53 protein-coding genes, 1 tRNA gene and 2 pseudogenes are annotated in these 49349 nt (G+C 46.1%); 24 read left to right on the forward strand and 32 right to left on the reverse strand.

Annotated features, from left to right (window positions below; genetic code table 11):
- Positions 1-78 precede the first annotated feature (78 nt).
- Positions 79-579, reverse strand: a pseudogene (locus QUB70_RS15500) (class I SAM-dependent methyltransferase); the annotation flags it as partial.
- 183 nt (positions 580-762) lie between these two features.
- On the opposite strand from QUB70_RS15500, the gene QUB70_RS15505 reads away from it, so the two are divergent.
- Complete coding sequence (locus QUB70_RS15505) at positions 763-1233, forward strand: MarR family winged helix-turn-helix transcriptional regulator (protein WP_332981638.1); 471 nt, start codon at positions 763-765, stop codon at positions 1231-1233.
- Positions 1234-1396: 163 nt separating this feature from the next.
- A complete protein-coding gene (locus QUB70_RS15510) occupies positions 1397-3070 on the forward strand; it encodes an HlyD family secretion protein (RefSeq protein WP_332981640.1) in 1674 nt (557 codons plus the stop codon).
- Positions 3071-3134: 64 nt separating this feature from the next.
- Here the strand turns inward: QUB70_RS15510 and QUB70_RS15515 are convergent, their stop codons facing one another.
- Together QUB70_RS15515 and QUB70_RS15520 are read right to left on the reverse strand one after the other, a co-directional pair.
- Positions 3135-3626, reverse strand: a complete 492-nt coding sequence (locus QUB70_RS15515; RefSeq protein ID WP_332981642.1) for a GNAT family N-acetyltransferase — start codon at positions 3624-3626, stop codon at positions 3135-3137.
- Between the two features lie 466 nt (positions 3627-4092).
- On the reverse strand, positions 4093-5223 hold the full coding sequence (locus QUB70_RS15520; RefSeq protein WP_332981644.1) for a DUF4365 domain-containing protein: 1131 nt from the start codon (positions 5221-5223) through the stop codon (positions 4093-4095).
- Between the two features lie 286 nt (positions 5224-5509).
- On the opposite strand from QUB70_RS15520, the gene rpmH reads away from it, so the two are divergent.
- The 12 genes from rpmH (at position 5510) to QUB70_RS32715 (ending at position 14131) form a co-directional block, all read left to right on the forward strand.
- A complete protein-coding gene (gene rpmH, locus QUB70_RS15525; protein WP_006632320.1) occupies positions 5510-5647 on the forward strand; it encodes a 50S ribosomal protein L34 in 138 nt (45 codons plus the stop codon).
- 42 nt (positions 5648-5689) lie between these two features.
- A complete protein-coding gene (gene rnpA / locus QUB70_RS15530) occupies positions 5690-6094 on the forward strand; it encodes a ribonuclease P protein component (RefSeq protein WP_332981645.1) in 405 nt (134 codons plus the stop codon).
- Positions 6066-6458 (forward strand): PH domain-containing protein, encoded by a 393-nt coding sequence (locus QUB70_RS15535; protein WP_332981647.1) that lies wholly within the window; start codon positions 6066-6068, stop codon positions 6456-6458. The genes rnpA and QUB70_RS15535 overlap by 29 nt, the downstream gene beginning before the upstream one ends.
- A gap of 203 nt (positions 6459-6661) precedes the next feature.
- Complete coding sequence (gene yidC / locus QUB70_RS15540; protein ID WP_332981649.1) at positions 6662-7810, forward strand: membrane protein insertase YidC; 1149 nt, start codon at positions 6662-6664, stop codon at positions 7808-7810.
- Positions 7811-7821: 11 nt separating this feature from the next.
- A complete protein-coding gene (locus QUB70_RS15545; RefSeq protein ID WP_332981650.1) occupies positions 7822-8295 on the forward strand; it encodes a Jag family protein in 474 nt (157 codons plus the stop codon).
- 272 nt (positions 8296-8567) lie between these two features.
- A complete protein-coding gene (locus tag QUB70_RS15550; RefSeq protein WP_332981652.1) occupies positions 8568-9080 on the forward strand; it encodes a YceD family protein in 513 nt (170 codons plus the stop codon).
- Positions 9081-9270: 190 nt separating this feature from the next.
- A complete protein-coding gene (locus tag QUB70_RS15555) occupies positions 9271-10779 on the forward strand; it encodes an AAA family ATPase (RefSeq protein ID WP_332981655.1) in 1509 nt (502 codons plus the stop codon).
- A 214-nt stretch (positions 10780-10993) separates the two neighbouring features.
- A complete protein-coding gene (locus tag QUB70_RS15560) occupies positions 10994-11455 on the forward strand; it encodes an SH3 domain-containing protein (RefSeq protein ID WP_332981657.1) in 462 nt (153 codons plus the stop codon).
- A 444-nt stretch (positions 11456-11899) separates the two neighbouring features.
- Positions 11900-12076, forward strand: coding sequence for a hypothetical protein (locus QUB70_RS15565; protein ID WP_332981661.1), 177 nt, complete (start codon positions 11900-11902; stop codon positions 12074-12076).
- 523 nt (positions 12077-12599) lie between these two features.
- Positions 12600-13802: a peptidoglycan-binding domain-containing protein gene (locus QUB70_RS15570; RefSeq protein ID WP_332981665.1), complete on the forward strand. Its 1203-nt coding sequence runs from the start codon at positions 12600-12602 to the stop codon at positions 13800-13802.
- Positions 13799-13993 carry a peptidoglycan-binding domain-containing protein gene (locus QUB70_RS15575; protein WP_332981666.1) on the forward strand — a complete coding sequence of 65 codons (195 nt, stop codon included), beginning with the start codon at positions 13799-13801 and terminating at the stop codon, positions 13991-13993. The genes QUB70_RS15570 and QUB70_RS15575 overlap by 4 nt, the downstream gene beginning before the upstream one ends.
- Positions 13994-14002: 9 nt before the next feature.
- Entirely contained in the window at positions 14003-14131 is a 129-nt protein-coding gene (locus QUB70_RS32715; RefSeq protein WP_442927789.1) for a peptidoglycan-binding domain-containing protein, read from the forward strand.
- A 177-nt stretch (positions 14132-14308) separates the two neighbouring features.
- On the opposite strand, the gene QUB70_RS15580 is transcribed toward QUB70_RS32715, so the two are convergent.
- The 3 genes and pseudogenes from QUB70_RS15580 to lipA form a co-directional block, all read right to left on the reverse strand.
- Positions 14309-14836: a transcriptional repressor gene (locus tag QUB70_RS15580; RefSeq protein ID WP_332981668.1), complete on the reverse strand. Its 528-nt coding sequence runs from the start codon at positions 14834-14836 to the stop codon at positions 14309-14311.
- A 284-nt stretch (positions 14837-15120) separates the two neighbouring features.
- Positions 15121-16386: an RNA polymerase sigma factor SigC gene (gene sigC, locus QUB70_RS15585; protein WP_332981670.1), complete on the reverse strand. Its 1266-nt coding sequence runs from the start codon at positions 16384-16386 to the stop codon at positions 15121-15123.
- Between the two features lie 989 nt (positions 16387-17375).
- Positions 17376-18251: pseudogene (gene lipA / locus QUB70_RS15590) on the reverse strand (lipoyl synthase); the annotation flags it as partial.
- Positions 18252-18342: 91 nt separating this feature from the next.
- Between lipA and QUB70_RS15595 the strand changes: the two are divergent.
- From QUB70_RS15595 to QUB70_RS15605, 3 genes are all read left to right on the forward strand, one after another.
- A tRNA-Pro gene (locus tag QUB70_RS15595) sits at positions 18343-18416 on the forward strand.
- Positions 18417-18455: 39 nt separating this feature from the next.
- Entirely contained in the window at positions 18456-18581 is a 126-nt protein-coding gene (locus tag QUB70_RS15600; protein WP_332981672.1) for a hypothetical protein, read from the forward strand.
- A gap of 318 nt (positions 18582-18899) precedes the next feature.
- A complete protein-coding gene (locus QUB70_RS15605; RefSeq protein WP_332981674.1) occupies positions 18900-20024 on the forward strand; it encodes an EAL domain-containing protein in 1125 nt (374 codons plus the stop codon).
- A gap of 42 nt (positions 20025-20066) precedes the next feature.
- Here the strand turns inward: QUB70_RS15605 and QUB70_RS15610 are convergent, their stop codons facing one another.
- The 5 genes from QUB70_RS15610 to QUB70_RS15630 form a co-directional block, all read right to left on the reverse strand.
- On the reverse strand, positions 20067-20942 hold the full coding sequence (locus QUB70_RS15610) for an SDR family oxidoreductase (RefSeq protein ID WP_332981729.1): 876 nt from the start codon (positions 20940-20942) through the stop codon (positions 20067-20069).
- Positions 20943-21113: 171 nt separating this feature from the next.
- Positions 21114-21899: an exodeoxyribonuclease III gene (gene xth, locus QUB70_RS15615; protein WP_332981732.1), complete on the reverse strand. Its 786-nt coding sequence runs from the start codon at positions 21897-21899 to the stop codon at positions 21114-21116.
- Positions 21900-22045: 146 nt separating this feature from the next.
- Positions 22046-22435: a hypothetical protein gene (locus QUB70_RS15620; protein ID WP_332981677.1), complete on the reverse strand. Its 390-nt coding sequence runs from the start codon at positions 22433-22435 to the stop codon at positions 22046-22048.
- Positions 22414-22824: a HEPN domain-containing protein gene (locus QUB70_RS15625; RefSeq protein ID WP_332981679.1), complete on the reverse strand. Its 411-nt coding sequence runs from the start codon at positions 22822-22824 to the stop codon at positions 22414-22416. The genes QUB70_RS15620 and QUB70_RS15625 overlap by 22 nt, the downstream gene beginning before the upstream one ends.
- A 64-nt stretch (positions 22825-22888) precedes the next feature.
- Complete coding sequence (locus tag QUB70_RS15630) at positions 22889-24307, reverse strand: NB-ARC domain-containing protein (RefSeq protein ID WP_332981682.1); 1419 nt, start codon at positions 24305-24307, stop codon at positions 22889-22891.
- Between the two features lie 215 nt (positions 24308-24522).
- Here QUB70_RS15630 and QUB70_RS15635 point away from each other — a divergent pair, with 215 nt between their 5' ends.
- Positions 24523-26142 (forward strand): hypothetical protein, encoded by a 1620-nt coding sequence (locus QUB70_RS15635; RefSeq protein WP_332981683.1) that lies wholly within the window; start codon positions 24523-24525, stop codon positions 26140-26142.
- Between the two features lie 221 nt (positions 26143-26363).
- Here the strand turns inward: QUB70_RS15635 and QUB70_RS15640 are convergent, their stop codons facing one another.
- The 10 genes from QUB70_RS15640 to cysC all read right to left on the reverse strand — a co-directional run bounded on the left by QUB70_RS15640 (position 26364) and on the right by cysC (position 37437).
- Positions 26364-26603 carry a DUF2283 domain-containing protein gene (locus tag QUB70_RS15640; protein ID WP_332981686.1) on the reverse strand — a complete coding sequence of 80 codons (240 nt, stop codon included), beginning with the start codon at positions 26601-26603 and terminating at the stop codon, positions 26364-26366.
- A complete protein-coding gene (locus QUB70_RS15645) occupies positions 26588-26917 on the reverse strand; it encodes a hypothetical protein (protein WP_332981687.1) in 330 nt (109 codons plus the stop codon). Before QUB70_RS15645 ends, QUB70_RS15640 begins: the two co-directional genes overlap by 16 nt.
- Positions 26918-27398: 481 nt before the next feature.
- A complete protein-coding gene (locus tag QUB70_RS15650) occupies positions 27399-27797 on the reverse strand; it encodes a hypothetical protein (RefSeq protein WP_332981688.1) in 399 nt (132 codons plus the stop codon).
- Positions 27798-27936: 139 nt separating this feature from the next.
- Entirely contained in the window at positions 27937-28278 is a 342-nt protein-coding gene (locus QUB70_RS15655; RefSeq protein WP_332981691.1) for a hypothetical protein, read from the reverse strand.
- Complete coding sequence (locus tag QUB70_RS15660; protein ID WP_332981694.1) at positions 28253-28885, reverse strand: Panacea domain-containing protein; 633 nt, start codon at positions 28883-28885, stop codon at positions 28253-28255. Before QUB70_RS15660 ends, QUB70_RS15655 begins: the two co-directional genes overlap by 26 nt.
- Before the next feature lie 126 nt (positions 28886-29011).
- Positions 29012-30649, reverse strand: a complete 1638-nt coding sequence (locus tag QUB70_RS15665) for an acetolactate synthase large subunit (protein ID WP_332981696.1) — start codon at positions 30647-30649, stop codon at positions 29012-29014.
- Positions 30650-30812: 163 nt separating this feature from the next.
- A complete protein-coding gene (locus tag QUB70_RS15670; protein ID WP_332981698.1) occupies positions 30813-32180 on the reverse strand; it encodes an NAD-dependent succinate-semialdehyde dehydrogenase in 1368 nt (455 codons plus the stop codon).
- Positions 32181-32826: 646 nt separating this feature from the next.
- On the reverse strand, positions 32827-35154 hold the full coding sequence (locus QUB70_RS15675; RefSeq protein WP_332981700.1) for a GumC family protein: 2328 nt from the start codon (positions 35152-35154) through the stop codon (positions 32827-32829).
- A 143-nt stretch (positions 35155-35297) separates the two neighbouring features.
- The gene (locus tag QUB70_RS15680; RefSeq protein WP_332981702.1) at positions 35298-36875 is read right to left on the reverse strand and encodes an SLBB domain-containing protein; all 1578 of its coding nucleotides are present in this window, start codon (positions 36873-36875) and stop codon (positions 35298-35300) included.
- A 37-nt stretch (positions 36876-36912) separates the two neighbouring features.
- Positions 36913-37437 carry an adenylyl-sulfate kinase gene (gene cysC, locus QUB70_RS15685; protein WP_332981704.1) on the reverse strand — a complete coding sequence of 175 codons (525 nt, stop codon included), beginning with the start codon at positions 37435-37437 and terminating at the stop codon, positions 36913-36915.
- A 251-nt stretch (positions 37438-37688) separates the two neighbouring features.
- Here cysC and QUB70_RS15690 point away from each other — a divergent pair, with 251 nt between their 5' ends.
- Both QUB70_RS15690 and patX read left to right on the forward strand, forming a co-directional pair.
- A complete protein-coding gene (locus QUB70_RS15690; RefSeq protein WP_332981706.1) occupies positions 37689-39491 on the forward strand; it encodes an FAD-dependent oxidoreductase in 1803 nt (600 codons plus the stop codon).
- Between the two features lie 96 nt (positions 39492-39587).
- Positions 39588-39815, forward strand: a complete 228-nt coding sequence (patX, locus tag QUB70_RS15695; RefSeq protein WP_332981708.1) for a heterocyst-inhibiting protein PatX — start codon at positions 39588-39590, stop codon at positions 39813-39815.
- 804 nt (positions 39816-40619) lie between these two features.
- Here the strand turns inward: patX and QUB70_RS15700 are convergent.
- The gene (locus QUB70_RS15700) at positions 40620-40832 is read right to left on the reverse strand and encodes a hypothetical protein (protein ID WP_332981737.1); all 213 of its coding nucleotides are present in this window, start codon (positions 40830-40832) and stop codon (positions 40620-40622) included.
- On the opposite strand from QUB70_RS15700, the gene hetR reads away from it, so the two are divergent.
- The gene (gene hetR, locus QUB70_RS15705; RefSeq protein WP_332981735.1) at positions 40804-41706 is read left to right on the forward strand and encodes a heterocyst differentiation master regulator HetR; all 903 of its coding nucleotides are present in this window, start codon (positions 40804-40806) and stop codon (positions 41704-41706) included. The genes QUB70_RS15700 and hetR overlap by 29 nt on opposite strands.
- A gap of 187 nt (positions 41707-41893) precedes the next feature.
- Here hetR and QUB70_RS15710 read toward each other — a convergent pair whose 3' ends face one another.
- On the reverse strand, positions 41894-42706 hold the full coding sequence (locus tag QUB70_RS15710; protein WP_332981709.1) for a TIGR00297 family protein: 813 nt from the start codon (positions 42704-42706) through the stop codon (positions 41894-41896).
- Between the two features lie 11 nt (positions 42707-42717).
- Here QUB70_RS15710 and QUB70_RS15715 point away from each other — a divergent pair, with 11 nt between their 5' ends.
- The gene (locus tag QUB70_RS15715; RefSeq protein WP_332981712.1) at positions 42718-43149 is read left to right on the forward strand and encodes a VOC family protein; all 432 of its coding nucleotides are present in this window, start codon (positions 42718-42720) and stop codon (positions 43147-43149) included.
- 33 nt (positions 43150-43182) lie between these two features.
- On the opposite strand, the gene QUB70_RS15720 is transcribed toward QUB70_RS15715, so the two are convergent.
- From QUB70_RS15720 to QUB70_RS15740, 5 genes are all read right to left on the reverse strand, one after another.
- Positions 43183-43458 carry a hypothetical protein gene (locus QUB70_RS15720; RefSeq protein WP_332981739.1) on the reverse strand — a complete coding sequence of 92 codons (276 nt, stop codon included), beginning with the start codon at positions 43456-43458 and terminating at the stop codon, positions 43183-43185.
- Complete coding sequence (locus tag QUB70_RS15725) at positions 43413-43634, reverse strand: HNH endonuclease (protein WP_332981714.1); 222 nt, start codon at positions 43632-43634, stop codon at positions 43413-43415. Before QUB70_RS15725 ends, QUB70_RS15720 begins: the two co-directional genes overlap by 46 nt.
- Before the next feature lie 2 nt (positions 43635-43636).
- Positions 43637-43909, reverse strand: a complete 273-nt coding sequence (locus QUB70_RS15730) for a hypothetical protein (RefSeq protein WP_332981715.1) — start codon at positions 43907-43909, stop codon at positions 43637-43639.
- A 143-nt stretch (positions 43910-44052) separates the two neighbouring features.
- Positions 44053-44664 (reverse strand): esterase/lipase family protein, encoded by a 612-nt coding sequence (locus QUB70_RS15735; protein ID WP_332981718.1) that lies wholly within the window; start codon positions 44662-44664, stop codon positions 44053-44055.
- Positions 44665-44666: 2 nt separating this feature from the next.
- On the reverse strand, positions 44667-45284 hold the full coding sequence (locus QUB70_RS15740; protein WP_332981720.1) for an esterase/lipase family protein: 618 nt from the start codon (positions 45282-45284) through the stop codon (positions 44667-44669).
- A 318-nt stretch (positions 45285-45602) separates the two neighbouring features.
- On the opposite strand from QUB70_RS15740, the gene QUB70_RS15745 reads away from it, so the two are divergent.
- Positions 45603-46073, forward strand: coding sequence for a hypothetical protein (locus tag QUB70_RS15745; RefSeq protein WP_332981721.1), 471 nt, complete (start codon positions 45603-45605; stop codon positions 46071-46073).
- Between the two features lie 104 nt (positions 46074-46177).
- Here the strand turns inward: QUB70_RS15745 and QUB70_RS15750 are convergent, their stop codons facing one another.
- Positions 46178-47335, reverse strand: coding sequence for a tetratricopeptide repeat protein (locus QUB70_RS15750; protein WP_332981723.1), 1158 nt, complete (start codon positions 47333-47335; stop codon positions 46178-46180).
- Between the two features lie 13 nt (positions 47336-47348).
- On the opposite strand from QUB70_RS15750, the gene QUB70_RS15755 reads away from it, so the two are divergent.
- Positions 47349-47648, forward strand: coding sequence for a YgiT-type zinc finger protein (locus tag QUB70_RS15755; RefSeq protein ID WP_332981725.1), 300 nt, complete (start codon positions 47349-47351; stop codon positions 47646-47648).
- 18 nt (positions 47649-47666) lie between these two features.
- Here the strand turns inward: QUB70_RS15755 and QUB70_RS15760 are convergent, their stop codons facing one another.
- From QUB70_RS15760 to QUB70_RS15770, 3 genes are all read right to left on the reverse strand, one after another.
- Positions 47667-48419, reverse strand: coding sequence for a PPC domain-containing protein (locus QUB70_RS15760; RefSeq protein ID WP_332981726.1), 753 nt, complete (start codon positions 48417-48419; stop codon positions 47667-47669).
- A gap of 206 nt (positions 48420-48625) precedes the next feature.
- Entirely contained in the window at positions 48626-48841 is a 216-nt protein-coding gene (locus QUB70_RS15765; protein ID WP_332981727.1) for a hypothetical protein, read from the reverse strand.
- A gap of 120 nt (positions 48842-48961) precedes the next feature.
- Positions 48962-49216, reverse strand: a complete 255-nt coding sequence (locus QUB70_RS15770) for a hypothetical protein (RefSeq protein ID WP_332981728.1) — start codon at positions 49214-49216, stop codon at positions 48962-48964.
- Between the last annotated feature and the right edge of the window lie 133 nt (positions 49217-49349).

Consider the following 49349-nt stretch of genomic DNA (forward strand, 5'->3'; position numbering starts at 1 on the left):
AATATATAGTCCAAATAAAAGTCCATGACAGCAAATGTATTGTTTGTTACATTATACACCATAAAGTCAGGAGAGCCATTCTACCCGATCGCCCTCCGAACCTTCCCGCCAAGCTGCGATCGCCTTTTGATAAAACATCCGGTTGGAAAAGCTAAAAATTGCTACTCCACCAGGCTTTAAAATCCGGTGAATCTCGGCAAAAATCGCATCCGGGTGCTGCAAATACTGTACCGAAACGCAGTTGACAACGGCGTCAAACTCTGCATCCGGCAATGGCAATTTGGGATTTGCGTTCAAATTCTGCACGAAATAATGATTCAGCCGGGGATTTTTTGCCAATTCCTCTTCATTCAATCCGTGTCCTTCGACATGGGCAAATTGCATCTCGTCGGGTAGATGAGAAACCCAACTGCTCATCATATCAAAAACCCGAGTATTCGGTTTCAAGCGTTGCCGATACAAATCGGTTAGTTGCTGGATAAACCCGTCATCTACATGAGTCACAAACCGAGGAGATGAATAGAACAGTGTATCGTCGGTGTCGTCTAACTTGGTGCGTCGATCGGCTGGAAGCAACATAAATTCAGATCGCAAACTAGATTTACCCTTTCTAGTTTAAGAAAAATTAAGAAATGTAAACACACTTCCTGGGGCGGACATCCGGCACTCGGCTGTTAGCCTCGCCAAAAAACCTGCGATCGCCCCTTGACAGCTTCCAAAAAATATCTTACTCTAATAATACGAACACTAACTAATAAACCTATGGTTACTGCACCCACTGTCGATCGCACAAATCTAGCTCAGTGGCACGACGTTCTCGCCCCCCACAGCATCGGCTACCGGCTCAAACTGCTGGGGCAGCTAGGTACTCGCAGGCTGCAAGAGGTACTCGAACCCTTTGGATTGACATCTTTTCACTGGCTGGTACTGTGCTGCTTGTGGCAAGAAGATGGTTTGCCGACTTCCAGTATTGGCGACAAACTGCAACAAGTGGGCGGGACACTGACAGGGGTGATCGATCGCATGGAAGAAAGAGATTTAGTCCGCCGGGAGAGAGACACCCGCGATCGGCGCATTTGGCGAATTTGGCTGACGGATGCAGGCAGGGAACTGCAAGACGTGCTGCCGCCACTGGTAGCCAATATCAGAGAGAAGTCAATGAGTGGAATTTCAAAGGCCGATCGAGAACGCTTCTCACAACTCATCGATATCGCGATCCTCAATCTTTCCTAAACCGACAAATCGCTCTTTCGAGTGAAGCGCAGCAGCATCTACCTCCACTACATTACAAATAACCGCAAAATACTACGCACTCTTAAAAAAAGCCGTCTTACTAAATAAAAACTACGTACCCTAAACAAACATCATCTAACTAAAGTATCAGGAGTCAAGTACCATGAAAGGCACAAACGAAACCAACCCAGAATTCAACGGTAACGGCAAAGCAGTCGCCCTCTTAGAAAAGCCGATCGACGACACCCAAGCTAAAAGCCTGCCAGTAATCCCCGTCCCAGAGACAGAAATCAGCACCCCCGCCGAGTTCAAAACAGACGCAGAAACAGAACTGCAAGCACCCCTACCGGCCGCTGCAACACCCAAGAAAAAGTCCAAGAAACCGCTGATTTTCGCAGCGCTGGGCATAGGGGCGATCGCAGCCGGCAGCTTCGGCTACCACTACTGGCAATACGCCTCCATCCACCAAGAAACCGACAATGCTACAGTTGCCGGACACATCCACCAAGTCAGCAGCCGCATCAACGGTACTGTCGGCGAAGTCTTAGTACAAGACAACCAACAAGTAAAACCCGGACAACTGCTGATCGAACTTGACCCCCGCGACTACCAAGTTAAAGTCCAACAAGCCCAAGCCGCCTTAGAAAACGCCCGCCGCCAAGCCGAAGCAGCCGAAGCCAATATTTCCCTAGCCGCCCAAACCAGCCAAGGCAAAACTGCCCAAGCTCAAGGAGATATCGGCAGCGCCAACGCTGCCATTTCCACCGCCCAAGCAGCAATTAGAGAAGCCCAACAAGGCGTGCCCGCTGCCGAAGCAGTAGTAGCCCAAGCCGAAGCTGGCGTGCCCGCCGCCATCGCCAAAGTCGCCCAAGCTCAAGCCGGAATACCGCAAGCTCAAGCCAAAGTTACGGAAGCCGAAGCCGGCATTGCTGCGGCGCAAGCTCAGCTAGCACAAGCGCAAGCCAACCTCGTCAAGACGCAAGCTGATTACAGACGGTACGAAAGCTTGCAGGAAGAAGGTGCGATCGCCCGCCAGCAACTAGACGCAGCGAGAGCCGCTTACGAAGTAGCTCAAGGCCAAACCACCGCAGCCCAACAAGGAATTGCCCAAGCTAGAGCACGGTTAGCCCAAGCCAAAGAAGGCGTAACCGAAGCCCAAGCAGCAGTAGCCCAAGCTCAAGAAGGAGTAAAACAAGCCGAAGCCCAAGTAGCGCAAGCCAAAGTCGGCATCGCCAGCGCTCAAGCTAAAGTCGCCGTAGCGCAAGAAGGCATCAGCACCGCCGAAGCCAAACTTGCTGCATCAAAGGGCGGATTGCAACAAGCTGAAGCTACGGGCGAACAAACTAAAGTCAGCCGATCGCAGTATGATGCTGCTAAAGCTGCGATCGCCCAATCGGAAGCATCAGTTAAAGACGCTCAACTGCAACTTTCTTACACGAATATCACCGCACCAGCCGCCGGACAAATCGGCCGCAAGTCGGTTGAAGTCGGGCAGCGGGTGCAGCCGGGAACGCCGTTAATGGCGATCGTCAGCAACGATTTGTGGATAATTGCCAACTTCAAAGAAACGCAACTAGCAAACATGAAACCAGGCCAAAAAGTAGAAATCAAATTAGATGCTTTTGGTGGTCGCAAATTTGAAGGTCATCTCGATAGTTTCTCCCCTGCTTCTGGCGCTCAATTCTCCTTATTGCCTCCCGATAATGCTACGGGAAACTTCACCAAAGTTGTGCAGCGGATTCCGGTAAAAGTTGTGTTTGATGCCGAAAGCATTAAAGGCTATGAATCGCGAATTGCACCGGGGATGTCTGCTACGGTAAATGTTGAACTGAAATAAGGGAAGAGCACGGATGTTGACACGGAATTACGCAGTTTCTTGCTCGTCTTTCATCCCTGCGGATTTAAAGCTTCTTGAAGTATCTGGCGACTGGTAACAGCTCGAAGCCCACCTTTTCGTAGGTACGACGTGCTCTTTCATGACCGGGATCGCCTCCGGTCTCGACCATAGCAACAGACATTCCAGCATCTTTCATCCAATTGAGAGCAAATTCTATCAGATCGGTGCCAATGCCTTGACCTTGAAAGTCTGGATCGACAGCAACCATGTAGATTTCACCCATACTGTCCTCCGAGTGTAGTTTTACGGCTACAAAGCCCACGGTTGAACCAGCGTCGAGCGCAATCGCAACCCATACATTTGTGTCCTCCGCAGCGCAGATATTCTCGACAGCCTTTTGTTGGCTCACACGCCAATGATCGGGATAGAATGCCCGGTACACATCAGCGTTCAACACGTTCTGAATCGAATCAAAGACCGGAGCCCATGCTCGCAGCGACAGACGAATGACTGCATCAAGTTGATGAGCGTCGTAAGGTTCAATTCGGATTTCCATATTAACTCCTGGTCGGAAGTCTTTGCTGATATTTTACTGCGTATTACGATCGTCCTTGCAATAGACCTCTTGCAAAAGTCCTTTTAATCAAATTTTGGAACGGGCTCTCCGGCCCGTTCCACAAGGAAAATGTTTTTTGTGGGATGGGCATCTTGCCCGTCCTAGTTATTTTTGCAAGAGGTCTAATATCATCCGTGTATCCGTGCTGTTGTTTTATTTTTCGCTATTTTGCGCGAAGGGCGATCGAACTTTTTTCAGCAACTATATTATGCTCGACGGTAAATGTTGAACTGAAATGAGGGAAGGCACGACACGGATGTTGACACGGATACACGGATGAATTTAGAAGTCGGGGATTTGATTTTTTTCGGTTAAGGTCGATCGCCCTTGCTATATCATCTTGGAAAGTTAGGGATATGGTAGTGAAAACGAAACCGAAATCTCCTCGTTCACCAGCTAGTCAAACTTAAAGCGTGTTTGGAAACTTCAAGGATAAAGAGTATTTACGTCCAGACAAATCAAAATAGTGCCAAAGTATATCTCTTCTCGGATCGGGATGCAGATAACTACCAGTCCTCCTTTCCCTTGTTTCCGTAGAGACTGTTTTACGAGCCACAAGGCTAATGGCATACCACTGTCCATCCACCTTGAAAAGATTTAATTTACCTGGTGGTATTTCATACCAAGCTATTGCTGAAATATGCCTTCCCTCTACTATTACTGAAATGCTTCCCCCAGGATAACCTCCGCGTGACATGAGATTTTTATGTAGCTCGCAATTAGTAAAGTCAAGGCTTAGTAAATAACATATTTTTTCAAAGGTTTCATGACTAAGAATATAATTTCTTTCAAATGGCATTTGCAGTAGGATAGCTTCTCCTCCTTTTAACTCACCCCAAGCTATAGCTTTAACTTCCTTACTATATCCTTCACCACCGAATGTTTGTGCATAGACTGTAACTGGAAAACCAGGGCTTCCATATCCACACTTGGCATTAGCGATTCGACTACCTTCTAAGTAGTAATGCATTAATCCTTTGATAGTCATTCTCTCTCGCGAGGATGAGCTGTCAAATTCCAGCGTCAATGTTCCCAGATAATCGCCCTGCCGAGGAGTAGCTGAAGCTTGCATATTAACTATTGATACCAATTGAGCAGGCAGTGCATCTACATCTTGCTCAAAACGATTTTGAAGAGGAACCGGAATCGAAACCCTTTTTTGTTCTTGCCAGTTTTTATTAAGCGAGCTAAGAAAATCCTTTGGAAAAGACCAATAGAAACTGCAAGTTTGAAGATCGACTACAACTAAAAATGTAGGATTTGGCTGGATCAACCAATAATTAAGAGTCGTTACAGCAATAGGAACTCGAATTGAATCGCCTTTGATTTCAGACTCTTCTGTACCTTTGCATTGAACGTTAAATAACTTTCCAGTTGGGTACTCTTCTTGAATAAGCTCACAAATGAAATCAATCCCCATATCCCGATCTTGTGGAACAGCAATAACATTACAAAAATCAGTTAAAACTGAACTAAGAAGGTCAGCAGCACTTCCACCAATTCTCTGAGCGTCTGTACGTTTAGGTAACTTTGTCATTACGGTAATGGAGCTTTTTTCACAATCTTAACTAAACCGCTATCTAAGGCAAAAGCAAATAGGAATAGAAATACTTTAAGTAGAAGATGGCTTTGTCTGTGTAACTTATAATTGTATCGCAGTTTCGGTATAATACTTAATATAATACAAAAATACCGCAACTTCACTCTTACTCTCATTACATCTCAACCCATAAAAATATTATTGCTAATAAAACCACTCTATGGTAAACTAGAAGATTGTGAATATTAATCAAAAGTAAAGTAACAAGCCCGGAGAAATCAAAATGACACAGCAAACCCTGCACGGAACCAGCCGCAAAAGAAAAAGAACATCGGGTTTTCGCGCCAGAATGCGCACCGCAACCGGTCGATTGGTAATCAAAGCCCGCCGCAGCAAAGGTCGCCACCGCCTCGCAGTCTAGCACTGCATCCAAGTTGAGAAGCCTCAACGATCGCCCTACGCCATGTTGCCTCCTACAAACCGACTCAAGCACCGAAAAGACTTCAGCGCCGTCTACCGCAAGGGAATGCGCCGCAACTCCGCTCATTTCAGCTTAAGAGCTCTGCGCAAACCCAAAAGCGCCGAATTAGCCAAACCGACAGCCAAAAAATCCTTGCAGCCAACTCGCACAGGCATTTCTATCAGCCTGAAAGTTAGCAAGCGCGCTGTAGTCCGCAACCGGATTAAACGCCAGATTCGGGCAGCTTTGCGACAGCTATTGCCGCGATTAAAATTCGGCTGGGATTTAGTAATAGTCGTGCGTCCGATCGCACAAGAGTGCAATTATGCAGAAATTCTGCAAGAATTAGAGCAGTTGTTGGTAGAAGCCGAGGTACTAGATGGGAATTCGAGAGGAAGTATATTATGAAGGCGGCCCCGCGCCCGGAGACTTGATCGTCAACTTACTCCTAGGGCTGACAGTCGTCGGAATCCCCCTCGCAGTAGGAGCAATTGTCAGGGCTCTGTGGCTGCGGTATCGGATCACGAGTCGCCGAGTGTCCGTAACTAGCGGTTGGATGGGGGGCGATCGGACAGACGTTATCTACTCAGATATAGTCAAAATCGTCACAGTACCTCGCGGTTTCGGGAGTTACGGAGACATGGTGCTCACCATGAAAAATGGCAGCCGCTTGGAACTCAGAGCTATTCCGAAATTTCGAGCAATGTATGACTACATTAACGAAAAACTGCCCGCAGCAGCTCAAAAAGCAAACGCGGCTCAAGCTAAATAACCGAACCGCTTCGTCCTCAAATCAGGGTAAAGTGAGTGCGATTATTGGCAAACTCATAACAAAATACCCGCAGGCCGGGCGGTCGATCGACGGGCAATGTCCTAAGATAGAGACAAAACCATAAAAGTTGAGGCGGCTCGCGTTCAGCGAGTAAAAATAGTTCTCAACCGCAAACATAGAGCACCTAAATTAACGAACAGCGAATGGATTTTGGTATCTCGTTTCTCTCCAACAACCTCATGCTCCCGATCCTAGATTTTTTCTACGGGATCGTGCCAAGCTACGGTTTAGCGATCGTAGCTCTGACGCTCGTGATTCGCTTTGCTCTTTATCCTCTCAATGCAGGCTCTCTTCGCAATATGCGGCGCATGAAAGTAGCGCAGCCGTTGATGAAAGAGCGAGTAGATCAAATTCAAAAACTCTATAAAGAAAATCCTGCAAAACAGCAGGAGGAAATGAGCAAAGTATACAAAGAATTTGGCAATCCTCTAGCAGGATGCTTCCCGTTGGTACTGCAAATGCCAGTGCTGTTTGCACTTTTTGCAACACTCAGGGGTTCGCCGTTTTCTGACATAAATTACAGCGTCAACGTTCAAGTTTTGCCGAAAGAACAAATCGAAACTGTTCAACCGCAAGCTTTTGCTACACCGCCCCAAAATATTTACGTCACAGGTACTTTTCATGCTCCAGTTGTGGGCGTGATTCCAGGCGGCGACAAAATCGCAGTCGGCGACACCACCAAGATTGATTTTCAAACTACAGAAGGCAAACCTCTCCAAGCTCTAGCGACAGAAAATAAGAGCGAAATAGACTTTGAACCCCGCTGGAAAGTCATCAAAGGCGAAGAAACTGTCAAGGTAGACGAACAGGGCAACATCACGGCCTTAGCGCCCGGTGAAGCCACAGTTCAAGGCACAATCCCCGGATTGGCTGCTAACAAAGGATTCCTGTTTATTGAAGCTCTAGGTCGCGTTGGCGCGATCGACTCCGACGGTACAATCCACTGGGATATTTTGGTGATGATTCTGGGCTTCGGCATCAGTTTGTACATCAACCAAACTCTTTCGGGACAAGCACAAGGGCCAAACGACAACCCCCAACAGGCTACAGTCAACAAACTAACGCCTGTCATATTTTCGGGGATGTTTTTGTTCTTCCCGCTGCCCGCTGGCGTGTTGATGTATATGCTGATTGCTAACATCTTCCAGACTGTTCAGTCGTTCATTTTGTCCAGAGAACCGCTGCCCGAAAACCTGCAAAAAATAGTGGACGAAGCAGAGGCGAAAACCAAAAAAGACCAGGGATTAGATGCCATTCCCTTTGAGCCCAAGCGTGCCAAGAAAAAGGCTTGATTTTAACAACAATGAAAGACTCTCAAATGCAGCGCGGACAGCAATGGTTAGAAGAACTGTTACAACTGTCCGCCATTCCGTCAAAAGTGGTATGCGAACAACAAAAAGATTGCTATTGGATGACAATAGATGAAAGCAATCTGACGGCAGAACAAGTTGCAATTTTAGTCGGGTCTGACGGCAATGTAATAGATGCCATTCAGTACCTCTGCAACACGGTTCAGAATATAGGTCAGGATGTAGAGGAGTCACTTCCTTATACAGTCGAACTCAATGGTTATCGCATCCGCCGTCAAGAGGAATTGCGATCGATGGCAGAGTACGCAGCAGAGCAAGCGCGATCGACGGGAGTTGAATTTGAACTCAAATCCCTGTCTTCGGCAGAACGCCGTCAAGTCCACAGCTTTTTGAGCGAATGCGAGGACATAGAAACTTACAGTCAAGGACAAGAACCCGATCGGCGTTTGGTAGTGCGGCTGCGCTGACGTTCAGTTGACAGTTGACAGTTGACAGTTGACAGTTGACCGCACGGGTAGCGACCTCTACCTGGAAGGAAGAGGATTGGAGTAATGAATAGTCTTCTTTTAATTTCTCCCAATCGGGGAGAGGCTTTAAACCAATTCTTTCTGGTAAACAGGGAAAAAGAGAAAAAAGGAAAAAGAGAAAAAGGAAAAAGGAAAAAGCGAAAAATTAGCTATTCCTTTTGACTTTTGACTTTTGCCTTGAGACGAGGAGAATAAAAGGGCTAAAGATTATTATGGAGACAATTTATATTCCTCATCTACTCACAAAAACAGAGCGAAAAGAGGTAATTGATTTTGAAGAATTTATCCCCGATTTAGAAACTCTTACTCCGGTGCGGGGGCGACTGCAAGTGACTCACCAAGGAAATTATCTTGAGGTGAAGGCGAAAGCAGAAACAATTGTTACTCTCACCTGCCATAGATGCTTGAAACAATACAATCACCGTTTGGCACTGCAATCATCGGAACTAATCTGGCTTGAAGAAAAAGCGAATCAGCTTGATTCAAGTTCAGGAGAATTTGAAGTTGATTTTGAAGATTTGGTGGAGAATTTGTCCCCAGCCGGCTATTTCTCTCCCAGCGATTGGGTGTACGAGCAAATGTGTTTGGAACTGCCGCACAAACAGATATGTGATACTGAATGTCCGGGAATTTCTTTAACTGATGATGCAAATACAGAAAGCTCAGAAACAGTCTCTGACAGTCGCTGGGCGTCTCTGGAAGCACTTAAACGGCAATTGCCTTAGTAAATAGTCAGCAGTCAACAGTCATGAGTCAATAGTCATTAGTCATTAGCTAAAAACTAATAACTGTAGAATAACGAAAACCAAAAATAACACCAGCTAAAACCTAAAACCTAAAAACCAATGACTAATGACTAATGACTAATGACTAAAAACAAATGACTAATGACTAATGACTAATGACTAATAACTAATGACTATTTTTAACGACGAGTTTGAACTGCTGCTACGATCGCGCTACCCCCTAATTTACATTCCCACGCGGGAAGAAGAGCGCGTAGAAGCGGCGATCGCCCAAAGTGCCAAAAAACAAGGTTCTCGCGCCGTATACATCTGGGATTTTGTTGATGGCTACCAAGGCAATCCCAACGATGCCGGTTTTGGCAAGCGCAACCCGCTGCAAGCTTTGGAATTTCTCGAAAAATTGCCCGCCACCGCGCCTGCAATCTTTATTCTGCGCGACTTTCAGCGGTTTTTGGAAGATGTCTCAATTTCCCGCAAGCTGCGGAATTTGGCGAGACTCCTCAAATCAGTCCCCAAAAATATTGTCATCGTATCTCCTCTAATTTCGATCCCGGAAGACCTCAGCGAAGTAATGACAGTTTTGGAGTTTCCCCTGCCTGCGGCGGCGGAAATCAAAATTGAGGTGGAAAGACTGCTAGGGGCTACCGGACAAGCCATTGAGGGGCGTTTGCTGGACGAAACGGTGCGCTCCTGTCAAGGGCTGTCGATCGAACGAATCCGCCGAGTTTTGGCAAAGGCGATCGCCACCAGAGGCGAACTCCATCCCGACGACGCGGAACTGATTTTAGAAGAAAAGCGCCAAACCATTCGCCAAACTCAAATTCTGGATTTTTACCCAGCCCGCGAAAATATCTCCGATATCGGCGGTTTGGACAATCTCAAAGAGTGGCTGCTGCGGCGCGGCGGTGCTTTTACCGATCGAGCCCGCCAATACGGTTTGCCGCATCCCAGAGGTTTGTTGTTAGTCGGAATTCAAGGAACCGGAAAATCCTTAACAGCAAAGGCGATCGCCCACCACTGGCATTTGCCTTTGCTGCGCTTGGATGTCGGGCGTTTGTTTGCCGGATTAGTCGGAGAATCGGAATCGCGCACCAGACAAATGATTCAGCTAGCCGAAGCTTTGGCGCCCTGCGTGCTGTGGATAGACGAGATTGACAAAGCTTTTGCGGGATTGGACGGTAAAGGCGATTCGGGGACAACCAGCCGCGTGTTCGGAACTTTTATTAGTTGGTTGGCCGAAAAAACTTCGCCGGTGTTTGTAGTCGCAACGGCCAACAACATCCAGTCTTTGCCACCGGAAATGCTCAGAAAAGGCAGGTTTGACGAAATATTTTTTGTGGGTTTGCCCAGCCAGGAGGAACGGCGGGCGATTTTTGAGGTACATTTGTTGCGGCTGCGATCGCACATTATCAAAAATTACGATGTAGAGCGCTTGGCTTACGAAACTCCCGATTTTTCAGGGGCAGAAATCGAGCAAACTTTGATTGAAGCAATGCACATTGGGTTTAGCCAAAATCGAGACTTTACGACAGATGATATTTTAGAATCAGCCAGTCAGATGGTGCCCTTAGCCAGAACGGCTCAAGAACAAATCCAGTTTCTCCAAGATTGGGCCGCTGCTGGGAAAGCTCGCCTTGCTTCTAGATACGGCAGTTTGAGCCGCCGGATTCAGGGGTAAGCTTTTGAAGTCAGCAGTCAGCAGTCAGTAGTTAGTAGCCAGTTGTCAGTTGGCAGTTACCAGATTTTACTCAACATTCAGCAGTCAACACTCAACAGTCAACCTTCTTCCCTCTCCCCTTCTGCCTTCTGCCTTCTGCCTTCTGCCTGACATCCGTTACATCCGTTACATCCGTTACAGAATCCGTTGCCGAACTTCCTTCATTTGCGGTTTTATGAACAGTATATATAGCGTTTTCAAATTTTTAGTGGGTTTTCTGCTAGCGATCGTCCTGATGGCAGGTGCTAGCGTGGCGGCTGCACTTTACTTTGCCGCTAAGCTAACTACTGCGCCCGAAAGACCTGTTTTTCCCAACGACAAAACAGCAGTTCAGATTGCAGGCGCTGCGCCGAAGTCAACAGCCCAGGCCAGCCCTGTTTCTACATCTAGCGATGCCCCGTCTCCGAAACCGCTGGAACCGGGAGCTTACCGAGCGATGGTAACTCAGCCGATCGGCTTAATTCTCCGGGATAGTGGCAACCGAGACTCGAACCGTATTGGCGGCGTTGGTTACAAGGAAAAAGTCGTGGTTTTGGAAGAGTCGCCGGACAAAGAGTGGCAGCGAATTCGGGTTGAGGATGGCAATCGCGAAGGTTGGGTCAAAGGCGGTAATACTGAAAAAGTTGAGGACGAATAGGACTTAGACAAAAATATACTCCTCTCGTTGTGAGGGCCGCGAAGCAATTTCAGTGTGAAAATTGTTCACTAACGCCGGGTTTTTTCCTGTCTTTTGTTTCAAATAGCTATACACATTTTCAACCACAAGTCAAGTTAAATTTATTGACGATATTTGGGATTGCAGTCAGCAGACGCTGAGACTGTAGGTGCGATCGCCTCTGCAAAATCCTGAATTTTTCATAAAAGCTCAGAGGACATAAGGTTTCAATAGCTAAAACTCAACAGAAAAACTCGAAAATACATAATCTTAACTTATGTTATTAATAAGAGTATGTTAAGAAACTTAGCAAAATTTTAAGGTTAGTTGCAAAATGCAGGCTGTTGTCACCGCAGCACAGACAAGAGTGGTAGCTTTGATCCCAAGATGTAAGTTTTCAGCTTAACAACTACCAACAATAAAAATATGTACGATAAACGTCCCGATCGAGATTTGGCTACTGCTGCTGTTACTGCGGCTCTGGGAGCTGGGGTCGTTACCTCTTTTGCGGTGAGCAGAGGGCAAAACCCGCTGGTAGCCATCGGAATTACTGTTTTTGCAGCGGGAATAGCTTTAATTTGCGATCGGTTCGGCTTGATTTAAGCAATGTCGATTTTTTAATACAAAGTCAACTTATCAAAAAATCCCCGTCCTATTTGCAACTAGCAAAGGTGGGGATTTTTATTGGCTCGTTTTTCGGTCGATCGGCGGTACTTTCCTAGACGCACTCGCAACATGAAGAAACCGCGTTTATTAACTAACAAAAAACCTGCGCTTTCAGGCTCTTTCCCAGACAACAAATTAAGGTAATGACAGCCTGCGCGCAAGTCTTGTGGTAATTTCAGCGGCAGCCAGATAAAATATTAGCCAGCACTACCCTAGAACTTATCGTCTTTTGGCCTCAAAGGCTAAGACTATGCCTGCAAACTTTTTTCTTGACACTCGCGTCTTTATAAATAGCGATGCTATCTTGGTTGTTACCTGTAATTATTTTTGAAGGCAAATTTTTTCAAAAACGGGTGCTTCGCGCAAACAGGTAAAACTTAGCCTCGATCGATCCGCAGCAGCCCCAAGCTCAGCTTGAGTTTGCTCCTACACCCCAACCACAATTTCACACTAAAAAGTTATGGAATCCCTCGCCTACCTCGAACTTGCTCTTGTTTGCGAAGCACCCGCAGAGTCGAAAATTTTTGATGCGCCCCAGTGGCAAAACCGATCGACTCAGACTTATATCCGTTTGCTGTCTCTGGCTTTGATGCTGTCGGTTTTGAGTGCAGCCGGTTCGGCTTTTGCTCAAATAGATCCGAGAAACCCAAATTTGCGATCGGTTCAAGACAGGTTGCGGGAACTCGGCTATTTTCCCAGGTCTTCGACAGGTCAACTCGGCCCGGTTACTAGACAAGCTCTGACTAATTTTCAGCGAGACTATCAACTGTCGCTGACTGGCAGGCCCGATCGATCTACTGTGATAGCACTCAACAGTCTTGCCGATGACGATCGACCTTTTAAAACCTCTTTGACAACATACTATACAAACTATAGCGAGCTGCGTTTTGGAGACGCGGGTGCAGAAGTTTCTGCTCTCCAGCACAGATTGAAGCAACTAGGCTACTTCAACACGCATCCCACAGGGAGTTTTCGCGAAGTTACTCTCAATGCGGTTAGATACTTCCAGCGAATTAATCAATTGCGGGTGACTGGAGTTGCTGACAGGCAAACTTTAGCTTTACTGTTTGGTTCCACCAGCCCGATTCCCCCCGTTACCCATCCGGGGGATATTTCGGGAAATGGGGGTTGCAAGGGGCTGCGGTTCGGGGACACAGGAGCGACGGTAGACTTGATCCAGCGGCAGTTAAAAGCTTTGGGCTATTTTGAAGGCGGCGTTGACGGCAAGTTTCGCGAACGCACTCTCTACGCTGTGACTCGTTTTCAGCAAGATTACAATCTGGTTTCTGACGGCTGCGCTGACACTGCTACTTTGACTGCTATCGATGCCCAGATGAGGCAAGCTGAAATTACCTCATGGACTGAGGAAGATGACCAGCAGAGTAATGCCGAAGATTTTCTGGAGCTGGGCGATAGAGGCCGACAAGTAGAATTTGTGCAGCGGCGGCTGCAAGAATTGGGTTATTACAGGAGCCAGATTCACGGTTGGTTCGATCGACCAACTCAAGCAGCTTTGATCCGCTTTCAGAGGGATAGCGGGCTGTTCGGGACTGGAAGGGTCGATCGCAGCACTCGATCGGCTTTGCGGCAAGCCAACAGGCAGGCCTCCGCGCCTGTGCAGCAAATCGCTGCTGGTCTGCGACGGGGCGATACTGGGCAGTGAACCGAGTATTTGGAGCCGAGACCGAGTTTGCGGTGCTGTCGTTTCAGCAGGAACGCAATTTGTCACCGGCGACGGGAATTGCCACTCCGGCGACTTTGGTTGCGCTCCAAAACGGATTACCTGGGCGGGCGGCTGTTCGTGCTGTTCCAATTAGCAGCAGTTTTAACTCTCGATCGAGCATTCAGCAATGACAAAGGCGGCTGCAAGACCTCGGCTTTTACACAGGCCCCATCGGCGGAGTTTTCGATGCTCCGACGAAAGATGCGCTCGATCGAGCTCAGCGCAGTTGCGGGGTCAGCAGCGACGATTTGTTGAGCCAAACTTTTTAGCCCCAGGCTTGCGGACGCTACATCAAAGAAATCGGGTTTCTGGTTTCCGACTCATTCCTGAAATGATGTATTTTTCTGAAGAAACCCGGTTTCTGCGTAACTGCGATCGCACTTGACCTACCCATTTTTGTTAAGACTTGTAACAAGCCGTACTTGAAATGCGAAAATAGTGTACTCTTACTCGATTGAATCCGGGGCGCTGCTGCCGTTCTGGGCGATCGACCTCGGACAAGACCAATTGCTGGAAACCAAAGACGGCCATCCCATCCGCAAAGCTTCGTGGCACACCGTATGAATGGTTAGCTGGCAGTCTAGCAGGTGCAACCCAGACTTTTCAGATTGCTTCATGCCAATTTTCAAAATCGAATCGTTGTTAAATTCGATCGTTCTGTTGCACTGAACGCAGACTAAGTGGTGGTGGTGGTGCGGGTAAGGCTGATTTATTTCATAGTGTTTGTGACCTTCGGCTAGTTCGAGTTCGCGGAGCAGGCTCATCCTTGCCATTAACTTTAAAGTTCGGTAAATGGTGGACAAGCTAATGTTTTCTCCGCGATTTTTTAACAAAGTGTACAAATCCTCGGCGCTCAGGTGATTGCCTTTGGGGAGGTTCTGAAAAACGTGCAAGATGGTTTCCCGTTGGGGAGTCATCCGCCAGCCTTTGTCATTGAGTTCGGATTTGAATGAGGACGCGGTGTAAAGTGCCATAGTGACCCTCTCAAGAAAGTCTGCCTATTGACAATAATACACAACGATCGAGATATTTGCAAATATCGAAGCTTATTGAAAAAAAGGTTGAGGAAAAATTTGGTTTTTGATATTTTTTGAGATAGGACGTACGGTTGAAACCGCGTCTACAAAAACGAAGTCCGCCTCCGCGGACTCAAGAAGATCGCGTAATTTTTACCGCCCGGTCTTCAACCCGCGGAGGCGGGTTTTGTCTGTATAGAAGCGGTTTCAACCGCCCGGTCTTCTTCTTCTTACGGGCAAATTTAAGTCAGAGACTCCAGATAGTCGCGCACGCGGTTGCGGCGCTTGGGTTGACGGAGTTTTTGCAACGCTTTTGCTTCAATTTGGCGCACTCGCTCGCGGGACAAGTCGAGAGCGCGACCAATTTCTGCCAGCGAGTAGGGGTGTCCGTCGCCCAAACCAAAGCGCATCAGAATTACATCCCGCTCTCGGCTGGTCAAATCTGCCAGCAGTTGCTGCAAGTCGCGGTGCAGAGCTTCTCGCATCAGCATTTCTTCTGGGGAGATGCTGGGGGTTTCGAGCAAGTCGCCCAACTCTGTATCTTTTTCGTTCCCCACTTTAGTTTCCAGAGAAACAGAGCGCGGGACTCGCAGCAAAACTTCTCGGACTTGGGGCGCTGTCATGTCCAACTCGACAGCGATATCTTCGATCGTAGCTGTCCGACCTTTTTCTTGAGAAATTTTGCGCTGGGCTTTTTTGATTTTGTTAAGTTTTTCGGTAATGTGGACGGGGAGGCGAATGGTGCGGCTTTGAGTGGCTATAGCCCGCGTAATTCCCTGCCGAATCCACCAGTACGCATAGGTGCTAAACCGATAGCCCCGCGTCGGATCGAACTTTTCTACCGCTCGCTCCAGTCCGAGAGTACCTTCTTGTATTAAATCGAGCAATTCTAAACCGCGATTTTGATATTTTTTCGCCACCGAAACCACCAGGCGCAGGTTCGCCTTAATCATGTGGTCTTTAGCTTCGACGCCTTCAGCTTGAATTCTTTCGATCGCCTCCACCGTCATTTCTGCTAACTCGGCCCACTGCCGCTTGCCTTCGGCCATAATTCGCTTGAGTTCTGGCACGTCAGCGACGCCGGCGGTTAAGGCCCAGCGTTCCAAGGAAGGTTTGTGTCCCAACTGTGCGGACAAGCGATCGCGCACCTCAATTAAATGCACGAAGCGCCCGATCAGCCCTTCTTCTTGGGAGGCGACGGTGGTACGCAATTCCAGCAATTTGATATAGCGCTGAACTTTTTGAGCTTCCGAGACTTCTTCGTCTCTACCCAAGAGACGAACCCTACCGATTTCTTGGAGGTACAGGCGCACTAAGTCTGTAGTGCGGCGGCTGGCATTTTTTTGCAATTTGGCTGCTTGGTCTGCATCCTCTGTTTCTGCTGGGTCTCGATCGATCGGTTCGTCTCCAGCTTCTTCAGCATCTTCATCCAACACATCATCTTGCAAGGGATTGACTCGCAGTTGTTCGTCGAATTCAGCTTCAGCGTAAAAAGAGGTGGCTGGCATAGTGATTTTCTCAGTTGCTCCGGGTGAAAAGATGCTACGCTTAGCGGTTATTTATAATTATGATGCCCACTTTGTTAAGACGAAGCATCACCGCTTTGTGTTTCTTTAACTAACTTTCCTGACTTTTCTGCTGTTGGAGAGATCGAACTTTTGCTGCCCCACTTGTTTTACCAAGATTCTGGAAAATGCTAAGAACTTTCTGATGTAACAGGTTGAAGGCCCGAAAAGTGTGTTGTACTTCTTTGTTTATGTAGCTAGTATAGATAGTGACTGGCTAGAAACAAGTGACGTTAGTCAGAAGTTAAGTTAATCTTCATCACCGATAAGCTGGTTCCCGATCACTTCGGAAAATTAGCCATTTTTTTAATAAAACTTTATATAACTCAGCGCTCTTAATTAAATACCCCGCAGTTGGGCCCAAGTTTAATCCTTACAGAATATCAGCTTCAGAGTTTGTAAAGTCCGCAGTACCGAATTAGCGGCTGACGCAAAAACCGGGTTTCTCGATGTCTTTTGCGTCAGTCAAGAGTTTGAGGAGGCGATCGACCGATAATTGTTTTGCTATTGGCTGCTGGTTCCCGGTTAACATCACGCCCAGAACACCAGCATCAGAAACGGGGTCTTTTGCGCCTTGCCTGCACAGAAAGCGCAGGTTTTTCGTTGCTGTTGACTCGATCGGGTCTTACAGTCCCGGACGCATGGGTGCGTCGAAACCTGGTTTTTTAACCAAAATACTTGATAAAAGCCCTAAATTTCTGTTAAAAAACCCGGTTTCTTTGTGGGCGAGTGGCTAAATCCTATCTTACTGAGAATGTTGCTCTGGGCGCGATCTCAAATCCGGTAGCATCGGAATTAATATTGCCACAGCTTTCGACACCGCGAGTGCCTCAGTCCCTACAATTAATTGCGGTAGGGACACGGCAGTGCCGTGTCCTCTATATCATTCCGATGCTAAGGGATTTGATATGACTTAGCTCAAATTCAAATTGCTAGCGCGGGTAAAGTTTCATCAGTTCCCTCACTTGTTCGGCGTGATACGAACTGCGAGTTAAGGGAGAAGCGACTACTTGCAAGAATCCCAAAGATTCGCCAAACTTTCTCCAAGCATCAAACTGTTCTGGCGGCACAAAGTTTTCTACGTTCAAGTGCTTTTGAGTCGGTTGTAGGTACTGTCCAAGTGTCAAAATATCGCACCCAACAGCACGCAAGTCCTGCATCGCCTCTCGAATTTCGCTGTCTGTTTCTCCCAGTCCCACCATGATGCCGGATTTGGTGTAAACCCCAGGTGCGAGTTCGCGACTTCGCTGCAATAGTTCCAGCGTGCGATCGTACTTTCCTTGCGGCCGCACCTTGCGATAAAGTCGCTTTACGGTTTCGGTATTGTGGTTGAGTACATCGGGGCGGGCTGCTAGAATAATTTCTAAAGCTTGCCAGTTGCCGCACAAGTCGGGAATCAAAACTTCTATAGTTGTATCGGGCATCGCCGATCGCACCGCTTGAATGCACTCGACAAACTGAGACGCGCCTCCATCCGGCAAATCGTCCCGGTTGACAGAGGTAATCACGACGTGGTTGAGTTTGAGCCGCTGCACCGCTTGCGCCAATCTTTCGGGTTCCGTCGGATCTAAAGGTTTGGGCTTTTTCTCAAAATCGATGTCGCAGTAAGGACAGGCGCGGGTACAAGCCGGGCCCATAATCAAAAATGTGGCAGTACCAGCGCTGAAGCATTCGCCGATGTTCGGACACGAAGCCTCTTCGCAAACTGTATTCAGGGATAAATCCCGCAAAATTTCTTTGACGTTGCCGACGCGCTCCCACTGGGGGGCTTTAACTCGCAACCACTGGGGCTTAACTGTCACGTCTGTCTCCGCCTGAGTAGTGTTTTACTAATTATTGTATACGAGCTTGCTCAATTTTGACTCTTATGTGATATGGTAAAAAAATAGTGACTAAATTCGGGATGTAGCGCAGCTTGGTAGCGCACCTCGTTCGGGACGAGGGGGTCGCAGGTTCAAATCCTGTCATCCCGATTATAAAATTAAATTGGATATTCCGCAGCAAGTTAGTTTGTGTTGGGCGATCGTCCGGGTGTGTATATTTGTGGTGCGGATAAATTAGTCGATCGGGCGATTCCCTACGGGATAGCTGCGCTTCACGGGCGTGTTAATTCCCGTTTGGTAAAAAATCAACTGTAGCCACTGTTGTTGCAAAGGGCTTTAAAGTTAATGAGGCGTAAAGAATCAGAGCAGCAGGGGGGAGAGTAAAGAGCAAGTCTTTTCCTTTTCCCTCTCTTGGGATTTGGGACTGTGTTTAATTACACGTACTTGCTAGTGCTTAGAAACTTCCCAAAGTTGAAAACCAGAGGTAAGTATAAATACTGCAATAATTCTTAAATACAAGTTTTTTAAGGTTTACATCTGGAGATAGATGTATCAATAGCTGAATGAGGTTATGATAATAATTAATCTATTGCTAAGTTTTCTAAAGTCACCCAGAAACCGGAGGATATTCCAATGCAAAGAAGTGGCAAAGCCTTCGGCTCCTGCTCTCGCTGCGAAACAGTACCCGCAAAAGAAGAGAACAGCGGAGGTCTATACCTGTGGTTTCCAGTATCGCACACGCTGACCAAAGTTATTTCAGCACTAACCAAGGCTGAATTTGAATTACGGCTGTTAGAAGAAAGCAAGTGTTTGTACATTATTATTGAGGGAATAGCAAAAGAAAAGTTTAACGCCCTAGCATCATCGGTGCTGACAACTCAAGAGTTGAAAGAGACAAAGGTTTTGTGGATGCGCGAAGCTGAACAGCCAAAACTTAGCGATTTTTATCGCAGCACTTCCTTAGACTATTTTATTAATTTGAGTAACTCTGATTGGCTGTTAGATTTATTGTCCGAAGAACGCATTACTACACATTTTCAGCCCATTGTTTATACCTCAGATACTTCTAAAATTTTTGCCCATGAAGCGCTGCTCCGAGGAATTGACGAGCAAGGAAACTTAATTTATCCGGGTCGGATTTTTGCCCAAGCAGAATCAGCAGGCCTAATTTTTCAACTAGATGTTTTAGCCCGGACTCGCGCTATCCGCGAAGCCCATGTTTACGATATCAAAGAACTACTTTTTATTAATTTTTCTCCGACTTCAGTTTACGATCCCGCTACGTGCCTGCGAAGGACAGTACAGGCTATTGATGAATCGGGAATTCCTCACAGCAATATTGTTTTTGAAGTAGGGGAATCTCAGCACCCTCCTGATATGGATCACTTGATTAAGATTCTGAGGTTTTACCGAGAAGCGGGATTTTTAATAGCCCTGGACGATTTTGGCAGCGGTTCTTCTAATTTAAATTTGATGCACCAACTGCGTCCTGATTTTATTAAGTTGGATATGGAATTAATTCGCAACGTCCATCAAGATTATTATAAGGCACTAATTACTGAAAAAATGTTAGAAATTGCCGCTCAATTAGAAATTAAAACTATTGCTGAAGGTGTGGAAACTTTGGAGGAGTTAGAGTGGGTGCGGCAGCGGGGAGCAACTTTTGTTCAGGGTTATTTGATTGCTAAGCCCACTTCTCCGCCGATCGCAGTTACGAGCTATATTGGTGGTGTTGAAGTAGTGCCTATGTCTGCTTAAAATGTTTGCAGTTGCGGTAAAGCACAACTGCAAACGAGTCTTTTAAACGCTCAAATTGCGCCGCAGAAAGCTTTCTAGGGATTCCATTCTCATGCCGTAGATTGATTCCAAGTTTTGCACTTCTTCGGGAGTGCAGAAATACTCGTTACCCAGCAATACGCGCAAAGTTCCTAAGTCTTTTTGAGCTTGAGGATTCAATAAACCCAAGGCATTTCTCACACCATCAAACACCATCAGCGGCGGGTTGATTACCATCGGTTCGCGATTGAATAAGCGTCCAAAAATGCGGGGAATGTCGTCTCTTGTCAGCACATCCGGGCCACCGACTCGCAGAATTTGATTGCGGGCGCCTTCGACTGTTGGCGAGTCTGCGGCAATCTTTGCTAAGTCGTCGGTACTGACAACAGAGGTGCGGTTTTTGCCGTCGCCAATCAGCAGGTAAAGTCCGGTTTCTCGAAATCTTTCTGCTAGCGGTAACAAGCTGGAAGCAAAACCTGCAGGCCGCAAAATTGTATAATTCAATCCGCTGTTTTGGAGGTATTTTTCAACTTCTCGCTTGGCTTTGAATACTGCGGAATCTTCGTATCCTCGATCGACTCCCAGTACCGAAATAAAGACAAAGTGCTGCACTCCGGCTTCTTTGGCGCAGTCGATTAGTTCTATGTTAGCCCGGTAGTGTACTGCTTGAACGTCGCCGCCCGTGCCGTGGGTGCTGATGATGTACTGCACTCCTTGGCAGGCTTTTTTAATATCTTTGTCTTGTTTTAAGTCGCCGATAAAAATCTCGGCGCCTCGGTTTTCTAGTTCTGAGTAGCGAGATGCGAGGCGAACGAATGCGCGGACAGGCTTTTCTTGCTGTCTGATTTCTCGTACAATTCGGCGGCCTAGTGCGCCTGTTGCTCCGGTTACTAAGAACATGATTTTTTGGGGTTGGTTGTTACTTACATATTGCACCTTTGTCAATAACAGGCAAGATGCCTGTTCCACAAAGAGTGAATTTTCTTGTGGGGTGGGCATCCTGCTCGCCCATAAAAGGCTTATTGAGAATGGTGCAATATCTCAGTTATTATTAACCTTATAACTTATAAATCAAATTTCGACAATTACGGGGGCGTGGTCGCTGGGTTTTATTAATTTTCTGGGAGCACTGTCTATTGTACAGTTTTTTGCTTGTTCGTACAGGGGAAAGCTGAGATAATGGTGGTCGATTCTCCAGCCGTTGTTGCGGGGAAATGCGGCGGCGCGGTAGTCCCACCAGCTATAATGACCTCCTTCTGTGGTGAATTTCCGAAAGGGGTCGTTTAATCCTAATTCTATTATTTCTGTGAGTGCGAGGCGCTCGGCTACTGAGAGGCCGACGGAGTTAGCATTGGCTTTGGGATTGTGGATATCTCGATCGTCCGGGACGATGTTGAAGTCGCCGCAAATGCACAGTTTATGGGATTTGTCTAGTGCTATTTTGAGGTATTCTTGCAGCAGTTTAAGCCACTTTAGCTTGTACTCATATTTCTCGCTGCCGACTTCGGAACCGTTGGGAACGTATACGGAAATGATGCAGATATCGTCGATAACCCCGGCTATGAGGCGCTTTTGTTCGTCGAAGCTGCCGGCGGTTTCGGTGCCGAGAATGGGGGCAAATCCGGCGCTGACTTGTGACAGGGGCGATCGGCTAAAAATGGCGACGCCGTTGTAGGATTTTTGACCGGAAATGTAACAGTTGTAGCCGAGGTTGGTGAAGGGTTCTAGGGGGAAGTCTTTGTCGGTAACTTTGGTTTCTTGGAGGCAGAGAACGTCTGGGGAGTTTGCTTGCAACCAGTTAGTAACGTGTTCTAGGCGGCTGCGAATTGAGTTGACGTTCCAGGTGGCGATTTTCATTAATATAGTAATCCTAACGGTGATGTGGGGGGAACCCAAATTCGGATGACTCGGCGGTTGAAACCGCTCCTTGTCAAACAAAGTCCGCCTGCGCGGACTAATAAAAGCGATCGCACCTATTTTAACCTATTTGATTCCCGTTCAACTCACTTGATTTGATAAATGTAAGCATCTTCGATCCACGTCTGATTAATCCGATTATTTGTCAATCTTCTGCCAGATAAGTCTAAATTCCACTTTTGCTGTTCCTGACGTAAGCCCTCAATTAAGTCATGTTTTGGGCTGACTGCTACAAGTGCTGTCCAATCGATTTTCAATTCAGGTTTAACTTCGCGAAAGACTGACAGAATTTCCCCATAAGTTTTAAGAGGCCCTTCGCTATCGTACAGAGGTGAGGTGAGCATCAGCCGCCATGTTTCTGGTTCTGGTGCGTAGTTCCAGAGAGCAGAGTCAACTGATATATTTGCTGCATTTAGAGCGTCTATTAGTCTTTGACCTTCTGCTATTTCGTGACTTAATAATGTTGCTGTAGCCATTGTAAAACTCCGTGAGTGGGGTCAGTAATTGCTAAGTATATATCCAGGGCTTTTTGTTGGCTATGTGTTTGATAGCGGCTTTCTTCTGACCAATCTTTGACCATAGACCATCGAGATGAAAAATTAGGATCTTTTAGGATATCCTTGAATTGTGTATCAAGTTTCGCAACTTTAACCAGCTTTTCCAAATCGTGGGTGTAACTGTCCATAACAGTTTTCTTGTCAGGGAAATCAAATTCCTGAGTTTGCTTGGCAATGCAAGCCTTTAAAGCGCATTCAATGACATAACCGCTGAGGTAGTAAGCACCTGAGTATTGATGATTGTTGAGCAGCACTTCTACTTCTTCAAGTCTAGTGAGTGCTAGGTTCTGTAAATCCAGCCTATTCAAAAGTTTAGCAGACCTCCATAAAATTTGACTATTTTAGCTCTAGTTTAGCGGATTGATAAGCTTATCAGTTTTTGTTCCTGCTTTGGTTTGTTATATACTCTCTGATTACTGGCTCGATCGTAAAGTGCGATCGCCCGTTTTGTTTTACTGTTTCAACTAATGACCGTCGTCCTAAAGATTGCATAACTTTCAAGAGTTCTGGCGGTGATAGTTGCAGGTTTTCTGGTATTTTTGAGATGTCGGCTGGTTCGGGGGTATTGGCTAGCCACGCGATCGCCTGTTGTTCGGATGCGGTTAGGCGATCGCACTGCTGGTGCAGCAGAGATTCTAAGTCTCCTAAGAATAGGGTATCATAGGAGAGGAATTCGGAAACGCTACCGCCGAATAAGTCTTGAATCATAGTTGCCACTATATTTAACCATAGGGGATTGCCTCGGTAAAGGTCGATTAGTTCTGACCATTTCTCCGGTTCTCCTAAAGCTTTTTCTCTGAATATTTCTTGTGCTTCCGGGCCTAAACCGTTGAGTTGCAGGGATTTGCAGGGGCGGTTTTCGCCTTCTAATGCGGCGATTTCTCTGGGTTTTTCCCAACTCAGGAGGATTAAGCAACTGTTGTGGGATGATTCTGTTAGTTGTTTGAAGAATGCGCCGTAATTTTCATATCCTGGTTGATAAGTTCCTGCAAGTTGTCCGCTGCTGAAAAGGGTTTGGATATCATCGAGGATGATGAGACAGCGGTGCGATCGTAAATATTCTAGTAGGGGCAATCCCGCTGCGGTTGCCCTTTCTTCGGGATAGGGGGCGGGCACGGGGGCATCCCCTCTACAGAATTTAATTAAGTCGGTTTGGAGTGATGCCAGCGGTGGAGAGTTGCGGAGACTTCGCCAGATGATGCGATCGAATTCCTGTTGAATTTGTGGGATTAGTTGGAGAGTAAGGGCGGTTTTGCCAATGCCGGATAAGCCGTATATGGTGATGAGGCGGGTGCGGTTTTCCAAAATCCACTGTTTGAGGGTGGTGAGTTCGGATGTGCGGTTATAGAATAGGTTGGGTTCTGGTGCGTCGCCTAAGTCTAAATGTACTTTAGGTTCGCAATTGCTTGTTTTTTCGTTAAATTTATCCTTGTCTTGCGGTTCAGGTTGTGAGACTTCTGGGGAGTGCACATTTTCAGCGGAGATGTTGCCAATATGGATGCAGCCATTCCCGACGAGTGAGACATTCCCAACTCGTAAATTTTCCAGTTTAGCTCTAAAATTGGCTTTACATAATTGCTCATCATCTAATGCAGTTGAGAGAATTTTCCACAATTTGAAGCCAACTTCTTTAACATATTTTTCTGAACGGTGGTGTTCCTGGGCAATTTCTTTATATTTTTGATTGTCCCAAGCGCCGCGCAGTATAGCTTTTTGCAGACTATCTAAGTGTTTTCCTGTAGTAGTTAAAGCTAGATGGTCTGTAAATTTTAAGGCTTCTTCAACGTCCATCAGTCACGCATATGCAAGGGGTTGACCTGATTGTAACCCAACTAAATATGACTTTTTTAGTAGCAACCAACTAAATGTGACTTTTTATGACCTAGTTGGGATAGAAAAAACTACTAAATATGACTTTATATGGCTTGAAAATTTTTGGCAATTAGGAAATAATTTATACTTAAAGCAGAAAATGTTAGGCTCAGCGCTAGTTGTATCTACCTGTTATGACACAACCGAATATTCTGGAACTCGCGAAACAGGGAGATGCAAAGGCGATCGCGCTTCTGCTGAACCGCCAGCTACAAGGCAAGGGCATCACCGCCGCAGCTTCCCTTAAGGATGGTTGTTTACAGGTGATGCTGGAAGCGACCGAAGCGCCTAGTCAGCAAGTCTTGGCCCCGTGGGTGAGTAAGTCGATCGCTGGTTTGGGGGCTGCATCGATTGAGAAAGTGAAGGTTTACGGGCGACAGACGGGCGCGAAGGTGCCGGCGTGGAGTCAAGAGTTTGAAGTGGCGGGGCAAAAGTTGCCTGTTACGGATGTTACAGAGGTGCGGGCAAGTTCTAGTGAAAATACGGAGTCAAATCAGCTTAGTTTGAAGGAACGGGCTAAGCTTGGGGATGTGGAGGCGATCGCATCTCTGTTAAATCTGCCGTTGCAAAATAAGGGAATTAGTGCGACTGCGAGTTTGCAAGATGGTTGTTTACAGGTGATGCTGGAGGGCGAGCGGGTTCCCGATGAGGAGGTTTCTATCAGGATTGTCCGCAGGGAGTTGACGAATTTGAAGGCGGGGGCGATCATCGCATCTGTGAAGGTTTATGGGCAGCAGGCGGGTGAGGATTTGCCGGCGTGGAATCAAGAGTTTGAGATAGTAGCACAAGCGCAGACCATACAACAAAATAATAATGTTAAATTAAACAATCACCATAACACCATTGGAGATTTTAACATAGTAAGGGCAATATTCCTTGCTTTTTTTATGATATTTATGTTCCTTGTGTTCATAAATAATTGGTTGTTGGCCATTATTATATTGATTTTAGGTGGTTATGTTGTGACAAAATTGCCAGGGCAACCTCTTGCCAACTTTCAATCTATAGGGAAATTGCTCGGCTCTAATGATTTAGTGAAAGAAGCAAAATCAAAGTTTAATATCACAACTGAGAGTTCTACCACTATTAAACAAAAAAAAGTCACTCAATCCACACAAAAATTGATAGCAGATGGTTTTCAAGAAATAGCAAGGAACGGAGACTTAGGTGCGGTTGCTATCTTGATTCAACAATCTCTTGCTGCTTATGAAGTTCATGTAGATGCTGAAATGCAGTATGGCGTAATGCTCTGGTTAAAGCTGAAGTCTGACATAACTTTAGATTCCCAAACCTGCTTAAATGTGGTTGCGAGAATACTAAATAACATTCAATTACAAAAATTTGTTTTGGTGAGAATTTCTCAAGTTAATTCCAAGAATCCTAAAAAGCAAGCTTGGAACAAATATTTGGTTTTCAAAGAAGGGCAGTTCATTGATAACACGAAAGCAGTCAATCAGATGACTGGTGCTTTTGGTGCAGCAGTTGTTGTTGTATTACTCTTCGTGTCGGTTATGTACAAACCTACTTCTACTACTTCACCCTCAGTTGTTTCTTCTTCCTCAACTTCTGGCTCAACAGCCCCTCGAACTTTTCTTGGTAAAAGTAAAACAGGATATGAGCTTTGGGCTTATAAAAACTGTGTCTATGTCAAAGGACTTACGGAAGGTGATTTAGCGCGTCTCAATACTGATATATCGGGTTTCAAAGATGCAGTCAAAGCAGAGACTGGCTATAAATGCGTTCTGTTTGAGTAGGATAAATAACCAGTTATCTTGGATTTTCAGTTGATACTGCTGTCTTTATGGAAACCCGATCGCCCTTCCTTTCCCAATTTGTCAAAAAGCGCGTGAAGCGAAGCTATCCCGTAGGGAATCGCCCCTCGCCTGTGTTTTTCAAAAAAGCCACGAAAATCCCAAGCCTTCGTGCCGTTTCGGTTGAGAATGCACTATTTTAGACCGACCTAATCCATTCTTTTTTAAACCTTCTGACTCAAGTGCAACTCACCCACAATCGGTAATTCAAATACATTACTCTCTCGCAACCGCTTTGAGAAAAACATAACTTCCAGATTTTCAATTTCTTCCGTGTCAGGATTGAGACGAGCCACAATTCCATATTCTAGTTCTTGCGATTCTTGTTCTGCATAAGGTGAACATTTATTGACGTACAAAATATCCCCAATAGCATCGTATTTAAAAGTTAGTTTTTCTGCCATATTATCTCTCCTTGGGTAACATTTTTGGTTAAGTAAGCTGTCACGATCCAATAGCGCTCTCTGGGAACTGTATCATTCACAACAGCTACTACAACATACCTACTCTTGCGACCCTTACCAGACTGCTGTGAAAATAGAAGAGTATTGCCGAAACGTAAATCACATCGAACCTCATCTGGGTCAGCTAGAGTTTTAGCAATTCTTTCCTGATAAGATGGTAGCAAATCGGGATGTGTATCGACAATATGTAGTTCTCGCTCTTCAGTGAGTTCAACCTCGCTATCGAGATATGGACAGAAAAATTGTGTTGTCACATTCCTCCATTCTTGCCAGTCCTAGTTACCTAACTTTTAGATTACCATAATTACCTGACAAGTTTAGCGATCGCCCTTCCTTTCCCAACTTATCCCAAAGCGCGATCGCCTTTACTCAGGCAAAGTTAAAATAGTTGTAGCCTCAGCCAAGAGTTTACACTTGACTTTATTATTTTCCCCCTCAATAAGACAATGAGCTGGATTATCCTGCAAGGGATCGTGGCGGATAATGAAACCTAAAGAACGGGCATATCCTGCTACCAACACACCCACTTTTGTAGTGTCAGGATTTCTCGCACCAGCTAAAATTTCCTGCGGAGTTGTTAGCCTCGCCAACTCAACTGAGATACTGTTATCAGGTTTTCCTCTAACCTGGAAGCAACTGATTTTACAGTACCCTCCTCATAAAGATGTACATTAGGAATTCGACGATAAAGAATATCATTGTCTGCAATTTCTTCTAGCATTATCTCATCCTGACTTATGGAATCAATAGCTGAGACAACACATTCAGGACTTCAGATAATGATACCTCGTTTTTCTCCTCAAACGTTCTCTCGCTTCCTTCACCCTTGATTAGCAAATAGCTGAAACTCATATCAGGCTTAATTTCCACTTCTAGATTGCCGTGTGGGCTTCGCCATTCCAGTTGTAGGCTACCATTAGCAATTGGTGCTGCATCATAGGGTAAAATTAGATCGCCAACTAAAGGCGAAAGAGAGTATTTGATATGAATAAGCAACTGACAGGCTTTTACAAAAGCAACGGGCGAAACGGGCAATGCACCATAAGAATCCCAGTCAGGTTCCAGTTTGGTAAGTTGCGTCAAACGCTCTAATATTGAATCTAAGGAAACATCAGTTAATATTGCTTGAGACATGGCTTTTATAAGAAAAATATAAAATATTATAGCATAGTTATTGCTGACAATATCCCTATTATTTGGAAATCAGTGCTTACTTATAAAGATTATGATTCGGATCTAGCCAAACAATATAAAATATATCCTCAATAAAAAATCAATGCACTCGACCGTGTTCGTTAGTTGAAAGAGAAAACTGATAAGGAATTGTTACCAATTCTTTTTCATTCGGGATGCCAAATCCATTCGGTTCTGTTGTTTCTCGCCACTTAATCGGATGACAGCGAAGAGATTGACTGCGATTCATCTTGATCTCTTGTGCCGTTAATGTCGATAAATCGCGCAATCTTTCCAAAAAAACGGTAAAATAATTCGGCTCGCGATCGCAAATTGAAAATTTTTCATTCTGGGTTTGCAGGTACTTGAAGGAAAACCCCAAGCCTTCGGGCGGTTTCGGTTGAGAAGGGACAATTTTAGACTGAGGTTTCTTCTTTGACACGGGCCGAATAATATTTTTTCATCGATTCTTGAGAAATAATGGCATGACAAGATTCGTCTCTCGGCAAATCCCCTCTCGCTTCCAGCCAAGGCATTTCACTGCAAATCATTCGTTCCAAAGTTTCATCATCATACTCAAAATATGCCTCAGCAACTTCTTCGATAAATTGCCGAATTTTTTGGGGAAGTTTCGGTTGTTCGATTTTCTCTGCAATTGGTTCCCAGCTAAATTGGCATTGATACTTCTCTAATAAATCAGGAATAACCGGCCCGTGAATCCAGGCTTGAAAATCTGCATCAAAGAGTGGCTTACCGTAAACTCCTAAATGCCAAGCTTGAGCGTAATACATTAGTTTTTGTAGCTTGTAGACGTTGATTGCTACATCAGTTTGCGCTGCCAACCAAATGAAAGCATTTGCAATATCTCGATCGTTCAATTTGTCCGAATTAGCTGGAACCGCGACAACTTTCAGTTGACCTTCGCCTATCTGTTCCAAGAGTTCAGAAACTGACAAGTTAAATTCTCCGGCTATTTGCTCAACTCTTTCCCAGACTGGAGAACTTACAGTTATTTGATATCCATTTGTTATTGAGTTAGCTTGAGTCATGGCAGTCCTTAAAGCTGACTTAAATAATTGTAGCAAACAGTAATGTTCTTGTGGGGCGGGAACTCCGGCCCGCCCCTACTGGATTTCTGCTGATTTAGCCGGACATGATATTAACCGTTTCCTAACTTACATATTGCAGCTCAGATCCCCAGATAATTGACTGAAACGCGCATTTTCCCGGTAGTCTACCGGACAGTCAATCACGCAGGGGACATCTTGAGCAAGGGCTTCTTTCAGAATCGGAATTAAATCCGTTGCAGCTTCCACGCGATAGCCTTTTAAACCCATACTTTCGGCAAATTTTACAAAGTCTGGATTGCCAAATTTGATGAAATCTGAATGACCAAAATAATCTTGCTGCTTCCATTCAATTAACCCGTAACCGCCGTCATTAAAGATGAGAGTAACAAAATTAGTACCGACTCGCAAAGCAGTTTCTAACTCTTGGCAATTCATCATAAAACCGCCGTCTCCGGTGGCTGCTACTACTTTGCGATCGGGATAAACGAGTTTTGCAGCCACCGCACCCGGAATCGCAATTCCCATCGCCGCAAATCCGTTGGAAATCAAACAGGTATTCGGGCGATCGCAGTGATAGTGCCGCGCGATCCACATTTTGTGAGCTCCCACATCAGATATCACAATATCTTCCGGGCCCATGACTTGCCGCAAATCGTAAATGAGTTTTTGCGGCTTGATCGGGAAACCGTCGTCGGCTGCATATTGTTCGTACCCCGCGCGGATATCCGCCCGCAATTGCTTAGCAAAAGGGTCTGTTTTCTCCATGCGATCGGCACGCTGCAAAATTTCATTTAGTGAATCAGAAATATCCCCCACAACTTCTACAGTAGGAATATAACTGCTGTCAATTTCTGCGGGCAGAGCTCCAATGTGAATAATCGGAATTTTGCCGTCAGGATTCCACTTTTTCGGGGAATATTCAATCAAATCATAGCCAACTGCAATCACTAAATCCGTTTCTTCAAAAGCACAGCTAATGTAATCCCGTTTTTGCAATCCCGTCGTCCAAAGTGCCAAAGGATGAGTGTAAGGAATTACGCCTTTCCCCATGAAAGTATTAGCTACGGGAATATTTAATCGAGTAGCAAATTCTGTCAAAGCATCGCTGGCGTTAGCCCTAATAGTGCCATTTCCTACTAGAAGCAAAGGACTTTTTGCCTTGGAAATTGCGACAGCAGCTTTATTAAGACTTTGGTAAGCACCAAAAGTTTTTTCGCGGTTGTCTTTGGTGAGCGGATTTCCTTCCACAGGCATTGCTGCGATGTTTTCTGGCAAGTCAATGTGAACTGCCCCCGGCTTTTCGCTTTGAGCTACTTTAAAAGCTTTGCGGACAATTTCTGCCGTCGTACTGGGTCGGACAATTTGAGCATTCCACTTAGTAACTGGCGCAAACATGGCGACCAAATCTAAATATTGGTGCGATTCTATGTGCATTCTATCTGTGCCGACTTGTCCGGTAATTGCTACTAGAGGAGCGCCGTCTAAGTTAGCGTCAGCAACGCCTGTCATTAAGTTAGTTGCGCCGGGCCCCAAGGTAGACAAGCAAACGCCGGCTTTGCCTGTGAGGCGGCCGTAAACGTCGGCCATGAAGGCTGCGCCTTGTTCGTGGCGAGTAGTAATAAATTTAATTGAAGAGTTTCTCAGGGCTTCTAGAACTTCGAGATTTTCTTCTCCGGGAAGTCCGAAGACGTATTCGACGCCTTCATTTTCTAAACATTTGACCAGTAGTTGAGCTGTGTTCATTTCCATTTTTTTCTCGATTAATGGGGATTTGTTCTCTTTTTCAACAGCTCGCAAAAATACTAATTTTGATTTTTTAACCGATGATTCACGGGCGGGACGCCCCTGCCACAATCAATACAGATTATTAATTGAGATTTTTTCGAGCTGTTGATAGAGTGGGATATTATTTTACCCACACTGTTTTAATGTTAACAAATTCGTGGATTCCTTGGATGCTCAATTCGCGTCCGTAACCGGAGCGTTTGATGCCGCCGAAGGGTAATTTCGGATCTGATTTTACTAAACCGTTGATGAATACGGCGCCGGCTTCTAGTTCGGAAATCAACCGATCGCTCTCTGAGTTTACCGCAGTCCAAGCTGTCGCTGCTAAGCCAAAGGATGTACTGTTGGCGAGGGCGATCGCCTCATCGATGCCTGCAACCCGGAATACTAAAGCTACTGGCCCGAAAAATTCTTCTTGACGCGCCGCAGCATCCGGGGGAATGTCTGCCAGAATAGTTGGCAAGTAGAAGTTACCGCCATTCTCTGACAATGGGCGGCCGCCTGTCAAAAGTTTGGCTCCCGATTGGATGCAAGCTTGCACTTGATTGTCCAATTCTTTGAGAATTGTGGGGGTAGCCAAAGGGCCGATATCGGTTTCGGGCAACATCGGATCGCCTACTTTTAATTGCTCGAATTTTTCCACAAATCCTTTGATGAATTCGTCCGCGATTTCTTCTGCTAAAATAAAGCGTTTGGCAGCGACGCAAGATTGACCGTTATTCAGCATCCGCGATGTGACAGCAGTTGATAAAGCTGCTGGTAAATCGGCGCTGGACATGACAATAAATGGGTCGCTTCCTCCCAATTCCAGTACAACTTTTTTCAAATTTTTGCCCGCATTTGCTGCCAAACTTTCACCCGCTGATTCGCTACCGGTGAGAGTTGCTGCTTTGATGCGATCGTCCGCAACTATATTAGCTACCTTGTCGGCTCCCACTAACAATGTCTGAAAAACACCTTCGGGAAAGCCAGCTTCCGCGAAAATTTCTTCGATTTTCAAAGCACACTGCGGTACGTTGGAAGCGTGTTTGAGCAAGCCGACATTGCCCGCCATCAGCGCCGGCGCCGCAAACCGGAAAACTTGCCAAAATGGGAAATTCCAGGGCATGACGGCCAAAATAGCGCCCAGCGGTTGGTAGCGGACAAAGCTGCTGCTAGCGTCGGTGGTTGCCGGCACGTCTGCCATAAATTGAGCAGCATTTTTCGCGTAGTAGCGGCAAACTAAGGCGCATTTTTCCACTTCGGCGATCGCCGATTTGAGCGTTTTGCCCATTTCCAAGGTTATCATTTCAGCGTAAATTTCGCGATCGCGCTCCAAGAGGTCCGCAGTTGTCTGCATCCACAGAGCTCGCTGCTCAAAGGGCAGGTAGCGGTATTTGTTAAAAGCTTGCTGTGCTAATTCCAGCTTAGCTTCTATTGCCTCATCCGCGATCGGATCGAAAGTTTTCAGAGTTTCTCCCGTTGCCGGGTTGATAGTAGCAATAGCCATTGTTTCATCTCCTGCATGATAAATACAAAACTCCCTGCTAGTTTTCAAGCTAGGTGGGGAGTTGTATCAAAGTATTACAAAATGGGAACTTGCCAGCCACGTTTTCAGGTCTTGCCAATTTGCAAGTGTCAGATTTGTTTAAATCTCTCTACTTTTAATTATAGTCCAGAATCTCGATCGCAAATCTTAAGAAAATTCGTCTTTCGGATATTTTGTACCATTCTCGCTTAACAGGCTTTCGGGCCTGTTCCACAAAAGTTAAATGTTCTTGTGGGGCGTCCCGCCCGCCCCTGAAAGCTTTATTCACAATTAATGGTGCAAGAGGGATGAAATATCTTGTGGGGTGTCCCCCCGCCTTGCATTCTCAACCACAAAAACCGTAGGGTGCGTCGCCATCAAAAATCCTCAAAAAAAGCGAAAATCTCGCAGCGACGCACCTTACTAAATATTTGTGCGCGTAAACTCTGCCGTCTCAACCACAAAAACCGTAGGGTGCGTCGCCATCAAAAATCCTCAAAAAAAGCGAAAATCTCGCAGCGACGCACCTTGCAAGAATTAGGCATAAGGTGCGTCGCCATCAAAAATCCCAAAAAAGAGCGAAAATCTCGCAGCGACGCACCCTACGATAATTAACTATTCCTCTCCCTCAAACCGATTTTTCCTCAATGTAATTCTGCACGTAAGACTGATAGTAATACCTGCTGCCTTTATCGTTATTCGCCACCATTCCCAACAGCGGAATCCCCGCCATTTTCAAATCTTCAAAAGCCAACAACAGCGCCTCCCGCTCAGTTTGATTCAGCCCCACTACCAACATCAATCCGTTAGTGTGAGCCGCCAACAAATTCGCATCCGCCAAACCCAAAAGCGGCGCAGTATCGTAAATAACCAAGTCAAAATGACTTGACAAAGCTGCCATTAAATGCTGCATCTTTCTGGAAGAAAGCACCTTTGTGGGATCGGGAGGAACCGGGCCGGAAGTTAACACAAACAAATTTTCATCGCGGGGCGATCGCAAAATCAACTGTTTCACATCCACATCATCCGCGATCGCATTGTGCAAGCCTTGCCAGTTTGGCAAACCCAGCATTTCGTGCACCTGCGGGCGTCGCAAATCCGCATCCACCAACAGCACTTGCTGGCCCATTGCAGCCGCCGCCCGCGCCAGATTTACCGCCACAGTAGACTTACCGTCAGCTACTTGACAAGAAGTAATTACACAAGAATTGATCGGACTATCAACATTGAGTAAGCGAATATTAGCATTGAGCGATCGAAAAGCTTCTTGAAAAGCATCCGTCGGCATCGGCGAACTTGCCACATCCACCGAACTTGTCTCAGCAGGAGGAAGCCTCAAAATTTTATCGCTAGCAGGAATTACCCCCAACAAAGGCAGCCGAATCGAATGTTTCACATCCTCTGGAGTGTGGAAAACCGTTTTATTCTTAAACCTTTCCGCCAACTGCGCCGCCAGCATACCGAACAGCAAACCAGCCAATCCCCCCAAAGCCAAATTCAAAGGCATAATCGGAGCAACAGCCATCAACTCGCCATTTTTGTAGCGCGGAATTTCCGGGTTAGCAATAACTTCCCAAGCCACCTCTTTTTTACCCACAGCTTCAAGCTGCAAAGCTTGCTGTTTGGCCAGCAAACTATTCAGCGTATTGTCAGTCAACTCCGCCTCGCGTTGCAAATCCCCATAGCGCCGCAAAATTACCGGGAATCCTTGAGAATATTCACTCAACTGCTTTGCAGCTTGTTCCAAAACTTGATTCCGCACTCCCAAAACTTGAATAGAATTAGCAGTACCGATAAACTGTTCAATTAACTTAATCCGCACCGGATCTTGAAAAGCCAGCACTTGCGAATTTACCTTAGCTAAATCAGTTCCCAAAACTTGTTGGGCTTCTGTTTTCAACAAAGGAATCAGGTTTTTGCGCTGTTCTCGCAACAGTTGCAGTTGAGGACTTTGGTCTGTATACGTAGCCGAATTAATCGCAACTTGCCCTTCTAATTGCTGCAATTGAGTCAGCATTGCTTGATAGCGGGGAGCTTGACTCAAAGCCGAGGCCATCAGCGCTTGTTGCTGGTTCAATCCGAGCTGATTTTGCAGGTTAGAATAGAGGAATCTCTGCTGGTTGAGCTGCGTTTGCGCGTCCAATCTTTGCGCTTGAAGTTGGCTGATTTGCTGCGCGAGTTGTTGGGTTTGAATTTGCGGGTCGATGAAATTGTACTGCTGCCGCAACTTTTGAATTTCTGTTTGCAGAGCTTGTTGGCGTTTTTGCTGGTTGGGAATTTGCGATTTCACAAAATCCAGACTCTGGCTAATTTGAGTTCTGGTATCTTGCACGCTGTAGTTGCGGTAGCCTAGCGCCACTTTTTCCAAAACAAACTGAATTTTTTTCGGATCATAATCCCGATATTTAACTTCGATAATCTTGGTATTCTTAAAGCGATTAATTGACAGCCTGGTTTGCTGGGAAAACGGCAGATAATCTGCTTTTTGGTTCAAAAGATAGTTGTAATTAATTTCCGAATATTTCGCCTGCAACTGTTTGATAATCGGCGACATTACTTGCGGGCTTTGCAAAACTTGAATTTGCGATTCGTAGTCAAAGCCGGTACTTTCTGGCGTCGCGGGGGCTGCGGGTTGCAGTTTCAGCTCGCCGGAGTAGACTTTCGCTAAAGTATTTTGCGTCACAGCGGGTTCTACTAATAATTGAAAGCGCCCTTCGTACTCGCTTTTTTGATTCAGCGTCCAGGCGAAAACCCCCGTGGTCACTGCCGCTGCTACGCCGATGACTAAGATGGAGCGACTGCGGCAAACTTCCCAAAAACTTAACTCTTCTTCTTCTGTTTTGTCCCTGTATAAAAATTGATCTTCTTCATACAGTACAGAAGATATGTTTTGCTGCCCAGCGGCTTTTTTAGTGTTATTAAACAGTGCTAATTGAGATTTTTTCCCTGGTTTCATTTGATTTCTACAACTTATTAGTTTAAACATCTGTACGGCTGGCGCAGTTTCACAAACCGGGTTTCTGACTAAATATTTCGTCACCAAACCGAAATTATTGCTAGAAACTGGGTTGATGATGCCTTCGCGCTAGTCTATTCACATCACCGAAAAATATCGAACAACCGAAATATTCCTAACAGCGGGCTTAAAGGAGCGAGAGTCCCGCCTACATTATCCGAGAACGCAGCGCGGCCCGATCGCCTTACCATAATTACATCATTATTTTGCAGTTTGGGATTAGTTTCCTCATTGGCTGTTGCGGAAAAATTAACCTTAACAGTTAGCCGCGAAACAGTGCCGTTAGGATTGAGGCGAATTAAATCCACCGAATCCATTTCGGCCCGCCCTTTATTAAACCCTCCCGCTGCTACTAGCGCTTGATTTAAAGTAGTGTTGGGCAAGAGCGCAAAAGCTCCCGGTTTCACGACTTCTCCCACAAGACTTACCTTAATCGTATCCGGTGAAAAATTAGAATTAGCCACTTGTGAGCCTTCGGCTGCATCGAGATTTTCGGCTTTGGGAACGATTACCGTATCTCCCTGTTGCAGCGCTAAATCTTGGGATACATCTCCCCCTTCCAAAAGTTGCCACAAATTCACATTAATAATTTGTTCTGTACCCGCCCGCGTCAGGCGGCGAACTTGTATTTGTCTGATATCAGCTACGGGCGTAATGCCGCCCGCCATTTTAATTGCCCTCGTTACAGTTTGCTGCAAAACAGTTTCCCCGCCGTTTGTTTCCCTAGCAGCAAACAAACCAGAATCTGCACCCATTTCATTCTCTTGTACCCTACTTTGAACATCTCTTGCCAGAGTATAAGTACCGGGACGACTTACTTCGCCCACCACAGCAATATTAATTGGTTGAGTGCTTTGTCCGGTAATATTAGCTACTGCTAAAGTCGGTGCTTCTTGGCGGTTGAGGCTAGTTACAGTAGGAATAAATATAGTATCGCCGTCGCGCAAAGTCATATCAGCCCGCAAATCGCCGTTTTGCAATAATTCCCACAAATCCACACTAATAATTTGTTCCGGTGCGTTGCGCTGGGGGCGGCGGATTTTGATTTGCCGCACGTCTGCTGACTGGGTAATTCCGCCGGCCATTCGCAGAGCCCGCGATATCGTTGGCATTTGAGTTCCCATTTGCTCTGCTGTGCCTCCGGGGCCTGCTGCTGAGGATATTGTATAGGCTCCGGGGCGGTTGATTTCGCCCGCGATCGCAATTTGCAAAGGACGCGGCGCCAGCAGTTTTAGCGTAATCCAAGGACGTTTGAGGTATTTGCCGTATCGCTCTTTCACAACATTAGAAGCTTGTTCTAAGGTCATTCCTGCCACCGAAAGGCTGCCAATTAACGGCAAACTCAAGGAACCGTCGGCCTGTATTTGGTGTTGACCGTTGGGCCCGCTGTATTCCGGGACGTTGAAAATGTCCATTTGAATGCGATCGCCCGCGCCCAAAGTGTAAACTTCCGATCGTACACTCGAAGGTGCACTTGCCGGAAATCCCGGAAATCCAGGTACTGGTACGGGAACCGGAGAACCCGAAGCAGGAGGAGGAGGAGGAGGCAAAAACTGAGCCGCCGCCGGAGATGAACCCACCGCCGCCAGCACTGACACTGTTAAACAGTTGACAATTAAACCTTTGACAGTATTGAGTTTTGAATAGTTTTTCACCACCATCGATTTTTGCCCCTATCCTGTTCCAACCCCGCCAACCTCAAATGTAACCCAACTCTTCTAACTTCCTCAGAACTTTTTTAACACTCTCTTCCACACTTTCTCGCTCTGTGTAACAAATAATCTCAGGATTGAGCGGTTCTTCATAAGGATCGTCAATTCCCGTAAAACCCTTAATTTCTCCTGCTCTCGCCTTAGCGTACAGCCCTTTGACATCGCGACCTTCGCACACTTCTAACGGCGCTGTGACATATACCTCAACAAAATTTGGCTCGATTGCTCTAATTTCGTCGCGAATTGATCTGTAGGGGCTAATAGCTGCCGTAATTGCCACAACTCCATTGCGGCTGAGTAGGTTCGCTACAAATCCAATCCGCCGAATATTAGTATCTCGGTCTTCTTGGCTAAATCCCAAACCTTTTGACAAGTTGGTGCGAACGACATCTCCATCCAATATTTCAACTTTGCAACCTCTTGCCTTCAATTCGGGTTCGAGAGCTTTGGTGATAGTTGTCTTGCCGGAACCGCTCAGCCCGGTGAACCACAAAATAAAACCTTTTTCCATTTTCAATTGCTTGGTTAGTAGTGAATAGTGGGGAAATTACGCGACGTATTATTTTACTGTCGCGGTTCCCCATTTTCTGATTCTTTTTGATTTGAGATGCAATTTTACAACAATAGTCCTGGACACAAAAACCAAAGAAACCGGGTTTTTTTGAGTTTTACGGACTGTAACGAAGTATTATCGGAAAAAACCCGGTTTCTGACCACCTGTGTGTAAGTTCTAAGAATCTTAAATCTGCAATGGTATTCCCCATGTCTGCAACCTTAAAAGCAGATGTTTTGGTAGTCGGTGGTGGCACTGGCGGCACCGCTGCGGCCGTGCAAGCAGCCCGCCGAGGTGCCAAAACTATTTTAGTCAGCGAATTCCCCTGGCTGGGAGGAATGCTGACGGCTGCCGGCGTTTGTGCCCCCGATGGCAACGAATTAGCAGCTTTTCAAACCGGTTTGTGGGGCGCGTTTCTCCGGGAACTCCAGCAGCGACAGCCGGGAGGTTTGGATTGGGGCTGGGTCAGTTTTTTTACTTACGATCCCCGCACCGGTGCTGAAATTTTTGCTGATTGGGTTAAATGTTTGCCGAACTTGCAGTGGATTTCTGGACAAACAGCTCAAGATGTGCTACTGGAAGGATCTCGCATTTCAGGCGTCCGGTTTGCCGATTTTACGGTGGCGGCCAAAATCACTTTGGATGCAACGGAATTGGGAGATTTGCTGGCTTTAGCGGAGGTTGGGCACCGCTGGGGTTGGGAATTCCAAGCCGAGTGGGGAGAACCCAGCGCGCCGATCGCTCCCAATGATCTCACAGAGCGCTATTCGGTGCAAGCTCCGACTTGGGTGGCAATTATGCAGGATTTTGGTAACGGTGCTGTGGCGCCTAAAATTCCCGCGCCGCCTGTTGACAATCCCGATCGATTTATCGGTGCTTGGGACGGTTACACTCCCGAACAATTTCTCAGTTACGGCCGACTTCCGGGGGGATTGCTAATGATTAATTGGCCGATTCGAGGTAATGATTATGGTGAAGGGGTCGATCGACTAATTAAATCTGAAGCATCTCGACAAGAATTCCTCCAAGAAAGTCTGTGGCACAGTCAAAGTTTCGCCCGCTGCATTCAAACGCAACTCGGCCGCCGCTACGGCCTAGCAGAGAATATTTTCCCGATTTCAACGATCGAAAATCAACAAAATTCTTCCCTTCTTCCTTCCTTTGCCTTACATCCTTACTACCGAGAAAGTCGCCGCTTGCGAGGGATAAGTACAGTCACAGAACAAGATATTTTGCCTGTTGTCGGCGGAAAAGTCGCGAAGTTGCCGATAAATTCGGAGGGCATTTGTGAAACAATTGCGATCGGCAACTATGCCAACGACCACCACTATCCCAGTGGCGACATTCCCTTGCAGCCCAAATCGATCCGCTGGGGCGGCCGCTGGACGGGAACTCCGTTTACCATTCCTTACAGCGCGCTAATTCCTGCGAGTGCAGACGGTTTGCTAGTCTGCGAAAAAAATATTTCTGTCTCTCACATCGCCAACGGTGCAACTCGCTTGCAACCGACGGTAATGAACATCGGACAGGCGGCGGGGATGGCGGCGGCTTTGTGCGCGGAATCTGGATGTCAGCCGCGGGATTTGCCGGTCAGAGTTTTGCAGGAAGCTTTGCTGCAAGATTCCGAGGCGAGTGCGGCGGTTATTCCTTTATTTAATTTGACACGGGGGCGATCGGACTGGCTCGATCGGCAGCGCTATTATCTCGATCGACCTCAAGCATATCCCGCAAGCGGCGAATGTCAGAAGTCAGTAGAAAAACAAAGCAGTAAAACAGCAAATACCCACAGCGAGTTTGCGGGCATTTTCCGCCGCCTCGGCGCACAAGACTGGACAATAACGCTGACAAGTCCCGCATCCCTAGCCGGCCAAACTTGGCAACTCGTGACTTTGGACTGGGAAACCGACAGATTTTTACAGAGTTGCGAAACCGAAAAGCCTCTTACAGTAAGGGGCAGACTGAATTTTGCCGGTGCTTGGCTGCTGGCGGGATCGGTAAAATTGAAGGGGTGAGGTTTTTTGCACAGATCCGAAAATTGGCCAGAAATCTATCCTGATCGATCGGGGCAAGTCCGTATCAGGTAATAGACACTGACACGGATACTACCCATGCAAACCTACACTGCAATTGCTTTACTGAGCCTGTTGGGCATTACCTTGAGTGCCAGCGCTGCTAAAGCTTTTGAATCTCCAGTTCAAATGCTCGAAACTGCCACCGCCCAATATATGTTGTCAGCCCAAACTCAACAAAAGGGCGAGCGCGGTCCTGAGAGGGGCAGCGGACGCAGGAGTTTTTCAGAGCCTAATGTTTACACTCATCCCCTACAAGATTTCTAATCGCACTCGACGCCGGCGAGTGTCGCAACTGACTTGGTTCGGGCTGTTGATTTCGATCTATCAAACTGATTTTCTGGGATTCTAGTTTTTCGGGTTTAAAAAAGTAGCCTAAAAATCAAGACAAGTCTTGATTTTTCAGACTTTGACGAAAGCAAGCAATAATCGTTATAAACTGGAGAAACGCTTGATTAGTGCGGGAAGAATAAAGCTGACTGGGCGTAAAAACCACAGAAACACACTCTTGCTCAAACTAATCCTCAAATAACCAAATATTCCAAGTCCTCGGCTAATCCGGGCAGTCTCTAACTGGGAAGATTAGGCCAATCTGAGCAATCAGGAAGCTTATAGCACTTAGTCTAGGCTAAACATAAACTGCTAAGTTTGATTTACAGATTTCTGTAAGTTTTTAGAAGCGGTTAAACGGCAACTGCAATAATTTGGTTGACAATCTTTCGGAGATTTTTTGTGTGTGATATATGTTAGCATATAAACCGGGAACCGCCATCTACCTAGAGATAGACTCTAGTATGTGGCGGTTTTGTCTTGAAAACGCTTCGGCTCTCCCCAAATTCCCCTCTCCCCCTCGAACATAACAGATAATCTTTCGCTTCGAGCAAAGCCGATCGGCTTGGCTCGCCTCAAATTCCTCCGATCGCAATACTTATTTACATTTGACCCCCCACAGGTGGGGTTTAATTTTCAACGGCTGCACTATAATAAACCTGCGATAACTAACTTATATATTAGGTAAACGCTGAGTGCAGAGGGTGCAGCACTCGACTTAAATTCGCCAATAAGAAGCACTTATTCGGTGTCGATCGCCTTTAAGCCAATGCCCCATCGATCGATCGGGAAATTAACTCCCCTAAATATTAGGGTAGCTGGCAAGCTTTCGGGCGACCGTCGGCTATGCTTGATTCGGCGCTCTCGCAATAATTTAATGGAGGACGACAAGATGCCTCCCAGTTTGGCTATTTCGGGGATAGTGATGAAAAATGACTCTTTGGATCTGGTCAAAAGCCTCAGCCCTAGTGCAATGGATCAGATCATGCTATATCTGGCGTTTAGCGCCATGAGAACCAGTGGGCACAGGCACGGGGCGTTTCTAGACGCGGCCGCAACGGCGGCTAAGTGTGCTATTTATATGACCTATATGGAGCAGGACAAAAACCTGCGGATGACCGGACACTTGCATCACATCGAGCCTAAACGGGTGAAGGTGATTGTCGAGGAAGTCCGGGAAGCTCTGACTCAGGGAAAATTGCTGAAAATGCTGGGTTCCCAGGAACCTAGATATTTAATTCAGTTTCCTTATGTCTGGCTGGAACAGTATGCTTGGCTTCCGGGGCGCCCTCGCATTCCTGGAAACAGCTTGACTGCGGATGAAAAAAAATATCTCGAAGGCAAGATACCTCCTAATCCGCCTGACGCTCAACTGATCAATTCTTTTCAGTTTATGGAGTTGATCGAGTTTCTGCACAGGCGATCGCAAGAAGATATGTCTCCAGAAAGGCGAATGCCTTTGAGCGAAGCTTTAGCAGAACACATCAAGCGGCGCTTGATCTATTCGGGAACAGTTACTCGTATTGATTCTCCTTGGGGAATGCCGTTTTATGCCCTCAGCCGCGCTACTTACTCTCCGGCAGAGCAGGAAGAGCGAACATTTACTATGGTGGAGGATACGGCTAGATATTTCCGGCTGATGCAAGATTGGGCCCAAAAACAACCGAAGGTGATGCGAGTTATGGAGACTTTAGATATTCCGCCGGAACGGCTCGACCAAGCTGTTGAGGAATTAGATGAAATTATTCGCAATTGGGCCGATCGCTATCACAAGCGGGGCGAACCGACAATGATTGTACAAATGGTTTTTGGGCCGCAAGAGGATTAGTCATTAGTTATTAGTCATTAGTCATTAGACCTCTTGCAAAAATAACTAGGACGGGCAAGATGCCCATCCCATAAAATTTTTTTTCTTGTGGAATGGGCCGGAGAGCCCGTTCCAGAATTTGATTAAAAGGATTTTTGCAAGAGGTCTATTAGTTGATTGCTTGAGACTAATGACTGGTGACTAATGACTAAGCTAAAACAGCACTCCAGGTCGCGGCTAAAACGATCGCTGCGATCGCTCCGATCAGCGTATTAAAAAAATTTACTACCTCGTTGGTCAGCCACTCAAACTTTGATTGCACCGTCGCCCCAATCACGCTCTCAATGTTCGTGGCAATAAAAGCTGCGATAACACAAAAAGCAATTCCTGTCAAGTCAATTAAACCAACAGCCCAACTCAAAAGTGCAATGAGAATGGAGGCGACAATACCCGCGATCGTTCCTTCCAAACTTACGGCCCCTTCCGTACCCCTAGGTACAGGCTGCAAGCTGGTAATCAAAAAAGTCCGCGAACCGTAAGCTTTGCCGATTTCGCTGGCGCTGGTATCGGAAAGTTTGGTGCAAAAACTCGCCGCGTAACCAAGCAATAACAGGGAAATCACATCTTGCGGCACAGGCATCTTGCCTGTATCTGCTAAAATAGATAATGCCAAAACTCCAACAGCGCAAAGAGTAGCGGTTAAAGCCGAACCCCAGACATTTTCCGGGCCTCGGGCGCCCGATCGCTTTTCGGCTATGCCTTCTGCTTCTTTTTGAGCTTTGCCGATGCTGGTAACTCCCGATCCGACAAGAAAGTAAAACATCACCACAGCATAGCCTTGCCATCCCAAACAGCCCCAGATTAGGACGCCCAATACCCAGCCGTGAAATTGGCCAGCGGGAGTGAGCAATTTTTTAGGAGCAATGGTGCCGATCGCGAGTAAAACTGTATTTAGGGCGATCGCCACCAACCAAGGATTAGACCAAGATAAATAATTAAAGAACAATTCTGAATTTTGCATTTAGTACCTCCATGAACCAAGTCTTATTTCATCTTGCCTTCCCCGTGACCGATATTGCCCAAACCAAAGCGTTCTATGTAGACGGGCTGGGCTGCAAACTAGGTCGCGAATCGCCGAATTCTGCGATTATGGGTCTGTGCGGCCATCAAATTGTCGCCCACGTCAGCCACGAACCTTTGACGCCTCAGCGAGGCATCTATCCCCGGCATTTTGGGTTAATTTTTACTTCCGAAGCTGACTGGGAAGGGTTGCTAGAAAAAGCCCAGCAAAACAACTTAAATTTCTATCAAGAACCGAGACGGCGATTTGTCGGTTTGCCTACAGAACACCGTACTTTCTTCTTAGAAGACCCTTTCCACAATATACTTGAGTTCAAGTATTACTGCGAAGCTGAAGCAATTTTTGGTCGCAGCGAATACGCTGAAGTTGGCGATGCTGTTTGATTGCTGCGCGAAATAACAACCAGTTGCAGCATATCAACTTTCGGATTGAATCAAATCACCTGCTGGTGGATGTCGCCCTATAGCTTTGTCAGCAGTACGAATATTAATAACTCTTTCTCGATTTAAGACTAATGCTGTAACTGTAGCTCGTCCAATTGTAGTTAAACCCAGTATTGATAATCCATCCGCCGACCAAATAAAATGTTCGTTCCAGGTATCTTGTCTGGGATTAAACAATGGTACTTCTACACTCGACTGGGTATCTATGGCTGTAGTTTTATCGGATTTTGACGGTTGCAATGAAAGCACGCTAGTGCCAAATTGTCAATATGGTTACTCCCTTTTTTAGTGAGAGGAATGATGTGCTCGATCGTAAACTCTACATACTGCCATTGTTCGGAAGCATGGCAATATTCACACAAAGAGTTGGCTCTCTGACGAACTTGATTTTGGATATTCTCAGGAATTTGACTGCGAGCGGACATTTCTATACTGTAGGCTGAATCTGGCCCAAGAAAAGATTGCGGACAGTTCGATTGACAAAACTGAGGTAATCGTCGATTTCTTCGTAAAGATTCAGTTCTTGGTCTTCTTCGGGATTGAGTTGCAAATTTTGTTGTTTTTCCAACAGTTCTTCTATGCGATTTTTGACTGTTGTAGAGGCTCGAAAAATCGGTATTCCTTCCACTAATTCAATGCGAACTGCTCCTTCTATAGGCAGAGTGTTTCGCAGCTTTTCCAGTTTTGGCAGGACGATCATAATTGTTAATTTTATGGGTTTCCATTAAGATTATATCAATAAATTTTAAATCCGTCTAGGTAGACTCAAAAATACCGAATAACGAACCCCTACTTTTAAACAAATCGGGGTTTTCCAAACAGAGCGTTTTACTTTACAGCCAGCTATTTATCAATCTTTAATGGTTCTGAAAGTGCTTCAGCGACCGCTTTTAAACTGCTGGAATGCCTCGCCATCATGGCATGGGCGAATACGGACAATTTTACTTCTTTTGCCGCCGAGATTTGGGAACTAGAAGCGGGTACGATGATGAAATCCCAATCTGTCCAAATCGAAGTAAAATTGAGCTTCTCCAACAATACAGCATCTCGATTTAAATCTTCCAGGAAAGCACTGCCAGGACGCATTTGAACGCAGCCTTTTCCCCAGAGAGTGTAAGCCATCCAAGTACCGCTGTGAGGAGAAGATATGGCAATAAAGCGCTGCACTCGGTTAATGCCGCCTAACCTTTGCAGGTAATAGCGAGTTACTAAACCGCCCATGCTCAATCCTACTATATCTAGATGCTGTTCTGGCGCAAAGGTTTTGTCTATATAATCTGCTATTTGTTGGGCTAATTCGTCTAGGCTGGCGTTGCCCCAATGAGGCGAAAGATTGAGGGTGTAGACTGACCAACCCAGTTGGGTGAGGTAGGCAGACATTTTGTAAAAAATTCCCGATTTTATGAAGATGCCGTGAATTAGCAAGACTGGGTTGCGGCTCAAATTGCTATTCATTTTTAAGTGGGAATTTTATTTTCTATAGGTGCTTTGAGTTCTTCAACTATTGCGTTAATACTTTGGGGTTCGGTCACCATTTGGCGGTGCAGCAAAACGTTGAGTTTAACTTCTTTACCTACTGGCATTTGGGAGCTGTTTGACGGTACAATCATTATGTCAAATGGCGTCCACATTGATGTAAAGTTTATGCGTTTGAGCATTGTCACATCTTGATTCAAATCGCGCAGCAAGCCACTATCGGGGCGCATATCCAGGTATCCTGGTAGGCGTAGGGAATAGGCGGTGAGGGTGCCGCGGTGGGGGGAAGATAGGGTGATGAAACGCTGTACGCGGTTGATTCCTCCGAGTCGCTGGACGTAGTAGCGGCTGACGATGCCGCCCATGCTGTAGCCTACTATGTCTAAAGGCTGTTCTGGATCGAAGGTTTCAGAGATGTAGTCTGCGAGTTGCTTGGCCAGAAAGTCGAGGCCGAGGCTGCCGTCGTTGGGTGTGAGGTTGAGGCTGTGGACTGACCATCCGAGTTGGGTGAGGCGGGCGGACATTTGGCTGAAAATCATCTTTGTGTCCCAGATGCCGTGTATGAGGATGACGGGATTGCGATCGAGCGAACTGTTCATTTGAAAAGAAAATTGCTTGCTGATTACAGCATAGATTACTCCCCTAGGGAGTTTTACCCCTACTAGGACAGCTAGCGAATCGGATCGAGCTTACGATCGACAATTAGTGGGAATCGCTAACAAATTCTGAGATACTTGTAAATAAGTGCAAAGCCCTGCTAGTATTTATACCTAAAATTTGCTTTGATGAGGCAGCTTAGATACAGCAAAATGTAAATTTTGATGAATAAATGTAGACAAAGGTTGCCTTACATCGTAGTCTGACTTTGTTGACAAACTTGTACAAATTTCTCTAAAAGAACAAAAGGAGTAAGTCTAATGTTTGGTTTTATCAAAAATTTCTTCGGCGGTATTTTCGGCTTTTTCGGCAGACTGTTGGGCTTGAAAAAGTCTGAATATTTCCTAGATTTGGGCGAATCGGGAGCGAAGGAACCAGCTAAAGTTGAGCCTGCGAAGGCTGAGACTGCTGCGATCGCACCTGCAAAAGTTGAGCCTGTTAAGTCAGACAAGTCAGACAAGTCAGACAAGTCAGAACCGGCGAAGAAGGCTAAGGTAGAGAAAAAGTCCAAGAAAGAAAAGGAACCAGTCGCTAGCGTTCCTGCTAATAATGCGGAACCAGCTAAGATACCAGCAGCGGCAGCAACTAACGGGAAAGTGCCGAGTCAACCTGAACCGAATCGGACTTTTGCTCCTAATAATTTAATGCCGACATCAAATGCAACTCGTCGTGGCCCCGGCCCCAGCATGAACAATTTTCGGGAAATGGCCCGTCAGGTGAAAACGAAGTAGGAAATTGGGAATTAATAATAGGGAATTGGGCAGGGCATAACTCCAAATGCTGCGTTAAAAAGTTTAAAAATGGCATTACTCATTTTTAATTTTAACTCTTTGTTCTATTCCCTATTTTTTTGGTTTTTGAGGAAGGCTAATCCGCTATATAGCTGAAAAGCTGAGTCCCAAGGAGTTTCGGATTTGCGCTCGACTTCTATATGAGATTCGATTTTGCTCAACATATTAGTGTAATCGAGCACTGTCTCGGCAAAGGAAGTGAATTCTGACCAAACTGTAACGTCAAACTGGCGATCGAATATTTCCAGTAAATGATTCCAGTTAATTCTGGTTGTACTTTGAGGAATTTGTTGGGAGTTTTTGACTCTGGATGTTTTGTGTTTCGGGTTGGGTGAAGTGGGGATATCAGCAGAAGTTTTGGTGAAGTCAACTCCTTTTTGAAATTCGTAACTTTGGTCGCAAATTCGCAGAATGCAGTTTCTGCTGGGAATGTGCAAGTCACAGATTTGAGCGTAATCTTGGGTGATTTCTCTGTGGCGAAATTGCTCGGTTCTTCGGTTGGGCGAGTAGTCCATGACTTCGATGAATATCGGTAATAAGCCTTCTACTCTTTGGCTGACTTCTGACCAGTTAAATTCGATCGCACCGAGTCTATTTAGGTTATCTTTACAAACAACGGTTGGGGAAGAGAGAGATTGGAAGTGTTGCACTCGGAAGATTTGGATTTTTTGAATATCGGCTAGGGTTTCCCAAAATACGGGAATGCCGGCGTTGAGGAGTTCTTGACCGTAAATTCGGAGTTCGGCGATGGGGCCAGTTTTGTAGAGTCTCCAGCCGCGGCTTTGGATTTGCATCCGGGTTGTGTAGGCGTCGATTTTAAAGATTCTGCTGATATTTTCAATGGCTGCGGGTTTGTTTTCGGGACTCACGGGTTCGAGGATGAGGAGTCCGGGTTCGAGGTTGCTGGGGTCGTTTTTGGCGGTTTCTATGGCTTGTTGGCGGAGGTTTTGTTGTGCGGTTTCAATCCGTTGAATACCTTGGCGGGCTTGGGAGACTATTTTGGGGTTGGTGATGTCGCGGAGTATTTGTTTGTAGGTTGTTTGGGCTTTTTCGAGGTTGTTGGTGAGTTCGTAGTAGCGGCCGATGTAGTATTGTACCCACGGATTGTCGGGTGATTCTTTTTGCAGTTGTTTGATGAGTTGGGCTGCTTGTTTGTAGTCTTTGCCATCTAGGGCGGCGGCTATTTGGTTGATGTCTGTCATGGCGGTTGGGAGAATGGCGTTGTTTCTATCTTGGCTGATGTTTGGTTGGTTCCGCCACTGGTTAACAATTTTGGCTCTCGTGTTAACTTATAGATATGATATCTGGAAAGAAACAATGGTGGAACAAAAGGTAACTTACACGATTGAAATCAATGGTAAGTTTATTATTATTGAAAATGTTCCTGCTAGAGTGTGTTTGGAAACGGGAGAGCGATTTTTTTCGCCTGAAACTGGGGAACGGTTGCAGAAGATGATTTGGGAAGATAGAAAACCTATTAGGGTAATTGAAACACCTGTTTTTGAGTTTGCTTAGCGATTGGTTAAAGTTCACTTAAAGTTGATTGGAATTAACGCTTAATGTGTAAGTACCTTTGCTGGTGCGATCGCCTCCTTTAACAAGTATTTTATAAGTGCCGTTACTAGGCAATTTTACGGTGAGTTGAGACTCTCGGCCATTCTGGGAGTTGCCTGTTTTTTCGGCAATCTTTTTGCCGCTGGTGTCGAACAGTGTTATGTTGTGGTCGAATGCTCTGCTTTTGAGGTCGATCGTAATAGATTGACCTGCCCGTCCTTGAAATGTGTGTTGGCGGGATTCGCCTTCTTTTAAGGTTTCTCGGCGCTGTAGGATGGAAAGGGAGGTGAGTTGTGGTCGATCGACATTGCTCAAATTTAAGCCGTAATTTGTCACGGCGGCCCCGGGGCCATTTCCTTCTCTGACTGCGATGATAAAGGCTGTTTTGTTGTTGGGATCTCGGACTATTTTGTCAATAAAATTAGCTTGTACTTTTTGTTCATTTATAGCTTTTGGTTGGTTAAAATTGGGTTTCGATATACAGAGAACTACGCCTCCATCCTGATAGCGGGCGGCGTAGAACAAATAGTTTTGACCGTTAGTCGTAACTTCGTTTCTGCTAAAGATAGTGAATCTTTCAAGTTGCGGTAGTTGCTGGTTGCGCTGGCAATTTTTATCGATGTATATCTCGTTGGCTGATGGCTGTCGCTGGGCGAAAACTGCTGGTACGGTAGTGGTTACAATTGCTGAGATGAGGGTGATGGTAATGGTGATGGGCGATCGCATTTTCATGAATTATTCTCCGGTTTTTGGTAGAAACTTTTTGCAGCGATCGTATTTGATGATTTTTAACCGCAGATTCACGCAGATTCACGCAGATGAAGGCAAAGGTAGATACGAATTATGAGCTGAGTTCGAGCGCCCCCATCTCTAGTTCTGAGTATTCTTAAAACACAAGACTTGGATCGAAAAAATTAGATGTTCGAGCGCCCTGTTTATCATATTCCCAAAGTGTGCCGGAGTGCTGCATCCACTGTCGCCATATCTGGCATAATACCAATTTGGCGATCGATTTCAACTTCTAGAAGCGTCACAAGATTGTCTGTCATAATTACCGAGTCAGCTAGCAATCCAGTTTGCTGCCCTTCCGGTGTCGATCGAGAAACAAAAACCCGGCTTGGGTGTCCTGAACGCGCTAAATTGCTAGTAATCATAGCCGTAATTGTTTGCCCTAAACCAGTCCCAGATTATTAGCTTGAACTATCAAAGCTGGACGGCGTTTCGCAGTACGCAAGTCCGAGCTGGGGAACAAAACCAAAACCACATCACCGCGATTATAAGGCATCGTAAGCATCCATATCGGGTAGTTCCCAATCAGGAGCAAATCTGCTCAACCGCATCCGTAAATCTGCTGCTTGTTCGTGGTTGATACCGCGAGATTGCAAGTTTACTAACCCTATTTTTGGCATAAAAGTAACAATAACTTGCGCTTCTTCTATGTCGGTGGGTGTTTCCAGTAATTCGATTTTGCCATTTCGATATATGCCCTCTACTGACTGTAACATTTTACTTCTGTGATAATTAGCCATTTACATTTTAGCTGCGATCGCCACACCCAGCAAGTCTCGGTACTTTTTGTTGATATTAAGCTGTTGTGCATTTAAATTGTATATTTCGAGTCCCGATCGAAAATCGTCAAATCCTCTCCCCCTCTCCCCTTCT

This window comes from Microcoleus sp. A003_D6 (assembly GCF_036702825.1).
GTDB lineage: Bacteria > Cyanobacteriota > Cyanobacteriia > Cyanobacteriales > Microcoleaceae > Microcoleus.

Coding starts and splice junctions, on each gene's coding strand:
- QUB70_RS15505 (WP_332981638.1), top strand. CDS start 763: ATGGTTACTGCACCCACTGTCGATCGCACAAATCTAGCTCAGTGGCAC.
- QUB70_RS15510 (WP_332981640.1), top strand. CDS start 1,397: ATGAAAGGCACAAACGAAACCAACCCAGAATTCAACGGTAACGGCAAA.
- QUB70_RS15515 (WP_332981642.1), bottom strand. CDS start 3,626: ATGGAAATCCGAATTGAACCTTACGACGCTCATCAACTTGATGCAGTC.
- QUB70_RS15520 (WP_332981644.1), bottom strand. CDS start 5,223: ATGACAAAGTTACCTAAACGTACAGACGCTCAGAGAATTGGTGGAAGT.
- rpmH (WP_006632320.1), top strand. CDS start 5,510: ATGACACAGCAAACCCTGCACGGAACCAGCCGCAAAAGAAAAAGAACA.
- rnpA (WP_332981645.1), top strand. CDS start 5,690: ATGTTGCCTCCTACAAACCGACTCAAGCACCGAAAAGACTTCAGCGCC.
- QUB70_RS15535 (WP_332981647.1), top strand. CDS start 6,066: ATGGGAATTCGAGAGGAAGTATATTATGAAGGCGGCCCCGCGCCCGGA.
- yidC (WP_332981649.1), top strand. CDS start 6,662: ATGGATTTTGGTATCTCGTTTCTCTCCAACAACCTCATGCTCCCGATC.
- QUB70_RS15545 (WP_332981650.1), top strand. CDS start 7,822: ATGAAAGACTCTCAAATGCAGCGCGGACAGCAATGGTTAGAAGAACTG.
- QUB70_RS15550 (WP_332981652.1), top strand. CDS start 8,568: ATGGAGACAATTTATATTCCTCATCTACTCACAAAAACAGAGCGAAAA.
- QUB70_RS15555 (WP_332981655.1), top strand. CDS start 9,271: ATGACTATTTTTAACGACGAGTTTGAACTGCTGCTACGATCGCGCTAC.
- QUB70_RS15560 (WP_332981657.1), top strand. CDS start 10,994: ATGAACAGTATATATAGCGTTTTCAAATTTTTAGTGGGTTTTCTGCTA.
- QUB70_RS15565 (WP_332981661.1), top strand. CDS start 11,900: ATGTACGATAAACGTCCCGATCGAGATTTGGCTACTGCTGCTGTTACT.
- QUB70_RS15570 (WP_332981665.1), top strand. CDS start 12,600: ATGGAATCCCTCGCCTACCTCGAACTTGCTCTTGTTTGCGAAGCACCC.
- QUB70_RS15580 (WP_332981668.1), bottom strand. CDS start 14,836: ATGGCACTTTACACCGCGTCCTCATTCAAATCCGAACTCAATGACAAA.
- sigC (WP_332981670.1), bottom strand. CDS start 16,386: ATGCCAGCCACCTCTTTTTACGCTGAAGCTGAATTCGACGAACAACTG.
- QUB70_RS15605 (WP_332981674.1), top strand. CDS start 18,900: ATGCAAAGAAGTGGCAAAGCCTTCGGCTCCTGCTCTCGCTGCGAAACA.
- QUB70_RS15610 (WP_332981729.1), bottom strand. CDS start 20,942: ATGTTCTTAGTAACCGGAGCAACAGGCGCACTAGGCCGCCGAATTGTA.
- xth (WP_332981732.1), bottom strand. CDS start 21,899: ATGAAAATCGCCACCTGGAACGTCAACTCAATTCGCAGCCGCCTAGAA.
- QUB70_RS15620 (WP_332981677.1), bottom strand. CDS start 22,435: ATGGCTACAGCAACATTATTAAGTCACGAAATAGCAGAAGGTCAAAGA.
- QUB70_RS15630 (WP_332981682.1), bottom strand. CDS start 24,307: ATGGACGTTGAAGAAGCCTTAAAATTTACAGACCATCTAGCTTTAACT.
- QUB70_RS15635 (WP_332981683.1), top strand. CDS start 24,523: ATGACACAACCGAATATTCTGGAACTCGCGAAACAGGGAGATGCAAAG.
- QUB70_RS15640 (WP_332981686.1), bottom strand. CDS start 26,603: ATGGCAGAAAAACTAACTTTTAAATACGATGCTATTGGGGATATTTTG.
- QUB70_RS15650 (WP_332981688.1), bottom strand. CDS start 27,797: ATGTCTCAAGCAATATTAACTGATGTTTCCTTAGATTCAATATTAGAG.
- QUB70_RS15660 (WP_332981694.1), bottom strand. CDS start 28,885: ATGACTCAAGCTAACTCAATAACAAATGGATATCAAATAACTGTAAGT.
- QUB70_RS15665 (WP_332981696.1), bottom strand. CDS start 30,649: ATGAACACAGCTCAACTACTGGTCAAATGTTTAGAAAATGAAGGCGTC.
- QUB70_RS15670 (WP_332981698.1), bottom strand. CDS start 32,180: ATGGCTATTGCTACTATCAACCCGGCAACGGGAGAAACTCTGAAAACT.
- QUB70_RS15675 (WP_332981700.1), bottom strand. CDS start 35,154: ATGAAACCAGGGAAAAAATCTCAATTAGCACTGTTTAATAACACTAAA.
- QUB70_RS15680 (WP_332981702.1), bottom strand. CDS start 36,875: ATGGTGGTGAAAAACTATTCAAAACTCAATACTGTCAAAGGTTTAATT.
- cysC (WP_332981704.1), bottom strand. CDS start 37,437: ATGGAAAAAGGTTTTATTTTGTGGTTCACCGGGCTGAGCGGTTCCGGC.
- QUB70_RS15690 (WP_332981706.1), top strand. CDS start 37,689: ATGTCTGCAACCTTAAAAGCAGATGTTTTGGTAGTCGGTGGTGGCACT.
- patX (WP_332981708.1), top strand. CDS start 39,588: ATGCAAACCTACACTGCAATTGCTTTACTGAGCCTGTTGGGCATTACC.
- hetR (WP_332981735.1), top strand. CDS start 40,804: ATGAAAAATGACTCTTTGGATCTGGTCAAAAGCCTCAGCCCTAGTGCA.
- QUB70_RS15710 (WP_332981709.1), bottom strand. CDS start 42,706: ATGCAAAATTCAGAATTGTTCTTTAATTATTTATCTTGGTCTAATCCT.
- QUB70_RS15715 (WP_332981712.1), top strand. CDS start 42,718: ATGAACCAAGTCTTATTTCATCTTGCCTTCCCCGTGACCGATATTGCC.
- QUB70_RS15725 (WP_332981714.1), bottom strand. CDS start 43,634: ATGTCCGCTCGCAGTCAAATTCCTGAGAATATCCAAAATCAAGTTCGT.
- QUB70_RS15730 (WP_332981715.1), bottom strand. CDS start 43,909: ATGATCGTCCTGCCAAAACTGGAAAAGCTGCGAAACACTCTGCCTATA.
- QUB70_RS15735 (WP_332981718.1), bottom strand. CDS start 44,664: ATGAATAGCAATTTGAGCCGCAACCCAGTCTTGCTAATTCACGGCATC.
- QUB70_RS15740 (WP_332981720.1), bottom strand. CDS start 45,284: ATGAACAGTTCGCTCGATCGCAATCCCGTCATCCTCATACACGGCATC.
- QUB70_RS15745 (WP_332981721.1), top strand. CDS start 45,603: ATGTTTGGTTTTATCAAAAATTTCTTCGGCGGTATTTTCGGCTTTTTC.
- QUB70_RS15750 (WP_332981723.1), bottom strand. CDS start 47,335: ATGACAGACATCAACCAAATAGCCGCCGCCCTAGATGGCAAAGACTAC.
- QUB70_RS15755 (WP_332981725.1), top strand. CDS start 47,349: ATGGCGTTGTTTCTATCTTGGCTGATGTTTGGTTGGTTCCGCCACTGG.
- QUB70_RS15760 (WP_332981726.1), bottom strand. CDS start 48,419: ATGAAAATGCGATCGCCCATCACCATTACCATCACCCTCATCTCAGCA.
- QUB70_RS15765 (WP_332981727.1), bottom strand. CDS start 48,841: ATGATTACTAGCAATTTAGCGCGTTCAGGACACCCAAGCCGGGTTTTT.
- QUB70_RS15770 (WP_332981728.1), bottom strand. CDS start 49,216: ATGGCTAATTATCACAGAAGTAAAATGTTACAGTCAGTAGAGGGCATA.